The 57,671-nt window shown below is 45.5% G+C and carries 55 protein-coding genes and 3 tRNA genes (2 of these 58 only partly in view); 26 read left to right on the top strand and 32 right to left on the bottom strand.

What is annotated here, in order from left to right:
* Window positions 1–1,921 carry the 3' portion of a preprotein translocase subunit SecA gene (secA, locus tag BT112_RS00970; protein ID WP_072315426.1) on the top strand. The gene continues 1,445 nt to the left of window position 1, outside the view, so the window shows 1,921 of its 3,366 coding nt (coding positions 1,446–3,366); its start codon lies beyond the left edge, outside the window; its stop codon occupies window positions 1,919–1,921.
* A 117-nt stretch (window positions 1,922–2,038) separates the two neighbouring features.
* Here secA and BT112_RS00975 read toward each other — a convergent pair whose 3' ends face one another.
* Both BT112_RS00975 and BT112_RS00980 read right to left on the bottom strand, forming a co-directional pair.
* Entirely contained in the window at window positions 2,039–2,410 is a 372-nt protein-coding gene (locus BT112_RS00975) for a hypothetical protein (RefSeq protein ID WP_072315427.1), read from the bottom strand.
* Window positions 2,407–2,967 (bottom strand): RNA polymerase sigma factor, encoded by a 561-nt coding sequence (locus tag BT112_RS00980; protein WP_072315428.1) that lies wholly within the window; start codon window positions 2,965–2,967, stop codon window positions 2,407–2,409. Before BT112_RS00980 ends, BT112_RS00975 begins: the two co-directional genes overlap by 4 nt.
* A 129-nt stretch (window positions 2,968–3,096) precedes the next feature.
* Between BT112_RS00980 and BT112_RS00985 the strand changes: the two genes are divergently transcribed.
* From BT112_RS00985 to BT112_RS01010, 6 genes are all read left to right on the top strand, one after another.
* Window positions 3,097–3,441 carry a DUF6249 domain-containing protein gene (locus BT112_RS00985; RefSeq protein ID WP_072315548.1) on the top strand — a complete coding sequence of 115 codons (345 nt, stop codon included), beginning with the start codon at window positions 3,097–3,099 and terminating at the stop codon, window positions 3,439–3,441.
* Between the two features lie 100 nt (window positions 3,442–3,541).
* Window positions 3,542–5,548, top strand: coding sequence for a BatA domain-containing protein (locus BT112_RS00990; protein ID WP_072315429.1), 2,007 nt, complete (start codon window positions 3,542–3,544; stop codon window positions 5,546–5,548).
* Entirely contained in the window at window positions 5,545–6,810 is a 1,266-nt protein-coding gene (locus tag BT112_RS00995) for a dihydroorotase (RefSeq protein ID WP_072315430.1), read from the top strand. Before BT112_RS00990 ends, BT112_RS00995 begins: the two co-directional genes overlap by 4 nt.
* A gap of 1 nt (window position 6,811) precedes the next feature.
* A complete protein-coding gene (locus BT112_RS01000; protein WP_072315431.1) occupies window positions 6,812–7,135 on the top strand; it encodes a hypothetical protein in 324 nt (107 codons plus the stop codon).
* A gap of 42 nt (window positions 7,136–7,177) precedes the next feature.
* Complete coding sequence (locus tag BT112_RS01005) at window positions 7,178–7,849, top strand: alpha/beta hydrolase (protein ID WP_072315432.1); 672 nt, start codon at window positions 7,178–7,180, stop codon at window positions 7,847–7,849.
* A 1,198-nt stretch (window positions 7,850–9,047) separates the two neighbouring features.
* Window positions 9,048–9,497 (top strand): helix-turn-helix domain-containing protein, encoded by a 450-nt coding sequence (locus BT112_RS01010; protein WP_072315433.1) that lies wholly within the window; start codon window positions 9,048–9,050, stop codon window positions 9,495–9,497.
* Window positions 9,498–9,501: 4 nt separating this feature from the next.
* On the opposite strand, the gene BT112_RS01015 is transcribed toward BT112_RS01010, so the two are convergent.
* The 3 genes from BT112_RS01015 to BT112_RS01025 are packed head-to-tail and all read right to left on the bottom strand — an operon-like array spanning window position 9,502 to window position 11,773.
* Entirely contained in the window at window positions 9,502–10,014 is a 513-nt protein-coding gene (locus BT112_RS01015; protein ID WP_072315434.1) for a hydrolase, read from the bottom strand.
* A 53-nt stretch (window positions 10,015–10,067) separates the two neighbouring features.
* The gene (locus BT112_RS01020) at window positions 10,068–10,967 is read right to left on the bottom strand and encodes an alpha/beta hydrolase family protein (RefSeq protein WP_139275914.1); all 900 of its coding nucleotides are present in this window, start codon (window positions 10,965–10,967) and stop codon (window positions 10,068–10,070) included.
* 38 nt (window positions 10,968–11,005) lie between these two features.
* Window positions 11,006–11,773, bottom strand: a complete 768-nt coding sequence (locus BT112_RS01025) for an MBL fold metallo-hydrolase (protein WP_072315436.1) — start codon at window positions 11,771–11,773, stop codon at window positions 11,006–11,008.
* Between the two features lie 210 nt (window positions 11,774–11,983).
* Here BT112_RS01025 and BT112_RS01030 point away from each other — a divergent pair, with 210 nt between their 5' ends.
* Genes BT112_RS01030 through BT112_RS01040 form a run of 3 tightly spaced genes read left to right on the top strand, consistent with a single transcriptional unit; the run spans window position 11,984 to window position 15,531 of the window.
* The gene (locus BT112_RS01030; RefSeq protein ID WP_072315437.1) at window positions 11,984–13,447 is read left to right on the top strand and encodes a nicotinate-nucleotide adenylyltransferase; all 1,464 of its coding nucleotides are present in this window, start codon (window positions 11,984–11,986) and stop codon (window positions 13,445–13,447) included.
* A 24-nt stretch (window positions 13,448–13,471) separates the two neighbouring features.
* Window positions 13,472–14,485 carry a dipeptide epimerase gene (locus BT112_RS01035; protein WP_072315438.1) on the top strand — a complete coding sequence of 338 codons (1,014 nt, stop codon included), beginning with the start codon at window positions 13,472–13,474 and terminating at the stop codon, window positions 14,483–14,485.
* A complete protein-coding gene (locus BT112_RS01040) occupies window positions 14,485–15,531 on the top strand; it encodes an aminotransferase class I/II-fold pyridoxal phosphate-dependent enzyme (RefSeq protein WP_072315439.1) in 1,047 nt (348 codons plus the stop codon). Before BT112_RS01035 ends, BT112_RS01040 begins: the two co-directional genes overlap by 1 nt.
* A gap of 4 nt (window positions 15,532–15,535) precedes the next feature.
* Here the strand turns inward: BT112_RS01040 and BT112_RS01045 are convergent, their stop codons facing one another.
* Both BT112_RS01045 and BT112_RS01050 read right to left on the bottom strand, forming a co-directional pair.
* Window positions 15,536–17,020 carry a SusD/RagB family nutrient-binding outer membrane lipoprotein gene (locus tag BT112_RS01045; protein WP_072315440.1) on the bottom strand — a complete coding sequence of 495 codons (1,485 nt, stop codon included), beginning with the start codon at window positions 17,018–17,020 and terminating at the stop codon, window positions 15,536–15,538.
* A 10-nt stretch (window positions 17,021–17,030) separates the two neighbouring features.
* Window positions 17,031–20,192, bottom strand: coding sequence for a SusC/RagA family TonB-linked outer membrane protein (locus BT112_RS01050; protein ID WP_072315441.1), 3,162 nt, complete (start codon window positions 20,190–20,192; stop codon window positions 17,031–17,033).
* A gap of 178 nt (window positions 20,193–20,370) precedes the next feature.
* Here BT112_RS01050 and BT112_RS01055 point away from each other — a divergent pair, with 178 nt between their 5' ends.
* Window positions 20,371–21,240, top strand: a complete 870-nt coding sequence (locus tag BT112_RS01055; protein ID WP_072315442.1) for a 3-keto-disaccharide hydrolase — start codon at window positions 20,371–20,373, stop codon at window positions 21,238–21,240.
* A gap of 104 nt (window positions 21,241–21,344) precedes the next feature.
* Here BT112_RS01055 and trxB read toward each other — a convergent pair whose 3' ends face one another.
* The 15 genes from trxB to recR all read right to left on the bottom strand — a co-directional run bounded on the left by trxB (window position 21,345) and on the right by recR (window position 36,398).
* Window positions 21,345–22,319, bottom strand: a complete 975-nt coding sequence (trxB, locus tag BT112_RS01060) for a thioredoxin-disulfide reductase (RefSeq protein WP_072315443.1) — start codon at window positions 22,317–22,319, stop codon at window positions 21,345–21,347.
* A 153-nt stretch (window positions 22,320–22,472) separates the two neighbouring features.
* Complete coding sequence (locus tag BT112_RS01065; protein WP_072315444.1) at window positions 22,473–23,531, bottom strand: WD40/YVTN/BNR-like repeat-containing protein; 1,059 nt, start codon at window positions 23,529–23,531, stop codon at window positions 22,473–22,475.
* 210 nt (window positions 23,532–23,741) lie between these two features.
* Window positions 23,742–25,052, bottom strand: a complete 1,311-nt coding sequence (gene rimO / locus BT112_RS01070) for a 30S ribosomal protein S12 methylthiotransferase RimO (RefSeq protein ID WP_072315445.1) — start codon at window positions 25,050–25,052, stop codon at window positions 23,742–23,744.
* Window positions 25,053–25,157: 105 nt separating this feature from the next.
* Window positions 25,158–28,397, bottom strand: coding sequence for a S41 family peptidase (locus tag BT112_RS01075; protein ID WP_072315446.1), 3,240 nt, complete (start codon window positions 28,395–28,397; stop codon window positions 25,158–25,160).
* 341 nt (window positions 28,398–28,738) lie between these two features.
* Window positions 28,739–29,692, bottom strand: a complete 954-nt coding sequence (gene ftsY, locus BT112_RS01080; RefSeq protein WP_072315447.1) for a signal recognition particle-docking protein FtsY — start codon at window positions 29,690–29,692, stop codon at window positions 28,739–28,741.
* A gap of 204 nt (window positions 29,693–29,896) precedes the next feature.
* Entirely contained in the window at window positions 29,897–30,046 is a 150-nt protein-coding gene (locus tag BT112_RS01085) for a DUF4295 domain-containing protein (protein ID WP_072315448.1), read from the bottom strand.
* Window positions 30,047–30,086: 40 nt separating this feature from the next.
* On the bottom strand, window positions 30,087–30,269 hold the full coding sequence (rpmG, locus tag BT112_RS01090) for a 50S ribosomal protein L33 (protein ID WP_072315449.1): 183 nt from the start codon (window positions 30,267–30,269) through the stop codon (window positions 30,087–30,089).
* 26 nt (window positions 30,270–30,295) lie between these two features.
* Window positions 30,296–30,532: a 50S ribosomal protein L28 gene (rpmB, locus tag BT112_RS01095; RefSeq protein WP_072315450.1), complete on the bottom strand. Its 237-nt coding sequence runs from the start codon at window positions 30,530–30,532 to the stop codon at window positions 30,296–30,298.
* A gap of 75 nt (window positions 30,533–30,607) precedes the next feature.
* Window positions 30,608–31,855 carry a competence/damage-inducible protein A gene (locus BT112_RS01100; protein WP_072315451.1) on the bottom strand — a complete coding sequence of 416 codons (1,248 nt, stop codon included), beginning with the start codon at window positions 31,853–31,855 and terminating at the stop codon, window positions 30,608–30,610.
* Window positions 31,855–32,193: an Hpt domain-containing protein gene (locus tag BT112_RS01105; RefSeq protein ID WP_072315452.1), complete on the bottom strand. Its 339-nt coding sequence runs from the start codon at window positions 32,191–32,193 to the stop codon at window positions 31,855–31,857. Before BT112_RS01105 ends, BT112_RS01100 begins: the two co-directional genes overlap by 1 nt.
* Window positions 32,194–32,241: 48 nt before the next feature.
* Window positions 32,242–32,850: a fumarylacetoacetate hydrolase family protein gene (locus BT112_RS01110; protein WP_072315453.1), complete on the bottom strand. Its 609-nt coding sequence runs from the start codon at window positions 32,848–32,850 to the stop codon at window positions 32,242–32,244.
* A gap of 87 nt (window positions 32,851–32,937) precedes the next feature.
* On the bottom strand, window positions 32,938–33,108 hold the full coding sequence (locus BT112_RS21720) for a hypothetical protein (RefSeq protein WP_175545718.1): 171 nt from the start codon (window positions 33,106–33,108) through the stop codon (window positions 32,938–32,940).
* 238 nt (window positions 33,109–33,346) lie between these two features.
* Entirely contained in the window at window positions 33,347–34,123 is a 777-nt protein-coding gene (locus BT112_RS01115; RefSeq protein WP_072315454.1) for a 3'-5' exonuclease, read from the bottom strand.
* Between the two features lie 195 nt (window positions 34,124–34,318).
* Window positions 34,319–35,656 carry a dihydrolipoamide acetyltransferase family protein gene (locus tag BT112_RS01125; protein WP_072315456.1) on the bottom strand — a complete coding sequence of 446 codons (1,338 nt, stop codon included), beginning with the start codon at window positions 35,654–35,656 and terminating at the stop codon, window positions 34,319–34,321.
* A 124-nt stretch (window positions 35,657–35,780) separates the two neighbouring features.
* The gene (recR, locus tag BT112_RS01130; protein ID WP_072315457.1) at window positions 35,781–36,398 is read right to left on the bottom strand and encodes a recombination mediator RecR; all 618 of its coding nucleotides are present in this window, start codon (window positions 36,396–36,398) and stop codon (window positions 35,781–35,783) included.
* Window positions 36,399–36,533: 135 nt separating this feature from the next.
* Here recR and BT112_RS01135 point away from each other — a divergent pair, with 135 nt between their 5' ends.
* The 6 genes from BT112_RS01135 (at window position 36,534) to BT112_RS01160 (ending at window position 42,462) form a co-directional block, all read left to right on the top strand.
* Window positions 36,534–38,012, top strand: coding sequence for a sodium:solute symporter (locus BT112_RS01135; RefSeq protein WP_072315550.1), 1,479 nt, complete (start codon window positions 36,534–36,536; stop codon window positions 38,010–38,012).
* A 229-nt stretch (window positions 38,013–38,241) separates the two neighbouring features.
* Window positions 38,242–40,182: a threonine--tRNA ligase gene (gene thrS / locus BT112_RS01140; protein ID WP_072315458.1), complete on the top strand. Its 1,941-nt coding sequence runs from the start codon at window positions 38,242–38,244 to the stop codon at window positions 40,180–40,182.
* A 29-nt stretch (window positions 40,183–40,211) separates the two neighbouring features.
* Window positions 40,212–40,775, top strand: a complete 564-nt coding sequence (infC, locus tag BT112_RS01145; protein WP_139275916.1) for a translation initiation factor IF-3 — start codon at window positions 40,212–40,214, stop codon at window positions 40,773–40,775.
* Window positions 40,776–40,802: 27 nt separating this feature from the next.
* On the top strand, window positions 40,803–41,000 hold the full coding sequence (gene rpmI, locus BT112_RS01150; RefSeq protein WP_072315460.1) for a 50S ribosomal protein L35: 198 nt from the start codon (window positions 40,803–40,805) through the stop codon (window positions 40,998–41,000).
* Between the two features lie 122 nt (window positions 41,001–41,122).
* Window positions 41,123–41,467 carry a 50S ribosomal protein L20 gene (gene rplT / locus BT112_RS01155; RefSeq protein WP_072315461.1) on the top strand — a complete coding sequence of 115 codons (345 nt, stop codon included), beginning with the start codon at window positions 41,123–41,125 and terminating at the stop codon, window positions 41,465–41,467.
* Window positions 41,468–41,640: 173 nt separating this feature from the next.
* The gene (locus BT112_RS01160) at window positions 41,641–42,462 is read left to right on the top strand and encodes an HAD family hydrolase (protein WP_072315462.1); all 822 of its coding nucleotides are present in this window, start codon (window positions 41,641–41,643) and stop codon (window positions 42,460–42,462) included.
* Between the two features lie 11 nt (window positions 42,463–42,473).
* Here BT112_RS01160 and BT112_RS01165 read toward each other — a convergent pair whose 3' ends face one another.
* The 7 genes from BT112_RS01165 to tgt all read right to left on the bottom strand — a co-directional run bounded on the left by BT112_RS01165 (window position 42,474) and on the right by tgt (window position 50,318).
* On the bottom strand, window positions 42,474–42,896 hold the full coding sequence (locus tag BT112_RS01165) for a secondary thiamine-phosphate synthase enzyme YjbQ (protein ID WP_072315463.1): 423 nt from the start codon (window positions 42,894–42,896) through the stop codon (window positions 42,474–42,476).
* Between the two features lie 34 nt (window positions 42,897–42,930).
* On the bottom strand, window positions 42,931–44,190 hold the full coding sequence (locus BT112_RS01170; protein WP_175545720.1) for an asparagine synthetase B: 1,260 nt from the start codon (window positions 44,188–44,190) through the stop codon (window positions 42,931–42,933).
* 162 nt (window positions 44,191–44,352) lie between these two features.
* Window positions 44,353–45,924: a replicative DNA helicase gene (gene dnaB / locus BT112_RS01175; RefSeq protein ID WP_072315464.1), complete on the bottom strand. Its 1,572-nt coding sequence runs from the start codon at window positions 45,922–45,924 to the stop codon at window positions 44,353–44,355.
* A 190-nt stretch (window positions 45,925–46,114) separates the two neighbouring features.
* Window positions 46,115–47,068 carry an acetyl-CoA carboxylase carboxyltransferase subunit alpha gene (locus BT112_RS01180; RefSeq protein ID WP_072315465.1) on the bottom strand — a complete coding sequence of 318 codons (954 nt, stop codon included), beginning with the start codon at window positions 47,066–47,068 and terminating at the stop codon, window positions 46,115–46,117.
* A gap of 85 nt (window positions 47,069–47,153) precedes the next feature.
* Complete coding sequence (locus tag BT112_RS01185) at window positions 47,154–48,095, bottom strand: DMT family transporter (RefSeq protein WP_072315466.1); 942 nt, start codon at window positions 48,093–48,095, stop codon at window positions 47,154–47,156.
* Window positions 48,082–49,158 carry an LptF/LptG family permease gene (locus tag BT112_RS01190; protein WP_072315467.1) on the bottom strand — a complete coding sequence of 359 codons (1,077 nt, stop codon included), beginning with the start codon at window positions 49,156–49,158 and terminating at the stop codon, window positions 48,082–48,084. The genes BT112_RS01185 and BT112_RS01190 overlap by 14 nt, the downstream gene beginning before the upstream one ends.
* A gap of 29 nt (window positions 49,159–49,187) precedes the next feature.
* Window positions 49,188–50,318, bottom strand: coding sequence for a tRNA guanosine(34) transglycosylase Tgt (gene tgt / locus BT112_RS01195; protein ID WP_072315468.1), 1,131 nt, complete (start codon window positions 50,316–50,318; stop codon window positions 49,188–49,190).
* Window positions 50,319–50,627: 309 nt separating this feature from the next.
* On the opposite strand from tgt, the gene BT112_RS01200 reads away from it, so the two are divergent.
* From BT112_RS01200 to BT112_RS01210, 3 genes are all read left to right on the top strand, one after another.
* A complete protein-coding gene (locus BT112_RS01200) occupies window positions 50,628–51,473 on the top strand; it encodes a transketolase (protein ID WP_072315469.1) in 846 nt (281 codons plus the stop codon).
* Window positions 51,474–51,544: 71 nt separating this feature from the next.
* Complete coding sequence (locus tag BT112_RS01205) at window positions 51,545–52,498, top strand: transketolase family protein (protein WP_072315470.1); 954 nt, start codon at window positions 51,545–51,547, stop codon at window positions 52,496–52,498.
* 99 nt (window positions 52,499–52,597) lie between these two features.
* Complete coding sequence (locus BT112_RS01210) at window positions 52,598–53,197, top strand: outer membrane beta-barrel protein (RefSeq protein WP_072315471.1); 600 nt, start codon at window positions 52,598–52,600, stop codon at window positions 53,195–53,197.
* A gap of 394 nt (window positions 53,198–53,591) precedes the next feature.
* Here the strand turns inward: BT112_RS01210 and BT112_RS01215 are convergent, their stop codons facing one another.
* Entirely contained in the window at window positions 53,592–54,305 is a 714-nt protein-coding gene (locus BT112_RS01215; protein WP_072315472.1) for an FKBP-type peptidyl-prolyl cis-trans isomerase, read from the bottom strand.
* A gap of 78 nt (window positions 54,306–54,383) precedes the next feature.
* Here BT112_RS01215 and BT112_RS01220 point away from each other — a divergent pair, with 78 nt between their 5' ends.
* The 3 genes from BT112_RS01220 (at window position 54,384) to BT112_RS01230 (ending at window position 55,968) form a co-directional block, all read left to right on the top strand.
* Window positions 54,384–54,770, top strand: a complete 387-nt coding sequence (locus tag BT112_RS01220) for an RNA-binding S4 domain-containing protein (RefSeq protein ID WP_072315473.1) — start codon at window positions 54,384–54,386, stop codon at window positions 54,768–54,770.
* Window positions 54,771–54,778: 8 nt separating this feature from the next.
* Window positions 54,779–55,369: a methyltransferase domain-containing protein gene (locus tag BT112_RS01225; RefSeq protein WP_072315474.1), complete on the top strand. Its 591-nt coding sequence runs from the start codon at window positions 54,779–54,781 to the stop codon at window positions 55,367–55,369.
* Between the two features lie 68 nt (window positions 55,370–55,437).
* Window positions 55,438–55,968 carry a phosphoribosyltransferase family protein gene (locus BT112_RS01230; protein ID WP_262507630.1) on the top strand — a complete coding sequence of 177 codons (531 nt, stop codon included), beginning with the start codon at window positions 55,438–55,440 and terminating at the stop codon, window positions 55,966–55,968.
* Between the two features lie 6 nt (window positions 55,969–55,974).
* On the opposite strand, the gene BT112_RS01235 is transcribed toward BT112_RS01230, so the two are convergent.
* Window positions 55,975–56,490: a shikimate kinase gene (locus BT112_RS01235; protein WP_072315476.1), complete on the bottom strand. Its 516-nt coding sequence runs from the start codon at window positions 56,488–56,490 to the stop codon at window positions 55,975–55,977.
* 181 nt (window positions 56,491–56,671) lie between these two features.
* On the opposite strand from BT112_RS01235, the gene BT112_RS01240 reads away from it, so the two are divergent.
* From BT112_RS01240 to BT112_RS01250, 3 genes are all read left to right on the top strand, one after another.
* Window positions 56,672–56,744: transfer RNA gene (locus BT112_RS01240), tRNA-Lys, on the top strand.
* A gap of 92 nt (window positions 56,745–56,836) precedes the next feature.
* Window positions 56,837–56,909 (top strand) — tRNA-Lys (locus BT112_RS01245).
* Between the two features lie 11 nt (window positions 56,910–56,920).
* A tRNA-Leu gene (locus BT112_RS01250) sits at window positions 56,921–57,004 on the top strand.
* Window positions 57,005–57,138: 134 nt separating this feature from the next.
* Here BT112_RS01250 and BT112_RS01255 read toward each other — a convergent pair.
* On the bottom strand, window positions 57,139–57,671 hold the 3' portion of the coding sequence (locus BT112_RS01255) for a hypothetical protein (protein ID WP_072315477.1). The gene runs 169 nt beyond the window's last position; 533 of the gene's 702 nt are visible here — the last part of the coding sequence; its start codon lies off the right edge, out of view; its stop codon occupies window positions 57,139–57,141.

Genomic DNA, 57,671 nt, shown 5'->3' on the forward strand with positions numbered 1-57,671 from the left:
CAAAAGCGAGCGTATCCATACCATGAACCAATTGCTCAAAGCTTACACCTTGTTTGAGAAAGACACGGAATACGTAGTCATCGACAATAAGGTTATGATCGTCGACGAGCAGACCGGGCGTATTATGGACGGACGCCGTTATTCGGACGGCCTCCACCAGGCCATAGAAGCCAAAGAAAACGTAAAGATCGAAGATGCTACGCAGACCTTTGCTACCGTTACCCTCCAGAATTACTTCCGTATGTACCGCAAACTTGCCGGTATGACCGGTACGGCAATAACGGAAGCGGGCGAATTCTGGGAAATCTACAAGCTGGATGTCATGGAGATCCCCACTAACAGGCCTATAGCCCGCCAGGACAAGCAGGATCTTATCTACAAGACCAAAAGAGAAAAATACAATGCAGTAATCGATGAGGTTACCGAACTTTCGCAAGCCGGAAGACCGGTACTGATCGGTACGACCTCCGTAGAAATCTCCGAACTACTCAGCAAAATGCTGAAACTTCGCAAGGTACCTCACAATGTCCTCAACGCGAAACTCCATAAAAAGGAAGCCGATATCGTTGCCGAAGCCGGAAACCCCGGCGTAGTCACCATCGCTACCAACATGGCCGGTCGTGGTACGGATATCAAGCTCACCGACGAAGTAAAGAAAGCAGGCGGATTGGCTATTATAGGTACGGAACGTCACGATTCCAGGAGGGTCGACAGACAGCTCAGGGGTCGTTCCGGACGTCAGGGAGATCCGGGAAGCTCACAGTTTTATGTTTCCTTAGAAGATAACCTGATGCGACTGTTCGGCTCCGACCGTGTAGCCAAGATGATGGACCGTATGGGCCTTAAAGAAGGAGAGGTTATTCAGCATTCCATGATGACCAAATCTATCGAGAGAGCTCAGAAAAAAGTGGAAGAGAACAACTTCGGTATCCGTAAACGTCTCCTCGAATACGATGATGTCATGAATGCCCAACGGGAAGTGGTTTACAAAAGACGTAAACACGCCCTCCAGGGGCAACGTCTTAAAGTGGACATCGCCAATATGATCTTCGACACTTCGGAGACTATCGTAGAGACCAACAAAGCCGCCGGAGACTACAAGAACTTCGAGTTCGAACTCATCAAGTATTTCTCGCTGGTTCCCCCGATATCCGAAGAAGACTTTAACAGAATGTCCGTAAACGATATCACGGCAAGCATCTACAAAACCGCTTATAAGCATTATAACGACAAGATAGAACGCAATGCAGCTACTGCTTTCCCCGTTATCAAAAACGTTTACGAAAACCAGGGAGACCGCTTTGAACGTATCGTCGTGCCGTTTACAGACGGGACCAAGACCCTGAACGTGGTAACCAACCTCAAAGACGCTTACGAAAGTAAAGGTAAAAAACTGGTTTCCGATTTCGAAAAGAATATTACCCTCGCCATCATTGATGACGCCTGGAAAACTCACCTTCGTAAAATGGATGAGCTGAAACAATCCGTACAGCTCGCCGTTCACGAACAGAAGGATCCGCTGCTTATATACAAATTCGAAGCTTTCGAACTTTTCAAGAGCATGATCGAAAATGTAAATAAAGAGGTGATCACCTTCCTCTTCAAAGGAGAACTGCCCGCACAGGATACTTCCAACATCCATGAAGCGAGAGAACAAAAAACCAGAGAAGACTATCAGACCTCTAAAGAAGAAGTTCTGAACAGCGATGAAATAGCAGAAAGACACCGCAGGGCCGGGCAACAAACCCAATCACAGCAGCAGCAGGTTGTTGAAACCGTCATACGGGACAAACCGAAAATCGGGCGGAATGACAAGGTGACCATCAAAAATGTGATGAGCGGCGAAAGCCAGACCGTAAAATTCAAGCAGGCAGAACCCCTGCTCAAAAAAGGAGAATGGGTTATTGTCGATGAAGCATAATTAAGACCACGAACAACCGTTCGGATCTGAAAAAACGGGCCTGTAAAAATCGTATGATTTCTACAGGCTCGTTGCTTTTTTGTTCTAAGGCCTATGTTTTGTTTTCTTTCTCCCGGGCTATCCCAGTTTTTTACTGTGGTAGATCTTGAGCAGAGGGATCTGAACAAGGATAAGCAGAAAAATAAGCCCGATGCTGTACCCGGTAAATCGCGGCAGTTTTATTTTCGGCAACTCCGGAAGAGTGAAGTTCACGACTCCGGTATCACTGCCCGAAAAGAAAGCCAGACCCAGAACAGCCATCACAGCCGCAGCTACAACCATCCATCCCGTCCTGGAAATTAATGGCTTATAGGTTATTACGGGCTTTTTCTCATGAACCAGCTGTTCCATAATACGCATCGTAAAATCCGCAGGCAGTTTTTCCCTGCCCTTTTCACGAAGCGCTTCCCGTATCAGTTTCTCCTTATTTACATCTTTATACCCCATCATTCACGGATTAGTTTGTTATTTTCCAGCAACCGGTACAATATTTTCCGGCTTCGGAAAAGCTTAATCTTGATATTAGCTTCACTCAAATTTACCACTTTTGCAATTTCTTTTATCGACATTTCATCAAAATAATACATCCATACCAGTACCCGGTCATCTTCCGGAAGCAATTTCACAGCCTGTCTTACCGCCTCATTCCGATCTTTCTCCACAATTTGCTGCAGGGCATTGAGAGCTTCATGAGGCACACCGGTTAACCGGTCGGGATAGTCCACAATAACATATCTTCCTTTGCGCTTCAAAACATCCAGACATTTGTTATAGGCTATGCGATACAGCCAGGTAGAAAACCGCGAATCGCCCCGGAATTCCCGTAAAGAACGGTAGGAAATCATGAAAACATCCTGGGTTATTTCTTCGGCTTCCTCCCTGTCCTTCAACATCTTTATGGAAAGCGTAAAGACCATGTCCTTATATTTCTCTACAAGAAAGGCAAAAGCTTCCGTTTTGCCTTCGAGCACCTGCCGGATGTAATAATCGTCTTTATGGTCGGTCATATCACTACATTGGACGACAAAAACCCGAAGCGGTTACAAAAAGAAAACGTATTTTTCTGTAACCGCAGACATCCGAATGTCGTCATAGCTAAAAAACAATTTTATAACATATCAAAAAAAACGAACATTATGAGTCACTTACAACCTGTTTTGATCTTTCTGATTATCTTCGGAACGATATTCGGACTGGCTTACCTCTATTTTTCTACGAGGAACAAAGAACGTATGGCCCTAATAGAAAAAGGTGCGGATGCCGACATTTTTTTCAGTAAAAAACAGCGTACGGCCCCGGTGTGGAAAATTCTCATTCTCAACCTGTCGCTATTGCTTATCGGTATAGGACTCGGACTATTTACCGGAAGTTTACTCGAACACCTCGGGTTGCAAACCCAGGTGGTGTACCCGGCCTGTATCCTGATCATGTCCGGACTCGGATTATTCCTCGGGTTTCACTTGTCGAAAAAACTGGATTAAAAAACCCCGGATATCGTTTGCGGATCACACCCTTCTTTTCGGAATGTGATCCGTAAATCGTTAATTTTTTTGCGTAAGTTTGGGCAACAAAACCCAGGTCATGCATTTTAAACATCCTGAGATACTTTGGGCCCTGTTCTTCCTGCTTATTCCGGTTATCATCCACCTGTTCCGGCTCAGGAGGTTTCAGAAAACCCCGTTTACCAATGTAAAATTCCTGAAAGCTATACAACAGAAAACACGTAAGAGCTCCCAGGTCAAAAAATGGCTGGTCTTACTCACCAGGATGGCCTTACTCACCTGCCTGATCATCGCCTTTGCACGCCCCTACTATCCTCACAGTGAAGATTCCGGTAAAACCGCCGAAACAGTCATATACCTCGACAACTCCTTCAGTATGCAGGCACGCGGAGCAAAAGGTGAATTGCTGCAACAAGCCATCCGTGACATCATCGCAGGAAGCCAGGACACGGACGGATCGTTATCTCTTTTCACCAATGACCGTACTTACGCCGGCATAAGCATATCCGCAGTAAAGCAGGAATTGCTTCAATTAGGATACGCCGCAGAACATCCGGAACCGAAGTCGGTCATACTCCGCGGAAAAAATCTGTTCGGAAAAGATACCACCACCCGGAAAAACTTTATCCTGATCTCCGATTTCAGCGGGTGGACGGAAAACGATATTCCCCCGAGCGATTCGCTGGTCAGCTATAACCTGGTACAGTTAACTCCGCAACATATCCGCAATACAACGATAGACAGTATATATCTCGATCGTCAAACCGGAACACAACTGTTGACCGTACTGCTATCCAAAAACGACAGTACGGCACTTACCCTGCCGGTATCTCTGTACGATGACGACACCCTGATCGCCAAAACCACAGCGGCCTTTGACGGGAGCAAAACCAAAGCCGAATTCCGCCTTACACCGGACCAGACCATCAACGGGAAAGTCACTATAGACGACAACGGATTGCTTTACGACAATATCATGTATTTTAATCTCGATACCGGTGAAAAAGTAAAGGTCCTCGCCATCGGTGAAGCAGAATCCGATGTGCTGAAGAGGATTTTTACAGACGATGAATTCGATTATCTTTCGCGGAAATTATCTCAACTGGATTACAGCCTCATTTCGAGGCAGGATCTTGTAGTACTCCACGGTCTGAACAACGTACCTTCTTCTCTGCAAAGCACTTTAAAGACTTTTACGGACGAAGGAAAAAACATTTTAATCATACCTTCAGGTAACCCTGACCAGGAATCTTATTTGCAATTATTTAAAGCCCTGAAAACAGGCACTATAAATAAAATCTATACCGGCAATATCTCCGTCACAGGAGAACATTCGGGACCACAGGGGAGCAACCGGAAAACCGGGGGCAAAGATCGTAAAAAAATTACGGATATCCGTCTTTCTCACCCGTTATTCGAACAGGTATTCGAAGGGACACAGCAACAACTTACCAATTTTCAATATCCCGAAGCATATCAAATACTGGATATAAATACGGCTGCCGGTACGGTGCTCGGTTTTGAGGATGGCCGCCCCTTTCTCGCAGAAAAAGACAGGGTTTATTTTTTTACGGCACCGTTGGATGCTTCGTATTCCAACTTCAGAAATTCGCCGCTTATTGTCCCGGTACTGTACAATATAGGCAAGTCTGCCCTTAAGGCGCCTCAATTATACTACCTCACCGGAAAAGACTATACCATAGATATCCGCACAGACGACAACCGTTCTTCCGAGACCGTACTCTCCATCGAAAAAGAAGGCCGGCAATTTATTCCGATGCAACGTACATTTCCCGGAAAAATACAGATCACTACCGGGCAGATCCCGCTGGAAGACGGGATTTACCATATTCAAAACCCGGACAGTATATTACGCAACATCAGTTTCAATTACGACCGGAAAGAAAGCGACCTGCGTTACCTCTCTCCAAATACCGTAACAGGTATCCCGGTCTACGACTCCGTACAAAAGGTACTGACCGAAATAAAAAATACGGGAAGCATCCGCGAGCTTTGGAAATGGTTTGTTATTTTTGCTCTCGTATTCCTCGTCACAGAAATACTTCTATTAAAATTGTTTAAATGAACATCCTCTTAAAATCTGCCAGGATCATCGCCCCGCAGAGCGAATACCACAGCAAATCGCTCGATATCCTTATCCAGAACGGCATTATTTCCGACATTGCAGATACTGTTTCTCCTCCGGAGGGTACGGAAATTGTTCAACCAAAAAACCTGCATGTATCTCCGGGATGGCTCGATACCAGTGTATGTTTCGGAGAGCCGGGATACGAAGACCGCGAAACCATTACGAACGGTCTTAAAACCGCAGCCAAAAGCGGTTTCACCGCAGTACTGGTCAACCCCAACACCTATCCGGTAGCCGATACGAATGCAGATATCTCCTTCCTCATATCCCGGTCAAAGGATCACGCCACCGCACTGCACCCTATAGGTGCACTTACGGCAAAAAGTGAAAGTGTCGATCTTGCGGAGCTTTATGATATGAAAAATGCGGGAGCTGTGGCTTTCGGAGATTATCAGGTGCCGGTAAGCAATCCGAACCTCCTGAAAATCGCTTTACAATATACTTCAAACTTCGGCGGGCTGGTACTTTCCTTTCCGCAGGAGAACAGAATATCCGGTAAGGGCGTCATGAACGAAGGGACGACCTCTACCCGGCTCGGCCTTAAAGGTATCCCTGCCCTGGCAGAAGAACTCCAGGTGGCACGAGACCTGTTCCTTCTCGAATACACGGGTGGTAAACTACACATCCCTACGATCTCTACCGCGAGATCGGCAGAACTTATCGGCAATGCCAAAGCAAAGGGGCTGGATGTAAGCTGTAGCGTAGCTATCCACAACCTCTTCTTTACGGATACGGTACTGGAGGAGTTCGATACCAGTTATAAAGTACTCCCTCCGTTACGCGGCCAGGAAGACACTGCAGCGCTGATCGAAGGATTAAAGAACGGGATCATTGATTTCGTCACCTCCGATCATAATCCGGTCGATGTAGAACATAAAAATGTGGAATTTGACCATGCCATGTACGGAAGTACCGGACTCGAAAGTGCCTTCGGAGCTTTGGCCAGCCTGCTCGGAGCAGAAAGCGCAACACAATTGTTGTCTAAAGGACGTAGCCGATTCGGACTTATGGAACACCTTATAGCCAGAGGACAAAAAGCAGACCTGACATTATTCGATCCGGATACGGAATATACTTTCGGGCGGGAACATATACTATCGACATCCAAAAACAGTGCCTTCAACGGGCAAAAGTTAAAAGGCAAAGTCTACGGATGCATCGCCAACGGCATTGCGGAAATAAACACAAAACAACAATAGGATGAACGACACGACAAAACAGGGAAAAAACATCGCTATTGTCAGTTATATCACGATCATAGGAAGTTTTATTGCTTTCTCTATGAATATGGATGCAAAGAACGACTTCGCTGCCTTTCATATCCGGCAGGCTTTCGGGCTCTGGATCTCCTTTTTTGCCCTCGGGTTCCTGGTAGGACACGCAAACAGTATTTACGCCTCAATGGCCCTTTACCTTTTTTTTATCATACTACTGCTTTACGGTTTTACAGGGGCATTATCCGGAAAAAAACAACCGGTCCCCCTACTGGGTAAGCTTTTCCAGAAATGGCTCGGTTTTATATAATATACCGGGAACCACGCACCATACTAAATCTGAAATACCGCTATGCAAACGAAATCACTTTCTTTAGAACACCTCATACGACCATCGGCAATCTCCGGCGAAAAAGTTCCGGCCCTCATTATGTTTCACGGATACGGTAGTAATGAAAAAGATCTTTTTTCTTTTGCTCCCGAACTCCCCGAAGAATTATGTGTCATCTCCGTACGTGCACCTCATGTTCTGCCTCCTTACGGCTATGCCTGGTATGCCATACACTTCGACGCCGAAGACGGCAAGTGGTCGGACGATGAACAAGCAAGAACCTCACGCGATAAAATGGCGGCTTTTATAGATGAAGCCGTTACTGCATATCAACTGGACGAGAAAAACATTACACTGCTGGGCTTCAGTCAGGGTACCATTCTCAGTTATGCCTTGGCCCTTTCCTATCCGGAGAAGGTAAAAAACATCATAGCCCTGAGCGGGTACATCAATGAAAGTATTCTGAAGGAAGGATACGAAGAAAAGAACCATTCTCATCTCGACTTTTACTGCTCTCATGGTACGGCAGACCAGGTTATACCTATCGCCTGGGCCAGAAAAGCTCCGGAATTCCTCGAAAAACTCCACATCAACTATATGTTCGAAGAGTTTCCCGTAGGACACGGAGTGGCTCCGCAAAATTTCCACTCACTACACCAATGGTTGAGCAAACACCTGGAAAAACAGCGCTAAGACCAACATTCCATATCATAAAAGCCGCTCCGGAGGAATTCTGTTGCGGCTTTGTTATTCAGGGAAAGAAGCGCAGTAATGTTTCTTCATAATTATCCTCCTACCTTTTCTACCGGATCCGGTTGTTTCAATATGCGTATTCAGGCGCAATGTCATTCTCGAACCGACATTTGAACGGATAATTAATCCCTCTCAGATAAGAAATAATCCTTCTCAGATAAGTGCAGGCTAACAAAAGAAAGTACTTTCGCCACGAATTAATTACAAAAGAAATCTCCTTTCTTTTTTAGCGGTCGCAGGCACTTTTATCCGTTTTTGCATGTTACTTGATTATCGCCTGCGGCCGTATTATTACCTTCCAACCCCATCTTCCAAATCTCAGTTTTGAGCCGTGCATCGGTCCAAAAACGCATAAAAACCCCTGAATACATAATTTATTTTTTAAAATTTCAGAAAAGTATAAAAAATCCCTCTCAGATAAGTTTTAATCCCTGACAGATAAGCTTCCTCAACATACCCTGTGTATATTTACGCCATTGAATATCAAAACAGACCTTAGAGGTTCTGATATTAATGCATGAAGAAAACAGAAAATACAGAGATCATACCGGAGCAGTTTTCAAGATACATATAACGCTCTTATTGGCATAAGAACAAAATATATGACCGAGTACGAAAGCGTTACAATTTTCTCTCCCTTGCCCGTGTTAGAAGCCGTGAGCCTGCCTGCCTCTACTACTTGCCGTGGATTACAACTATAAATCTTCGGCCTCACGGCTTCTTTTTTTAGCTGGTACTATACAATTTTCCTTTCAGGTCTTTGAGAACCATTCTGCGTTATCCGAAGAATAAGAGGGAGGAGCGGAACTCCTCCCCGGCCGCCCCGGACCACAGAGCTACCCCACTCCGCGGACCTATATGTAAGGCCATCATTGTTGTTCTGCCGTAAACAGGGATACTGCGATATAGTAACGTACAGACTACACTTCAACAGTCTTTGCACTCCTATTCACAGTACCCCATCACATAAAAAAATACAGTTAGCTGAGATCAAAACAGGTTATCGCATAAGGTCTTTTAACAGAAAGCTCTTCGCGGGAACCCCGTCAGTAACAAATATAATAAAAAACAAATCACATCCTCATGTACATGTGAAATTTTTTCCATAAAACCCGTCCTTGTTCGTTTTTAAACGGCAATGGACTCCAAAGGACAAATCATAGAAATTGTAATATCCGAACTGGACCTGTACCTGATAGATCGGGTACGGGAGCTTCGTGCTTTACACCGTCCTTATATGTCTCAGGTAAAACTTTCTCAGAAAATAGAGCTGTCCGAAGGCTATATCAGTAAAGTAGAAAACCTGAAAGAGCGGGCCAAATACAACATTCGTGCCCTGAATAAGATTGCACATGCTTTCGGACTCCATTCGTATTCGCAACTGTTCCCGCCTACCCTGCTACCGGACGATATGCTTCGCATCCGTTTGCAATTGCCGGCCAATGAGAAAAAGGGGAAGCTGAAACCCGATATGTCCGGAAACATCCCCAAAGGATACAGGCTTATTTCCAAGCGCAGGCTCTCCGAGGAAGAAATGGCCCTCTGGAACAATAATGAGATGGAATATCTCACTATTATACCTCATTGAGCTGTTATTTCGTTTGGTACAACAAGTGGTCTACCAGTGTAAAGTCTACGCTGAGATTTTCTTTCAGCTCGTAACGGATAAAGAGTTCTCCCCAGTATTTTCCATCCGAAAAATCGACCAGTATCCATTTATGGTTGAGTACTTTTATCTTGTTGATCTTCATAGGTCCGTTCATCCCCGCATAAGGCACAAGAGGATTATCCCCTTCGGTCTCATTGGTTTCCAGAAGTTTATCCGTGATATATTGAGGGGGATTTTCGAGATCGAACTCATCAAGTGCTGACAGGGCTTCTTCATTATTTTCCAGAGAAAAATACTGAAGATCGAGTTTGTCCAGCAAGAGCCCTTGTGAAGAATCGCGCAGCACCTCTACCTCCTCCCGGAGTTGTTCGGTCTCTGTTTGCAGCATCTCGATGTCCTTATTTCGCGATTCCAGCATTTTATCGGAATTCACATATAGAAATAAAGCCAGAAGTATGGCAAAAACAAAGAGATACATAAATATTCTGCTTTTCATATCCTTGAAGTTTTTCCGGTCCCGGAAAACTGCTTTTTACATTCCTGACCGCGTTATTTTACCATATTATCTTCCTGTTCCATGTCGACGAGCATCATGTTCCAGAAACTATCTTTATGGGTGCTCCGGAACATTCCGAAGTGCCCGATCTTATCCATACCGAAATCTGCAGGCACCAGGTGCTTACGGTTCATGCTCATACCTTTGTACCTTCCAGCCAGCCAGTCTACTGCCTCTTCCGGGGCAAAATCGTCATCGGCTATACTATACACCGTCAACTCTCCCCGGATTTTATCAAAAAACAAAGATTCCCTGTCGTAATCACTGAAAAAGTAATCGGGTGTCGTGCACCATTTTCGCCATTCGGCAACCATTCCGGAAGGAAGGTCTTCCATAGCCCCCAATAATTTTCCGGGGAAATATCCGAAAATTTTTGTAATTACGGGAAATAAAAAATACCAGTTAAACAGCATTCTCCACCGCGCGCCTCCTTTCCAGAACTTCCAGTATCCGTTTTGTGCCGCTACTATGATAACCTGCCGGGCTTGCACAGACGAAGGTGCCAGCCCGATCAGTTGCCCTCCGATACTATGCCCGATGAGGACCAGGGACAACCCCGGGTACTTCCCGGTGGCAAACCGGATCACAGCTTCCAGGTCATTCTTGGCCCAGGCAGTTGCCGATGTCCGGAATCCCTTTAAAGTTCCGTATTTACGGGACTCTCCTATCCCTCCGTAATCAAAGGTAAAAACAACATAACCGTTATTCCTCAGAAAGTCGGCAAATTTAAAATAATACGACTGCTTTACACCCGTAGCCGGAACTATAATAACGATATCTTTTATGCTTTTTATCCCTGCAAATTCCTTGAATGCAATTTTGTATCCGGCAGGAGTATCCAGCACCCCGGCCTGCATTTTCAATTCCGGTATATGTAGTTCCTTTTTTTTCAAGACATCTCAGGGGTCAACGGATGGTTATACATCTCTGCTCACACTTCGATCTGCAGATCATCGTAAGCCAGAAATACGCCTTCAGGCAGTTTCTTTTCTACTTCTTCATGAAAGCCGAGCAAATGGCTGATGTGCGTAAGGTACGCTCTTTCCGGGGCAATCCGGGCTATCAGCTCCAATGCTTCTTCCAGATTGAGGTGTGAGGGATGTGGTTCCATACGGAGAGCATTGACCACCAACACCTTTATCCCCGCCAGTTTCCGGATCTCCCTTTCGTTGATCGTCTTGACATCGGTGAGGTAGGCAAAATCCCCGAAACGATATCCGAACACCTGCAGGCGATTATGCATGACATCTATAGGCACCACCTTGAGTTTTCCGAGCGATATCGGGCGATTGTTTATCACTTCAAAGGATTGCACACCCGGAGCTCCGGGATATTTATCCTTTCCGTTCACAAAAATATAAGGAAATCGCTGTTTCAGTTCTCCGAGTACCCTTTCATGGGCATAAATAGGGATATCTCCCTGCCGGAAAAAGAAAGGGCGTATATCATCGAGCCCCATGGTATGATCGGCATGTTCGTGAGTAAAGAGAATTCCATCGATATGCGATACCCCGGCCCGCAGCATCTGCTGCCTGAAATCCGGTCCGCAATCCACAACATAGCTATATTCGTCCCACTCCACCAATACCGAAACCCGTAAACGATTGTCTTTCGGGTCTTTACTGAGACATACCGGGTGATCACTGCCGATCACCGGAATTCCCTGGGAAGTACCTGTTCCTAAAAATGTAATTTTCAAAACTGGGATTTTTTTGATTTACTCCTGTTTTCTGTATATTTTTCTCTTTTGCTAAATTACGTAAAAAAGCTCGGTAAAAAATTGATTTTCGCACGCAAAAGGCTCGTGTTACATAGGAATCATGTAATTTTTGACGAGGAATTTTATAATTTATTTACCATAAAACTTAACGATTATTTTTAACTTTGTTCCAAATAAAACGGACACCAGATGACTATTGTTTTAAAGGGAGACAAGCAGATCGAAAACATACCTTCTACCAAGGCAAAAACACTCAGAATCAACCTTAATGAAGATATTTACGGAACTTTTGCAGAGATAGGTGCAGGTCAGGAGACCGTGCGGAACTTTTTTCGTGCCGGAGGTGCTTCAGGCACCATAGCCAAGGCCATGAGTGCCTATGATAAAGATTTCAGTGATTCTATTTACGGTCTCGAAGAGGATGGCAGGTACGTGACCCAGTCGCGATTAAAGAAAATGCTGGACCACGAAACAAGACTGGTAGAAGAACGGATCTCCCGGAAAAAACATCCTAACAAGCTTTTTTTTACATACGCCAACACCGTAGCTACAATAGACTTTACCAAAAAGTATAAAGGGCACGGATGGGTTGGAATACGTTTCCAGGCCGATCCGAAAGAAAATTACAATGAGATCATCCTGCATATCAGGTTTCACCAGACCGATGCGAGGCTTCAGCAGGAAACCCTCGGTATTCTCGGAGTAAACCTCATCTACGGCGCGTATTACAAGCACGATAAGCCCAAGAAGCTTCTCAAATACCTTTACGACAATATTGAAAAGGATACCCTGGAGATCGACATGATCAACTTTTCAGGGCCACGGTTTGCCAAAGTGGATAACCGCCTGATGAGCCTTCAGCTCCTCAAAAACGAAATGACCGAGGCCGTAATGTTCGGTCCCGACGGTAACAACATACTTCCTGCAGCTCTGCTATATAAAAAGAATATCCTGGCACTTCGCGGTAGTTTCCGCCCGGTAACCAGGGTAAACATGACCATGTACAAGAGGGCTTACGAGATGTTTGTCAAGGAAAACAAGGTAGATCCCAAGAAAACCGAAGTTATTTTCGAGATCACTTTGTCTAACCTGCGTGCCGAAGGAGAAATCGATGAACAGGATTTCATGGACCGTGCCGAGCTTCTCTGCTCTCTGGGACAGACCGTAATGATATCGAATTTCCAGGAGTATTACAAACTCGTGGAATACTTTTCACGTTACACCAAGTGCCGTATGGGATTATCCATGGGTGTAAGTAACCTCGTGGACGTATTTGACGAACAGTATTACCGTCACCTCAGCGGAGGCATTCTCGAAGCTTTCGGTAAGCTGTTCTTTAAAGACCTCAGGGTATATCTCTACCCGATGAAAGACCCGCATACCGGCGAGATATATACCAGTGACAACCTCAAAGTTCACCCGAGAATGAAAGAACTCTACAAGTTCTTCAAATTCAATGGAAAAGTGGTCGACATCACCGAATTCGATCCGAACACACTGGATATCTACTCCAGGGAAGTCCTCCAAATGATCGCCGAACGCAAAGCAGGCTGGGAAGATATGCTTCCAGAAGGTGTTGCAGAACTTATTAAGGAGAAACACCTTTTCGGTTACGTTCCGGAAAAAGATCCCACTTACGAAATTAACAATTAGGAATCCCACCATCTGTCCGACACCATGCAGATTACACTGAAACAATACCAACTGGAACTCAAACATACTTTCAGTATCTCAAGAGAATCACGAGATTTTCAGGACACCCTGATCGTATGCCTGTCACACAACGGCAAAACAGGTTATGGCGAATCCACGTCAAACCCGTATTACAATATCACTATGGAATCCATGACCGCCGAGATCCGTGGTATACAAAAAAAGATCGAAGCCTTCGAACTGACTTCTCCGGAGGCTTTTCACGATTTCCTTACAAACGAGGGACTCAGTAATTTTTCGATATGTGCACTCGACCTGGCTGCCAATGACCTGTACGGTAAACTAAAGGGACAACCCTTATACCGGATATGGGGCTACAGTCCGGAAAAATACCCGATTACCAATTACACCATCGGCATTGCCACTATCGAAAAAATGGTGGAAAAGATGAAAGAGAAACCCTGGCCGCTCTACAAGATCAAACTGGGAACAAATCATGATGTAGCGATTGTCAAAGCCCTTCGGGAACATACGGATGCGACCTTCCGGGTAGATGCCAACTGTGCCTGGACCCCGGAAGAGACGATAGCAAACTCTTTCGAGCTCAAAAAACTCGGTGTGGAATTTATAGAGCAACCACTAAAAGCCGACAACCTGGAAGGCATGAAAAAAGTCATGGCGGAATCCGCACTTCCCATAATTGCAGACGAGAGTTGTATTGTAGAGAGCGATGTCGAAAAATGTGAGGGCCACTTTCACGGTATCAATATAAAACTTACCAAGTGCGGGGGACTTACCCCGGCAAGAAGAATGATTAAGAAAGCCAAAACACTTGGACTAAAAGTTATGGTGGGGTGTATGACGGAGTCTACTGTGGGGATATCTGCCATAGCACAGTTGCTTCCGCAGCTGGATTATGTGGATATGGATGGCGCGATGCTTCTGAAAGGCGATATAGCTTCGGGAGTGATCATAGAAGACAATGGTCAAGTGATCTTCCCGGAACTCCCCGGATCGGGCATAGCACTACTTTCGTGATGTCCCTTGTCAGCTCTTTTCCGGGCCGTAAAATTATTTCCGGCGACAGTGAATACCTGTACTTCGGAGGGACCGCTTATCTCGGGCTGGCTACCTTACCTGCCTTTCAGGATATTTTCATAAAAAATATGCGGAAATACGGTACGGGCTATGCCGCATCGCGGAAAGCAAATATAAGAATCGATATTTACGAACAAGCCGAAAACATTCTCGCAGACCTGATCGGTTGCCAAAAAGCCTTGTCCGTATCTTCCGGTTTTTTAGCCGGACAGCTCGCACTACAGGCTTTCCGGGGCGAAGAATATGCTTTTTTCTGCACGTCAGACACTCATCCCGCTCTTTATCATCCGGCAGCTTCAACAGCAGGAACAGCAACACAGCTCCTGGAAGAAGTGCGTACATTTACGTCTGCTTACCCGGAAAAAAAAGCTGTGGTTTTGTGCGACTCCATTACGATAACCGAAAACCTTTACGAGAACAACTGGTACGAACAGTTACCATGGTCCAGAACCGTCTTTATAGCCGATGATTCGCACGGACTGGGAGTCATGGGGCCGAATGGCACGGGGATATACCGTAAACTAAAATCCATTCCCTTCAGTGAACTTGTAGTCTGCGGGTCACTGAGCAAAGGGTTTGCCGTGCAGGCCGGTGCGGTCTTTTCGTCTGCAGGTGTTATCGCCAGATTGTGGGACCATCCCTTTTTTGCCGGGGCAAGCCCTGCTTCTCCGGCAGCGATGGCTACCTTCCGGGATGCGATACCGCTATATGAAATACAACGGAAAAAGCTCACTGATCATATCCGGACCTTCGATAATACATTTTCCTCCGGGGATATGTTCCGGCATATCAACGGACACCCGTCTTATGCCTACACACAGGAATCCCTTACCCGGTATTTACTGGATAAGGGAATACTGACTACTGCTTTTCATTATCCGGATGTTGCCTCTCCTATGGTTCGCCGTATCGTTCTTTCGGCGTCACATACAGAAGAAGACCTGGCTTATCTCTCGGCATGCCTGAAAAATTTTCTCCGGTCCTGATTTTTTACTGATCCCACCATACCGGGATTACGGGTGATTGCTTGTTGAGCTGCACATTCTCCGGGTTTCTGATCTCTTCGGATGAAGGATACTGCGCCCGCAAAAGCCACTGCCCGGGAAATTCACTGTCTACATTGTTCAACGGTAATTCCAGTGCGAGAAAAACCTCATCGGAGAAATCGTATCTGCGAAAATCCACATAAGTCTCGGGGTTGAGGAAATTGGCGATATATTTTTCCTTCATGATATGGTGCAGCATCAGGTTATCCTGTCCTACTGCTATAGCCCCGTCTGCAAGGTACAGGCTACCGTCTACCTCCAGCTTATCCATATTGGCCGCTATACCTTCGAGATAGGCTTCATAAGCTGCCTGTGAAGCCCCTGTGCTCGTTGCAGTACCCCCGTTTGCCAGGAATTCCGCTTCGGCTTTTATAAAAAGGGCTTCGGCATAAGAAATTACTACGACCGGAGAGGCGATACTGCTGTAAAATCCGCCTTCCGCAAAACTGGTATTGGCATCGGTTCCATCGGAAGATGCACCTTGTCCCCCACTTACATATCCTTTCCATTCGGCATCTTCTCCGTCGGCATTTTCGGCATATACGGGCAGCCGGGGATCTATAGCCAATGCGCTATTCTCAAAGGCATAAATATTCCCGTTCATATAACTCACAAGCTGATCACCTATTTTATCGTGATCATTACCCGTGCTACGCGCCAACACTTCTCTGGAATACCAGGGATTGAGTGTTCGCTCGGTATATTCCATCTGAAAATCATCCGCATTGGATGTAAACCCGTTTTCAAGACTTTCCAGTGCTGCCAGCGCAGCATCGATACCGTTGACCTCTGAAAGGTGTAGCTGGTAACGGGCTTTCAGGGTATAAGCAGCTCTCAGCCACTTGTCCATATCGCCGCGATAAATAAGATCATCGCTTTCCGTAGGTACAAAATCGGAAGTATCTTCGGCCTGCAGATCGGCAATAGCCTCATCGAGGAGATCGGAAATAATCGTATAAATCAGCTCCTGCTCATCAAATACCGGTTTGGTATTTTCCACTCCCATCGAAGCCTCGGTGTACGGAATATTTCCGTAACTATCCGTTGCAAGCCCGAGGTTAACTGCTATGAGTACCTTGGTTACTCCCCGGAAATGTATGGCTTGCTGGTCTTCTGCTTTCTCCCATATTACCTTAAGATTGGGCAGGGCATACAAAAAAGTATTACTCCAGGTACTTGCTATTTCGGTCTGTCCGAGCGCCTCTCCGGTCTGTCCGGTAAAATACTGGGTATAATTACCAAAACTCCGCTCTGCCCAGTATTGTGCGAGTACGGTATGATAGATGGATGGCCCGAGAAGATCATTCATTCGCAACTGGTCTTCCGTAGCGGCACCTGAAGGGGTGTTTACATCAAAATAGTCACTGCTGCATCCGAGGAGTGTTAGCCCTCCCGTGAGCACGATCAATAATCTGTATATCTTTTTCATCTTCTCCTTTTTAAAATTCAACATTGATCCCAAACGAATAACTCTGTGTCAACGGTACCACGAGCCCGGTAAAACCGTAAATATTGCTTCCTGCACTAAACTGGTTTCCCTCCGGATCGAATCCTTTGAACGGCGTCCATATAATAATATTACTGGCACTGGCATTGAGCGTTGCTCTCTCGAGCCCGATCTTTTTCACAAAACTACCGGCCAACTGGTAAGAGAGGTTGATATTCCGGAGTTTCACCCACGAACCGTCCTCCAGTAATACTTCAGACGCATAGTTGTAGTTGGCTGCACTACGGTAAAAGTTATTACCGTCTACGAGAACTTCCCGGGTGTTGGTCACATAGCCTCCGCTACCGTCGTCTGTCATCCCCTGTAATACGGTATTCTGGTTCCGGAATTCCGTTTCTTTCAGCAATCCGTTACGAAGAGCATTGCGAAAACCGCGATCGTACAGATCGCCGCCTGCCTTGTATTCCACCAGGAAATTAAGTCCGATATTTTTCCATTTGAAATTACTTCCGAAAGACAGGATATAATCGGGAAAGGCATTCCCTACCTTAACCTGCCGGTTTCCCCCTTCATAATAATATCCGTTGTTCTCGGACCCGGTAACCACCCATTTACCATCGGCATTTACATACCGTTCTCCATCGGGAGTGGTGCGGAATTTCCAGCCATAGAGGGCCCCAACGGGATCTCCTATCTTGGACTGTGCGGTGATAATATCTTCAAAGAAAACGATTTCACCTACATCCTCGGGTATAGCGGTGACCTTACTTCCGGTCGTAGACCAGTTTACGGTAGCTTCCCATTTAAAAGTTTCTTCGTCGAACACCGAAGCGATCAGTAACATCTCGTGCCCCCAGGTCTCGTAGTCTCCGGCGTTTCGGACTACGGAAGAAAGCCCGGACGAATACGCTGTGCTCACCGGGAATATCTGGTTTTTAACATTGGTCTTGTAGTACGTATAATCGAGTCTGATACGATTGTTAAGAAAGCGAAGATCCCCACCCAGTTCGAAAGTATTATTTTTCTCAGGAACGAGGTTTTCGTCCCCGTAAATCGTCCGGGCCCGATATCCGCTTGCTCCTCCGAAAGGGAAATCCGGATCTTTTACAAAATACGATCCTACCTGTCCGAAGTTAGGCCCTTTCCCCACCTGTGCCCATGACACCCTCACTTTTCCGAAGGAAAAAGTTTCTTTGGCCGGGTCTATGAGATCGTTAAACAGGTATGACAGGCTTGCAGACGGGTAAAAAAACGACCGGTTGGCCTGTGGCATTGCAGATATCCAGTCATTCCGCCCGGTAACGGACAGGAAGACCCGGTCTTTATAGTCCAAACGAAAATCCCCGAAGATCCCCATATTTCTCAGATGGGTAATATTGGTTCCTGCAAAGATATTCGAGGTGTTATCGATATTGTTAATTCCGGGAACATTGAGCCCTTCTCCCCGAATAAAGGCGTAATCTGTTTTCAGATCGGACACCTGGTGCCCCAGGGTCAGCGTCCCTTTGAGATCGTCGGTGATATCGTGTGTCATCGTGGCAAGGAAATTCGATTCCAAACCTGTAAAATTGATATTTTCCTGGACGATAAAGCCCCCTACCTGAGTTCCGACATCCAGGTCGGACGGAACAAAACGGTTTCTCACATCCGAGTAGTTATCTACCTGTGCGGAATAGGTTAAGGAAAGCCATGATGCCGGAGACCAGTTGACAATAGCATTGCCCACCCAACGGTTTACCTTATCGCGCAGATTACTGGTCTCTGCAAAATACCTGGGATTATCTATAATTCCGTTGGTAGGGTTTTTCTGTGATCCGTCGGGATATTTATAATCGTTGATATTAAAAGACAGCGGCCAGTAGGCCAAAGAACTGAAGATAGATTTATCACCCCCGTTACCTCTGGAACCCCCGGACCTGGTGTAGGCTATGGAAGAACTTATTTTGAGGTTATCCGTGATCTGGTAGCCGCTTTTCAGCCTGAAATTCGTCTTCTCATAATCCGTTCCCGGTAGTATACCCTTATCCCGGCTGTTTCCCATAGAAAAGTAGTAATCCGTTTTGTCCGAAGCTCCGCTCAGGTTCAGGTTTACCTGGGTGTTGACCCCGGTACGGAACAGGTCGAACGGATTGTAAAACCTGTCGTTACTCAGGTCTGCCACTGTCCCGTCCGAGAAGGTATAGGAATCTTCGGTATAAGGAACTCCCCAGGTCCAGAAGGCTGTACCGTAGCGATCATATCCGCCTTCCGCATCCGGATTTATTACAGCGCCCGGAGCCATGTTGGTCGGACTTCCTTCCCGATATGTTTTTTGCAATTCTGGAGTTTTCCTTACTTCCCGGACAGAGGTAGAGGCTGCAAGTCCTACTTTGAGTTTTCCCTTTTTACCTCGCTTGGTCGTAATAACAATAGCACCGTTAGAGGCCCTGATCCCGTACAAAGCAGTTGCGGCCGCTCCCTTAAGCACGTTAAAGCTCTCTATGTCTTCGGGGTTTATATCTCCCGCCCTGTTGGAAAAGGCAAATTGTTCCGAGCTGTTGGTTGCATTCGATCCCGCACTCGGGCTGACATTTCCGGAAAAGGTATCGTTATTGAGCGCCACTCCATCGACAATGATGAGCGGCTGGTTATCTCTCCCGGGGTTTACCGAGGTTACTCCACGGATGAGGATATCCACTCCACCTCCGGCAGATCCGGAAGTCTTGTTGATCTGGAGCCCGGCCACCCTTCCCTGCAGTGCTTCCAGGGCATTGGTACGCCCCGTCAGGTCAAGGTCTGCCGCCTCTACACGCTGTACCGAATATCCGAGCGACTTGGTTTGTTTCTCCATACCGAATGCCGTAACCACAACTTCCCCGAGCTGTGTGGCATCTTCTTTCATCGCCACATTGACGACCTCATCATTTCCGACAGTGAGGGTAACCGTGGTCATCCCTATGTACGAAAATTTCAGTTCGTCTCCTGGAGCAGCCTGAATGGTATAATGACCATCAAAGTCGGAAGTCGCTCCGATGGACTTCCCCACGATGACAATACTCACTCCCGGAAGCGGGGTATTGTTTTCTGCATCCGTGATTGTTCCGCTGATCTGGGCATATCCCTTAAAGGAAAAACAGGAACATACCGCAAATGCGATAAGTAATAGTTGTTTCATAAATTAGTTTTGTTTGATATTTAGCAAAGTACCCAAATATAACAATATTAAATAATATTAACTTTATTATAACATACTATTCACTCTTTTTAACTATTAACCAAGATTAAAATCGAATTATTGAAAGATTTTAATTTTTTGTGTAAGTTTATCACTTATTAAAAAATGATATACTACCATGAAGCAACTCTTATGTACCCTGTTTGCCGGGGCCCTGATTATTTCCTGCCAGACCAAGACCAAAAAGGACTCAGCCAGTGATACTGCCGGAGAAAGTAAAGCAGTGACACAGGAATGGATTTCCCTCTTCAACGGTAAGGATCTGGACGACTGGAAGATCAAAATCTCAAAGCATGAACTCGGCGACAATTATGCCAATACGTTTCGTGTGGAAGACGGGTTATTGAAAGTGAGTTATGACGGGTACGAAGATTTTGACCAGCAATACGGACATATCTTTTATGACAAGCCTTTTTCCGAATACCTGCTTCGGGTAGAATATCGTTTTACCGGAGAACAGGCTCCTGGCGGTGAAGGCTGGGCATGGCGAAACAGTGGCGCTATGCTGCACGGACAATCGCCCGAAAGTATGGGAAAAGACCAGGATTTTCCGATCTCCATAGAGGCGCAGATACTCGGAGGTGACGGTTCCAATTCCCGCCCCACGGGTAATCTCTGTACCCCGGGAACCCATGTGGTTATTGCCGATACGCTGTATACCGACCACTGCCTGAATTCCAGTTCCAAAACATATCACGGAGATCAATGGGTTCGCATGGACATGCTTGTACTGGGAGACTCTATCATACATCATATCGTAGAGAAGGATACGGTGCTTACCTATTACAAACCTCAGTTTGGCGGAGGTTCGGTTTCCAATTTCGATCCGGCCGTAAAAAAGGACGGAGAATTGCTGAGCGAGGGTTATATATCGCTGCAAAGCGAAAGCCATCCTATAGAATTCCGGAAGGTAGACCTGCTGGATCTCACTCCGTATTCGGACGATCCGGAACAACTGAAAGAAGTTCTGAAAGCCGCAGGTAAATAAACTTCGGACAACCTGCCATAACCACATAAAAAAAGCGCGGTGAAACATTCGATTTCACCGCGCTTTTTTTATAACCTGCCTTCCTTACATCAGGGAAGAGCCACTTAATTCTGGTGCTCTACCTCTTCCGGAGATTTTACTTCGGCAAGGTATCTTTCAGCATCCAGGGCAGCCATACATCCCGTACCAGCCGCCGTAATGGCTTGTCTGTATTCTTTATCCTGAACATCTCCGCTGGCAAAAACACCGGGTTTGCTCGTTTTCGTTGATTTCCCTTTGGTGAGCACGTAACCTGTTTCATCCATATCCAATTGTCCTTTAAAGATATCGGTATTGGGTTTATGCCCGATAGCAATAAAGAGCCCGGTGACTTTGATCTCCTCTTTTTCCCCGGTCTGGTTGTTTACGATACGGATACCTTCCACAACCTGATCACCGATAACTTCTTCGATTTCAGAAAAATACCGTACCTCCAGATTGGCCGTGTTGTCCACACGATGTTGCATGGCCTTGGAAGCTCTCATTTCTCCCTTCCTTACAAGCATGGTTACTTTGGTACATATATTAGCGAGATAGGTCGCTTCTTCCGCAGCGGTATCCCCACCTCCTACGATAGCCACGTCCTGACCTTTATAGAAAAATCCGTCGCATACGGCACAGGCAGACACCCCACCTCCACGCAAACGCTGCTCACTGGGCAAACCGAGATACCTGGCCGTAGCCCCGGTAGCTATGATGATGGATTCTGCTTCTATTTTTTTGGAATTATCGATCGTTACTTTATGGATACCACCTCTTTCACTGCTGAACTCTACGGCCGTAGCCATCCCGATACGCACTTCGGTACCAAAACGTTCTGCCTGCTGCTGCAGCTGCATCATCATTGCCGGACCATCGATCCCTTCGGGATATCCGGGAAAGTTATCTACTTCTGTTGTTGTGGTAAGCTGCCCGCCGGGTTCGAGACCTGTGTACACCACGGGTTTAAGATCGGCCCGGGCCGCATAGATCGCTGCAGTATACCCCGCAGGACCGGAGCCTATGATAAGACATTTGATTCTTTCTACTGTGTCTGACATGGTTAATTCCTTTGTTTTATTGCTTAACAAAATTAGAATAATTAATAAGAACAGTATATAAAAAGTTATCAAAAGTTATTATACAACCATTGCTACCGGTTATACCGAAAGCTCCGGACCTCAGATCCGATCCGAATGGATTTACGCTACTTTTCAATCGATGTTCTGCTGTTTGAAATCAAGCCTGGCGATCCGCCCTTTACCAGCGGCGTAGGCTACGGAATCATTTAAAAAACGTAGGGTGTAAAAACCTTCGTCTGACAAAGGTTTCCAGTGGTGTCCTCCATCCCGGGAAAATGAGATCCCTTCAAAACCGGCTGCCACGACTTCCCGGCCGTACCTTCCAGGAACATACTGTACACAGGAACGATACCCCGGATATTTTTTACTGGCTACAAGGGTCCAGCTTTTTCGGCCATCCGTGGTTATGGCTTTATTGGCGGTATTGTATTCCGGACGGGTATAGTCTCCTCCGATAGCAATACCGTGATGCTTGTCCCAGAAATCCACACTGTACATCCCGAGTGTAGGCTCTCCCTGAACCACCGGCACATTATAAGCCTCCCAGCTATTCCCTTTATCCGGTGAGTAGAATATGCGGCTGCGAAGTCCTCCGGTAGCTACCCAGGTTTCATCACCCACGATATCGATATTGGTATTGCTCGCCGCAAAGGCCCCTTCTCCATCCATTACCAATGGCAATTTACCACAAGGAATCCTCGACCAGGAGTCTCCCCCGTTCCTGGTGATCAGAATAGAAAGACATCCGCCCTCGGTAGGATCCCCTATGGCTATACCTTCTTTCTCATTCCAGAATTTCATGGCATCATAAAAGGCTTTGGGATGGGTTTCCCGGTACACCAGATGAGCTTTTCCGCTTTTATTCGTTTTGTACAGCAACGCCGGGCTGCCTATACTCAACAGAAAAACATCCTTACCGTTAGAAGCGATGGCGCGAAAATGCGGAACCAATGTGTCGTAGGTTATAGCATATGTAACGGGCTCCCCCTTGAAATCGAAATATCCGTATTGTCCCTTATCGTCTGCAAACCAAAGCGTTTTTTCGGAAACGATTTCTATGGCCCGTACACTCATGGAATCTTCCAGCATGGGCGTTACGGCAATACCTGTCAGATCTCTAAGCCCTTCTTTTTCCGAAGATTTACAGGAACTTATCAATACGACAATACAAAGAAACAGTAGTTTTTTCATGGTGGTCTTTTTTCGGACACCCGTCTGTTCTTCAGCACATGCCACAGACAGATCATCACGGATTTCAAGCCCGTACTTTCACGAAACTCACTTCTAAGGTAAAACAAATAAACACAGAATTAACAAGCTATGATCGTTTATTTCAGAAAAGGAACATTCCTTTCGGATGGTATAAGCTCGTATTTCGTTCCTCTTTGCATCCCTTCCAGGCTAATCCTCTGCTACAGGCTCTCCGTACAGATCGAAATCGGAAGCATCCGTGATCCTGATCATTGCAAATTCCCCGACACGAAGGTAGTGTACCGCGGCATCGATCAAAACTTCATTGTCTACATCGGGCGAATCGAACTCGGTACGCCCTACAAAATAATTTCCTTCTTTGCGATCTATGATACACCGGAAGGTCTTTCCTATTTTTTCCTGGTTGAGTTCCCAGGAAACCTGTGACTGCACTTCCATGATCTCGGCGGCACGTTGTTGCTTTACGGCTTCGGGCACATTGTCCTCCAGGGTGTAGGCATGCGTATTTTCTTCGTGCGAATAGGTAAAACAGCCCAGTCTCTCGAAACGCATTTCCGCTACCCAGGATTTCAGCACCTGGAAATCTTCTTCGGTCTCTCCCGGGTAACCGACGATCAATGTAGTTCGTATAGCCATATCCGGCACAGCTTTCCGGAAGTCACGGAGCAGTTTTGTCGTCTTGTCTTTGGTCGTTCCTCTTCGCATGGATTTCAGAATGGGATCTGCGATGTGCTGAAGGGGAATATCGAGGTAATTACATACTTTGGGCTCTTCTTTCATCACCTCAAGTACATCCATGGGGAATCCTGTCGGGAACGCATAATGCAGGCGAATCCATTCGATTCCGTCTACTTTTACCAGCTCGCGAAGCAGTTCGGCAAGGTTTCTTTTTTTGTACAGGTCAAGCCCGTAGTACGTGAGGTCCTGCGCAATAAGTATAAGCTCTTTAACTCCTTTTTCGGCCAGTTTTCCGGCTTCTTTAACCAGGTCTTCTATGGGGGTACTGCGGTGTTTTCCACGCATCAGAGGAATAGCACAGAACGAACACGGACGGTCACAGCCCTCTGCAATCTTGAGGTACGCATAGTTTTTTGGGGTGGTAGTCAGTCTTTCTCCTACCAGTTCATGCTTGTAATCGGCCCCTAAAGCCTTCAAAAGTACCGGAAGATCGGAAGTACCGAAATACTGGTCGACATCCGGGATTTCTTTTTCCAGGTCCGGTTTGTAACGTTCGCTGAGGCATCCGGTTACAAAAACCTTGTCTACGGCACCTTCTTCTTTTTTCTGAACGTATTCCAATATGGTATTGACGCTTTCTTCCTTGGCATTATTTATAAAACCGCAGGTGTTGATCACCACGATGTTCCCTTCATCCTCATGTACCACTTCCTTTCCGCTGGCTTTCAATTGCCCCATTAACACTTCACTGTCGTAAACGTTTTTGGAACATCCCAGGGTTACTACATTTATTTTATTCTTTTTCAGAGACTTGGTCCTCATTGCATTACCTTATTTAGGAGTGCAAAAGTACGGAAGATGCGCGACATATATGCAGTATCGTCTAAAAATTAAAAAGCCCGGGACAGTGCGCCGGGCTTTCTTATTTTATTTTATCTCTTTCAGCAATTCCCTCACAGCTGCTTCCAGCTGGGTATCTTTCCCTTTCAGGAAATCGTTGTAAGGCAACGGCACAAGAATATCCGGATTTAACTCCAGGTTCTCGGTAGGCCGCCCTTCTTTTCCTATCGTAGCCACCATAGGTATCCCGAATATGATAGAAGGATCGATCTGGCGTTCCCACCACACCGCAGTTCCGGTACCTGCTACAGGCATCCCGACCAGTTTACCGATACCATTCTGTTTGTACACATACGGAAAGATAAAGGCATCACTGTAATTTCCCTCGCTCATCACCACGATACTCGGCTTGTTCCATCTCGACATGGGTTCTCCTCCTTTGACCACATGTCCTTGCGGGGCAAACTTCAGATACTCTTTACCGCTCAGAAAGGTATTGAGATCATCGTGCAGCCAGCCTCCCCCATTGAACCGGGTATCGACGACCAGGGCTTTTTTGTCCAGGTTTTTACCGAGTACATTTTCGTAAACATCCCGGAAACTTCCGTCATTCATTCCCTGTACGTGAACATAACCGAGTTTTCCGCCACTGAGAGAATCTACCATCTTCTCCATGGTCTTTACCCATCGGCGATACATAAGACGGTTTTCTTCACCGAGTGAAACGGGCTTTACCGACTCTTCGAAAGCAGTTCCTTTACGCTTGAGGGTAAGTAATACGTTTTTATCCCTGATATTCAACAGGTATTTGTTCCAGTTTTCTCCGGCAGCGATCTCGTGACCATTGATCTTCACCAGAATATCACCCGCTTGTATCTTGCTGTGTGCAGTGTTGAGCGGACCACCGGAAATTACCTCGGAAATCCGGATACCCTCGCCTTTATACGTTTCGTCGAACAACAGCCCGAGGGAGGCTGTATGATCTCCTTTGGCTCCACTTGCATAATAACGTCCACCGGTGTGGGAAGCGTTGAGCTCTCCAAGAAGCTCGCTGAGCAATTCCTGGAAATCATAATTGTTGTTAATATAAGGCAGAAATTTTGCATATTCGTCATGATACATCTTCCAGTCGATCCCGTGAATTTCCGGATCGTAGAATTTCTTTTTCACCTGCCTCCACATGTGCTCAAACATATAGCCTCGCTCCGCAGCCGCATCGACGGCCATATCGGCATCAATGGCTATGCTCTCCACTTTTCCGCTGGAAGCATCTACTTTAACGAGCTTACCGCGGTTGCTCAGGTATAAGGTCTTGCCATCTTCACTGATCTCAATACCGCTGGGGCTTCCTCCCATTTTGGCGAGTACCTTGGTCTCGTGGGTACGCGGTTCGGTCACCCAGAGGTCATACCCTTTCTCAAAAGACGCCAGGTAAAATACCTTATCACCTTCTTTACTTAACACATAATCGCTGATGCTTGAACTGTTTATCGTAAGTTTCACCTTACGATTGTCCAGGTTTTCAAGATCGAGAACAAGAGTTTTGTCTTTGTCTTCCTTCTTCCTTTTATCTTTTTTTCCTGATTTTTTATCCTCTTTCTCTTCTTTATCTTTCTTTTCTTCCTCCTCTTTTTCTTTAAGAAGCTCAAACTCTTCCTTACTCAGCGCAAAGCGGTCATAGGCTTCCTGATCGAAAAAAACGGCGTAGATATCCGATTCTCTGCTTCCCTGGTAAGCCAGTGATTTTCTACCTTCACGGCTACTCATATAGGTCATCATTTTACCTTCCATCGCCCATTTAGGGGCATCTTCGCCGAAACCTCCGTTAATAGGATAAAATATCTCCCCGGTACCGTCGGCCTTGATCAGGGCAGTGTTGTGCCTTATAAAATACCCTTTACTGTCGTCTACCAGCAACCATTTGCTGTCCGGGCTCCACTGAAACGACCAGTCACCGTCGCTATACGAAAAATTGTGTCCTTCGGGCAGCACGGTAACTTTTTTACCACTGTCTACATCGAGGACCTGGAGTATATTACGTTCTTCGACAAAAGCAATTTTCTTTCCGTCGGGGGCGTATTGCGGCTGAAACTCTTCAGCCTCCGTTGCGATGACCGCTTCGGTTTCCAGAATAGTCGCCGCATAAAAATATTTTTCATCCGGACGGCGGAGCGTAACCTTATAAATATTCCAGCTACCGTCTCTCTCCCCGGAAAAAAGCAAGGTCTTTCCGTCGGGAGACCAGTTGATCATTCTTTCCTGCTCCGGTGTATTGGTCACCCTTTTTGTTCTGGCATCATCGATCCCCGTTACAAATACCTCACCGCGATTTACAAAGGCTATTTCTTTTCCGTTGGGGTTCACTGCAAATTCGGTTACACTACTGATGTCAAGATTTTCCAGGACCTGGAACGCCGCATCATCCATAACTTTTATATCCAGCTTCACCGGTTGCCCTCCGGGCTTTAGGGTGTACACATCGCCTTTCCATGTAAAAGAAAGTGTATTATCGCCTGAAATACTCAGATGTCTTACGGGAAAACCCGAAAAAGAAGTGAGTTGTTTTTCGGTATTATCCGTCAGGGATACGGCATAAATATTCTGGGTTTTATCCTTTTCGTTCAGATAATATACCGTTTGACCATCGGAACTGAAAACCGGTTCGCGGTTTTCTCCATCGAAGTTACTTATTTTCCGGTAACTGTTTGCCTTGGTATCGAATATCCAGATATCCCTGGTTACTCCGGAAGTGTGATGCTTCCTCAACGGATCTTCGTAACCTTTACGGTCTTCGAAAACAATCCTGCTGCCTTTGCCGTCATATCTGGCCTCACTTACTCCTGCCGCAGTGACAAGCACAGGCCTTCCTCCTTCTACGGGGATGGTATACAGGTTATTAAAAAGTCTTGCCATAGGGAACCGCACACTGGCAGAGGGCGCATTACGGCCACTTCCGAAAAGCACTGTACTGTTGTCGGGAGCAAAATCATACGGAAAATCATCCGAACTGTTATAAGTAAGCCTTACCGGGGTTCCCCCGGTCGCAGGCATGCTGTAGACATCGAAATTACCATAACGGTCACTTGCAAAAGCTATAGTTTTTCCGTCATGGCTCCATACGGGACGCATGTTATAGGCACTACCTACCGTAATCGGGGTGGCTGTACCACCACCGGCATTTACCTTGTACAGGTTACCCATGTAACCGAAGATTATAGTCTTTCCGTCCGGAGATATCGAAGGGTACCTCAGCCAACGGGCATTGTCCTGCGCAAATACAAACCCGGTCAGAAGACCGATCATCAGCGTCAAAGTAATTTTTTTCATTAAGAAATACGATTTAATTTTTATCAGAAATATGTTAGTATATTATAAAGAGACGAATATTAACACTTTTCGTTACATCCATCTCTCCCAATTAACACTATTTAACGTTAATATGGTCGCGACACAAAACCTCTGAGATACGCTGACTTTCTTTCGTAATGAAGAATACAGCAGGCACGTCCGGCAAAAGAGCTATAGAAGAATTTGATTTTCAACTCCTAAAACCGCACTACGGCAACATATCGACTACAAACTGCCAAACAGGAAGCCCGCTATGATTTTCATAACGGGCTTTCTGTTTAACGATCTATACTGCGCTCCTCCGGGCAGTATACGCCATGTTATTTGAAGAAAGAATCTACGAATTCGTACTTGTTAAAGACCTGGAGATCTTCGATCCCTTCGCCGACCCCGATATACTTTACCGGTATACGGAATTGATCGGATATTCCGATCACCACGCCGCCTTTAGCGGTTCCGTCCAGTTTGGTCACTGCCAGCGAGGTAACCTCCGTAGCTTTGGTAAACTGCCTGGCCTGCTCAAAGGCGTTTTGCCCTGTAGATCCATCCAGTACCAGTAACACATCGTGAGGGGCATCTTCCACCACTTTCTGCATGACTCTTTTTACCTTGGACAGCTCATTCATCAGGTTTACCTTATTGTGCAATCGCCCGGCCGTATCGATGATAACCACATCCGCATCCTGTGTAACTGCCGATTTCAGGGTATCAAAAGCTACGGAAGCGGGGTCACTACCCATACTCTGTTTTACGATAGGGACATCTACACGATCGGCCCAGATCTGCAACTGATCTATAGCTGCAGCACGAAAGGTATCGGCAGCACCGAGTACAACTTTCTTACCTTGCTTCTTAAACTGATATGCCAGTTTACCTATGGTTGTTGTCTTTCCGACTCCATTGACACCGACCACCATTATGATATAGGGCTTTTTATCTTCGGGAACACTGAATTCGGTGGCTTCCCCGGAATTGGTTTCGGAAAGCAGCCCTGCAATCTCTTCACGAAGTATGCGATTCAGTTCATCCGTTCCCAGGTATTTATCTCTTGAAACCCGTTCTTCAATCCGCTCTATCACTTTAAGTGTAGTATGAACTCCTACGTCACTGCTCACCAGGACTTCTTCGAGATTATCGAGAACTTCATCATCTACTTTAGACTTTCCGGCTACCGCTTTGCTCAGCTTACCGAAAAAACTGGTTTTGCTCTTCTCCAGTCCCTTATCCAGGGTTTCCTTTTTTTCTGAAGAGAATATTTTCTTAAATAAATTCATTGACAGGACTATTGGGTTGTCGTATTACGGTCCTGAAGCTATAGGTTTGCAGACAGTTTTCTGAAGTTCACACTGCCCTCTTCCCGGCATGTTTACCGGAAGAAAAAATAGCTTTGACGACCTTACACCCTTCAAAGATATAAAAACAAAAAGCTACTTCCGATATGAAAGTAGCTGATATATGAAAATATTGTGAACTTTTTACTATTTGCTCAACCAGTTATCGACCAATGAAGGATCCATCACCGATTCTACAAAAGTATATGCGCCTGTTTTAGGAGATTTTACCATTTTTATGGCTTTGCTCAATCTCTTTGATTTTGTCTGTAAGGATGCTACGGTTTTCTTTGCCATGACTCTAACATTATTTGATCTCTTCTACGAAGATATCCAATTATTTAATTTCTTTATGAACGGTCATTCTCTTCAGGATCGGGTTGAATTTTTTGACTTCCAACCTGTCCGGAGTATTCTTTTTATTCTTGGTCGTAATGTATCTTGATGTTCCAGGCATACCGGACTCCTTGTGCTCGGTGCACTCTAATATAACCTGAATTCTGTTACCTTTCTTTGCCATCTCTCTATGCTTTTCTTAAAAAACGATTATTTGTAATATCCTTTAGCCCTCGCTTCTTTCAACACCGCGGATATACCTTTTTTATTGATGGTCTTCAATGCTGAAGTAGAGACCTTCAAAGTGACCCAACGGTCTTCTTCGGGAATATAAAAGCGCTTTTTGGTAAGGTTCACGTTAAATTTACGCTTTGTCTTGTTCATTGCGTGAGAAACATTGTTCCCCACCATTGCCTTTTTTCCGGTAAGCTCACAAACTCTTGACATTCTTCTATACTTTTGTGTTATCTAAAAACAGGGTGCAAATTAACGAATTTTTTCACTGATAGCCAAATACGTGAACTAATTTTTTAAAATTTCTTTCCAAAGCATTTCAAGCCCTTTATTCACGGCCTTATTTATGACTTTTTCCCGAAGGTTTCCGAAATTAAATTTTTCCACATACACGCTGTCCGGTGTTGCTATTCCTATATATACGGTACCGATATCCGCATCCGAATCTCCTTTTTCCGGCCCTGCATTACCCGTGGTGGATATGGCATAATCCGCACCAAAAACCTGTTGTGCTCTTGCAGCCATTGCCCCGGCCACTTCCGCACTCACCACAGTATGTTCGGCGATAAGGTGTTGTGGAACTCCGAGAACATCTACTTTTACCGCAGTGGCGTAGCTTACTATCCCCCCCCGGAAATACCCCGAAGCTCCCGGAACTGCGGTAAGTTGCTCTGCGATCTTCCCACCGGTACAGCTTTCTGCAGTTGCCAGGGTCTGTCGTTTTCCGGCAAGTGCTTTTCCTACCAGTACCTCGAGAGGATCATCGTGCTCTATATCGTAAATAATGTCTCCGATCAGTGCATACAGTTTTTTTACTTCCTCTTCTACCGCTTTATCTATATGCTCCTTATCCGGACCTTTACCCGTAAGCCTTAAGCGTACTTTCCCTATTTGCGGCAGATAAGCAAGTCTTATAAACGCAGGTAAAGCATCTTCCCAGGCCGCTATGGTATTGGCTATATCGCTTTCGCCCATCCCATAGGTTATGATCGTGCGATGCAATATATACGGACGGGAATACACCTGCTGTAACCGGGGTAAAACTTCTGCCTGTATAAGCTGCTCCATTTCATAAGGAACTCCCGGAAGCGATATATATACGGTCCCCTCCTTTTCCAGCCACATCCCCGGAGCGGTGCCATACCTGTTCATCAATATTTTCGCGCTCGACAGCACCATGGCCTGCCCGCGGTTAAGATCGGAAATAGGTGTATTGATATGCCGGGCAAATAGCTCCTCTATATGTTGTAACACTCCCTTGTCCTTTACCAGAGTATCCCCGAAAAATTCGCAAAGGGCATGTTTGGTCACATCATCTTTGGTCGGCCCAAGTCCTCCTGTAATGATAATAACCTCGGCACGGTGGCGTGCTTCTTCGAGGGTTTTCAGGATGTGTTGTTTTTCATCCTGCACGGATGTGATCTGGTAGACAGATATCCCTATTTTATTGAGTTCCGAAGCTATATATGCCGAATTGGTATCTATGATCTGCCCGATGAGGAGTTCATCTCCGATAGTAATAATCTCTGCCTGCATTAAAGTCCGAAATCCGTTTCTAATTCCTTGATTACATCGCCTACTTCCGTTTTGGCTTTGGCAAACATTTCCCTGATAGCTTCTATATCTATTGCTTCCTTGGCTTTGGCTTCTATACGGCGCATGAGTGCGGTAGAATTTTCCATCCCCAGCAGGTCTACATTAGGTTTCAGTTTATGAGCGTGTTTGTACACCTCCTCAAAATCGCCCGCCTGAACAGCTTTTTCCAGCTTGCCCAGATCTTCGGGGGTCTCTTCTATAAATACGACAACCACGGAAACGATGAAGTCCTGGTCTCCGCCGGACAATTCCTCGAGTTTTTCTAAACTGTAAGGCATAATATAAATTTTAAACGTATGAACTGTACTTGGAATGGGATTACATCACTACTTTACACGAAAGGAAAAAGCCTTCTGTCCTTCCAGGAAGCCCTCAAGAATATCTCCTGCACTTACCTTTCCTACCCCGGCCGGCGTACCCGTAAATATGATATCCCCTCTTTTTAGGGTAAAGTACCGGGAAACATACGCGATAAGTTCGTTTACTTTCCACAGCATAAGCGCCGTATTTCCGTCCTGTACGGTTTTACCGTTTTTTTCCAGATGAAAACGAACAGCATCGATATCCGGAAATTCTGTCTTGGGCCTCCATCCTCCCGTTACGGCAGAATCGTCAAAGGCTTTTGCCTTTTCCCAGGGCAGTCCTTTTTCCTTGAGTCTGGCCTGCACATCCCTGGCCGTAAAGTCTATCCCCAATCCTACCTCCTCATAATACTTATGTGCAAACACAGGATCTATATGCTTGCCGACCTTATCGATCTTTATAAGCAACTCCACTTCGTAATGCAAATCATTACTGAAATCAGGTATGTAAAAATCCTTTCCCCTGAACAGGGCGGTATCGGGTTTCATGAATATCACGGGGTCGGAGGGCCGCTCATTGGCCAGCTCCGCAATGTGATCCGTATAATTTCTTCCTATACAGATTATCTTCATCTGTCACTTCATTTTTATTGCAGGAGTCCTGCTGAATTCTATAATACAAACCGATATGAACCGGGACAATCCGCCGGAGATCGGTTTTCATTTTGTTAGTTTGATCCGGAATGCCGGAACAGGTATCCGCCACCCGAAAACCGGATCGGAAGTATAAAGCCTGTTCATTTTTCTCCAGCCGTCGGCACTTCGGTAATAGGTCTCAGAGCTGTCTTTTTCGCGTTCGAGGACTCCCTTGCATACAGCTGCATATTTCACAAAATCAATTTTCAATTCATCCTGAGCCTGCACATCTGCCTCCGGCGGACTCTACCTAAACCTCCCCTCCCCTGCACATCGGACGAAGCCCCTAAAGTTTCACCTACAAGAAGAAGCCTTACAAAAGGGATCGGTTCGCCGGTCATTTCGTTTTTACACTTTCTGTAATGACGTGTTCCCCGGAAACGAATCCGAAAGAAAGGAACAGGAACATACACAGGTTTCTTTTCACGTTGGTTCAAGAGAGTTTATTATTGAGTTTACGGAGCTTTATACCGGTCAGTACTTTTTTGGTATACAGGGGAAAATCGGCATTGAGCAGCCATCCGAAATAACCGGGTTCCTGATCCAGTACTTCTTCGACCAGTCTTCCTTTGTGTTTCCCGAAGGAAAAGATCTCTGCCCCGTCTTCGTTATAGGTGATATATCCTGCAAAATCCACAGTTTGTTTACGCGTTGTAAATTCGGAGAGGAATTTGATGTCGTTTTCCAGATCCTCGTACCTGTCGAGCTGTGATTTGAGCACTTCATAGGTAGCTGTGGTATCCGCCTCTGCGGAATGGGCATTTTCCAGTGTTTTATCGCAATAAAATTTATAAGCGGCTTCCAGCGTTCGCTTTTCCATCGTATGAAAAATAGTCTGCACATCTACCGCAAGCCTGTTTTTCATTTCAAAATCCACCTCGGCACGCAACATCTCTTCGGCGAGCAGGGGAATATCAAAACGATTGGAATTGTACCCGGCAAGGTCACTGTCTTTGATCATGTTGTAAATGTCCCTGGACAATTGCTTAAAGGTAGGTTCATTAGCTACCTTTTCGTCGGAAATACCGTGAATTGCCGTAGAGTGTTCAGGGATGGGCATTTCCGGGTTCACCAGCCATGTCCGGCTTTCCTTATTCCCATTGGGAAATACTTTAAGGATCGATATTTCTACGATCCGGTCTTTGGCAACATCGGTCCCGGTGGTTTCCAGGTCAAAAAAACAAATAGGTCTGGTGAGTTTAAGTTCCATTACTGCTATTAAAAATTTCGTGTATCTAAATTATGGTAAATATACAGATTGCAAAAGAAAACCCCGAACAAGTCCGGGGTTTTTCGCATTAATTTATCGTATTTCAGTCCTGTCGGCTTTACCGGGAACTCCCGTTTACCGGCTAAGACCAGATCCGGGGTTTCCTGTAACGATGTCCGTACAGAACCATTTCTCTTATATTGTCCTTTCGACATCCCAATCCTCGAGATAATCGGCTACTCTTTTTACAAACATTCCTCCGAGCGCCCCGTCTACTACCCTATGATCATAGCTGTGAGACAGGAACATCCGGTGTCTTATCCCGATAAAATCTCCCTCGGGGGTCTCGATCACCGCGGGTACTTTACGGATAGCGCCGAGAGCCAGTATCCCTACCTGGGGCTGATTGATAATCGGTGTACCCATAATACTTCCGAAAGTTCCCACATTGGTAACGGTATACGTACCATCCTGTACTTCATCCGGTTTCAGTTTGTTTTCCCGGGCTCGCTTAGCCAGATCGTTTACCTGTTTAGCCAATCCTACAAGGTTCAACTGGTCGGCATTACGTATTACCGGCACGATAAGATTACCGTTGGGCAATGCCGCTGCCATTCCGAGGTTTATGTTTTTCTTTTTGATGATCGTATCACCGTCCACGGAAATATTCATCATCGGAAAATCGCGGAGCGCACGGGCTATGGCCTCCATAAAAATAGGAGTAAACGTCAGTTTCTCTCCCTCTCGCTTCTCAAATTCCGCTTTCTTTTTATTCCGCCAGTTTACGATATTGGTCACATCTACTTCTACAAAACTCTGTACGTGGGCAGAAGTCTGCACACTTTGTATCATGTGGTGAGAAATCAGCTTACGCATGCGGTCCATCGCAATGATCTCATCTTCTCCACTGGCTATGGCAACCGGGGAAGCGGATTTGACAGAAGATGCTCCTATGCTCTTGGCTTCGCCGGGTACGGAACGGGGCGAAGGCTGTTTTTGTTTTCCGCGGTTTTCCAGGTAACCGAGAATATCATTCTTAGTTACTCTGCCGTCCTTTCCGGTTCCCGGAACTCCTTCGAGTTCTTCCGGAGAAATCTCTTCTTCTTTAGCTATATTTTTTACTAATGGCGAATAAAACCTTTCGGAATCCGAATAATCAACCGATCCGGAAGCGACAGGTGACACGGTTTCTTTTGCCGTATCAAAAGTCTTCTCCACCTCGGCTACCGCTGCATCCGGCACTTCACTTTCCTCGTTCTGTGCTACAGGCATAACGGCATTTCCCCCCTCTCCTTCCGTCTCTATTATGGCAATTACTTCTCCAACCTGAACGACATCGTCCACATCAAAGCGTTTTTCCAACAGCACCCCTTCTACTTCACTGGGCACTTCGGAATCTACCTTATCCGTAGCGATCTCCAAAACTGCCTCATCCATTTCAATGGTGTCTCCGACTTCTTTAAGCCATGATGTAATCGTTGCCTCCGCAACACTTTCCCCCATTTTGGGCAATTTAAGTTCAAATTTTGCCATATTAATATTTTAAAGATGCTTTATCGTTTTCAGATTGCAAAATTAATCAAAAAAACCGTTTTTTACTGAAAATAAAATATTTTATCTTCTTCACTGCACTCCTCCGCAACACATGATTTCCCACCTATCCTTTCAGAGAGTTTTCGAACGGAATACGGTGCAATATACTTCGCCCGAGGGTGATCTCGTCTGCATATTCGAGCTCATCCCCTACGGCTATGCCCCGGGCAATGGTTGAAGTCGCCACGCCGTAAGGCGCTATCTGCTTGTAAATATAAAAATTGGTAGTATCACCTTCCATGGTAGAACTCAATGCAAAAATCACCTCCCTGACCTTACCTGCCTTTACCTTATCTATTAACGTAGAAATGTTCAAATTATTCGGTCCGACCCCGTCGAGAGGGGATATTTTTCCACCCAGCACATGATACAATCCCTGATACTGGCTCGTATTCTCTATAGCCATGACATCGCGGATATCTTCTACCACACAAACCAGGGACTCGTCCCTTTTGGGGCTGGCACAGATCTCGCAAAGTTCGGTATCGGAAATATTGTGACAGTTCCTGCAATATTTAACGTCGTTCCTCAGATGATGTAATGCCAGAACCAGTCTTTCCGTCTGTTCGGAAGGCTGTCGCAAAAGATGCAATACAAGCCTCAATGCTGTTCGCTTACCTATACCCGGAAGCTGCGACATCTCCCGGACCGCATTTTCCAATAGTTTAGAGGAGAATTCCATAGCGGCAAAAATACGAAATACGAAAGAGATTTAACAGCCTTTCGGTTATTATCTCGGTGAAAAACTCGTTTACAGGCCGCATAGCCCGAAAGCATTCTTTTTTGTACTTTGGTCACGAATTTTTTTGACTTTTTTATGCAACCGGCACATATACTCCTCATCATCGCCGCATACTTCGGCGTGCTCATCCTCATCTCCTATCTCACCGGAAAAGGCGGAGACAGTAATGAAACATTTTTTAAAGCAAAGCGACAGTCACCCTGGTATGTGGTTGCTTTCGGTATGATAGGAGCCTCCCTGAGCGGGGTAACCTTTATCTCGGTGCCCGGATGGGTAGAAGCCTCCCAGTTCAGCTACATGCAGGTCGTCCTGGGATATATCCTGGGATATCTTATCATCGGCACGGTACTCCTGCCCCTGTATTACCGACTGAACCTTACTTCCATCTACACCTATCTCGGAGAGCGTTTCGGAAGTAACAGCTATAAAACAGGCGCTTCCTTTTTTCTGATATCAAGGGTTGTGGGCGCCAGTTTCCGGTTGTTCCTCATTGCCAATGTACTCCAGGTCATCCTATTCGATGACATGGGTATTCCGTTCTGGGCTACAGTCACCCTCACCATTATACTCATCTGGCTGTACACGTTTAAATCCGGAATAAAAACCATCGTCTGGACCGATACCCTGCAAACCTTATTTATGCTTATTGCCGTAGGGGTTGCCACGTATTCGGTTTGTCAGGACCTCGGTTTAGGAAACACCGGGATCCTGGAATACGTTACGCAAAGCGACCTCTCCAGGATGTTTTTCTTTGACGATTTCAAGAGTGCGGACTATTTCTGGAAACAGTTTTTCTCCGGGGCCTTTATCGCTGTGGTCATGACCGGACTGGACCAGGATATGATGCAGAAAAACCTCACCTGTAAAAGTCTGAAAGATGCGCAGAAGAACATGTTCTGGTTTACGATCGTACTGACTGTCGTGAACTTTTTCTTTCTGGCCCTCGGTCTTTTGCTCACGGTATATGCACAACAAAACGGCGTCGATGCCCATAAGGACGATCTCTTTCCGGTACTGGCGAAGGATTATCTCGGCACAGGCGTTTTTGTCTTTTTCCTGATCGGACTTATTGCCGCAGCCTACAGCAGTGCCGACAGCGCTCTGACCTCACTGACAACCTCGTTCAGTGTGGATATACTGGATATAGAAAATCGATATGAGGAGAAAAAACAGGTACGTATCCGGAAAAGGGTACATATCCTCACCTCCATACTCCTCATCCTCGTGATCATCACTTTTAAATATATTATCCGGAATGAAAGTGTCATAGCCAAGCTATTTGTTTTTGCGGGCTATACTTACGGTCCGCTGCTCGGGCTTTACAGCTTCGGACTTTTTACCCGGTGGAAAGTACGGGACAAACTCGTACCGCTGGTGGCCGTGATGTCCCCGATACTCTCGTATGTAATTGCCGCTTTCCTGCAGAACCAATACCATTTCGATTTCGGATTTTTTATCATTATACTCAACGGATTCCTGACGTTCTGCGGTCTCACACTGCTGATCCGTAAAAACCCGGGAACTCCCATAACCGTATCGACCGCAAAACCTTAAAAAGTCCGTCACTCATCTTCCCGGGCTCCGGGACGCCACACAAGTGCCGTCCCGACAAAATCAATTTATTCCCCGGAATATAAGGTATTCGGAAGGATTGGAAGTACCTGCCGGGGAGGAACATTTTGTGCTCTTACGAAATATCCTTTACGTTAATTATTTTAAACATGCACTTATGTTGCATGCTTGCGTACTTCCCCTTATCTTTGCACCTTAAAATTAAAAATTAATGATTGAGATTACCTTACCTGACGGATCTGTGAAGGAGTTTCCGAAAAACTCCACTCCTATGGACGTAGCCAAAAGCATAAGTGAAGGTTTGGCGCGCAATGTTATTTCCGCAAGCTTTAACGGCACAACGGTGGAAACGGCAACCCCATTGACCACAGATGGTAATCTCACCTTATTTACCTGGAACGACGCTGCCGGTAAAAAAGCATTCTGGCATTCTTCCGCTCACGTGCTCGCACAGGCGCTCGAGGAACTCTATCCCGGAGTAAAACTGACTATCGGTCCGGCTATTGACAATGGCTTTTATTACGATGTCGACCCGGGTGACCAGAGCATCTCGGAAAAAGACTTCCCGGCCATAGAAAAGAAAATGCTCGATATCGCCAGGGGCAAATACGATTACAGGATGCGATCGGTCACCAAAGCCGAAGCACTCGATTACTATAAAAAACAGCATAACGAATACAAGGTAGAGCTTATCGAAAACCTGGAGGACGGTACGATCACTTTCTGCGACCATTCCACTTTTTCCGATCTCTGCCGTGGCGGGCACATTCCGAATACAGGCATTATCAAAGCGGTAAAACTGCTGAATACGGCAGGTGCCTACTGGAGAGGAAACGAAAACAACAAACAGCTGACCCGTATTTACGGTATTTCTTTCCCGAAACAGAAGGAACTTACGGAATACCTGCATCTGCTCGAAGAAGCTAAAAAAAGGGATCACAGAAAGCTCGGAAAAGAACTGGAACTTTTTACGTTCTCACCCAAAGTGGGACAAGGACTCCCGTTATGGCTTCCGAAAGGGGCGGCACTCCGGGAGCGCCTGGAGAATTTCCTGAAGAAAGCTCAGAAAAAAGCGGGCTACGAACAAGTCGTTTCCCCCCATATCGGGCAAAAGGAACTGTATGTAACGTCAGGGCATTATGCCAAATACGGTGAAGACAGCTTTCAGCCGATCCACACTCCTCACGAAGGAGAGGAATTCCTGCTGAAGCCGATGAACTGTCCGCATCACTGCGAGATCTACAATGCCAGACCCTGGAGCTATAAAGAGCTGCCCAAAAGATATGCCGAATTCGGTACTGTTTACCGTTACGAACAGAGCGGGGAGCTTCACGGACTTACACGGGTAAGAGGTTTTACACAGGATGACGCTCACATTTTCTGTACTCCAGATCAGCTCGATGCGGAATTCAAAAATGTCATCGACCTGGTTCTGTATGTTTTCGGTTCCCTCGGTTTTGAGAACTTTACCGCACAGGTATCGTTACGTGACCCCGAAAATCCCGGAAAATATATCGGCTCCAACGAAAACTGGGAGAAAGCAGAACAGGCTATCATCAATGCTGCAAAAGAAAAGGGATTAAATTACGTTATAGAAACAGGAGAAGCTGCTTTCTACGGGCCTAAACTGGATTTTATGGTCAAAGATGCCCTCGGAAGAAGCTGGCAACTCGGTACGATCCAGGTAGATTACAACCTGCCGGAACGTTTCGATCTTTCGTATAAGGGAAGTGACAACGAACTGCACCGTCCCGTAATGATTCACAGAGCTCCCTTCGGTAGTATAGAACGTTTTGTAGCCATACTTTTGGAGCATACGGCAGGCAATTTCCCGTTGTGGCTCATGCCTGACCAGGCTATCATACTCTCTATCAGCGAGAAATATGAAAAATATGCCGAAAAAGTTTTAAATTTATTAGAAAATTACGAAATTCGCGCCCTAATCGATAACCGAAATGAGACTATCGGCAAGAAGATCAGGGAAGCTGAAATGAATAAAATACCCTATATGCTGATTGTCGGTGAGAATGAAGAAAAAGAAGGAACCATTTCGGTAAGGAAGCACGGTGAAGGCGATTTAGGCGCTATAACCGTAGATGCTTTCGCCAAAATTGTAGAAGAGGAAATAAACCGAACTTTAAAACAATTTTAAAACGAAGTTTAATTAAAAATCTGTAAGCCATAGCAATTAAAAGAAGATTCAACAGAAACCGTCCGAACCAAAGAGAGGACAAAAATCCACACCGGACCAATAGAGATATCCGTGTACCGGAAGTTCGTCTGGTGGGAGACAATGTAGAAACAGGTGTTTACCCGACTAAAGCGGCCCTTGCCCAGGCAGAAGAACTTGGACTGGACCTGGTTGAAATTTCACCCAAAGCTGCCCCACCTGTTTGTAAGATCATGGATTACAAAAAATTCCTTTACGAACAGAAGAAACGGGAAAAGGTTTTAAAGGCAAAAGCTGCCAAGATTGTAGTTAAAGAGATTCGTTTTGGCCCCCAAACCGATGAACACGATTACGAATTCAAAAAGAAACACGGCGAAAAATTCCTGAAAGACGGAGCTAAATTAAAAGCTTATGTTTTCTTTAAGGGACGTTCTATAGTGTATAAAGACCAGGGAGAAATACTATTACTCCGCCTGGCACAGGATCTGGAAGAATACGGAAAAGTAGAACAGATGCCGAAACTGGAAGGTAAGCGTATGACTATGTTTATCGCTCCTAAGAAGAGTAAAAAATAAGCGAAATAATTTAAATAATTAGGAATTATGCCTAAGATGAAAACCAAATCCAGCGCCAAAAAGCGTTTTAAGCTTACCGGTTCTGGTAAAATCAAAAGAAAGCACGCTTTTAAAAGCCACATTCTGACAAAGAAAAGCAAAAAGCGTAAGCTTGCGTTAACACACAGTACCCTGGTACACGACAACGATGTTAACAGCATCAAAGAACAGTTACGTTTAAAATAATTGTTCTTTACGGTTCGTATTATTGTATAACCCTGGAGTCAGGCAAAGTATTTCGCTATCTATTACGATAGCTTTATTTTAAAAGTACCTTTCAGGTCGCCTGCTACAAAAAACAAAAAATTATGCCAAGATCAGTAAATTCAGTAGCCTCAAGAGCCCGCAGAAAAAAAATCATGAAGCAGGCCAAAGGTTACTACGGGAGACGTAAAAACGTTTGGACAGTTGCCAAAAACGCGGTTGAAAAAGCCATGCTGTATTCGTACAGAGACCGCAAAAACAAAAAGAGAACTTTCCGTGCACTGTGGATCACCCGTATCAATGCAGGTGCCCGTTTACACGGATTGTCTTACTCACAGTTTATGGGTAAATTAAAAGCCGGGAACATCGAACTGAACCGTAAGGTTCTGGCCGACCTCGCTATGAATCACCCGGAAGCTTTCAAGGCAATCGTAGAAAAAGTAAAATAAACGTCATTAACAATATTTCGCTTATTAAAAATCCGGCCAAAAGCCGGATTTTCTCATATATAGGGTATCGGCAATAACAGGAAAACATGACGGATAATCCCCCGAAATAACAGGCAATTAACAATCGCCCTCCCCGTATTGCGTACTTTTACATTTAAAAAATTGCATTTCTTATGGATCTCTCTGGAATAAAACTCATAGCCACCGATATGGATGGCACCCTGCTCAATTCGGAAAGTATCGTTAGCGAACGTTTTTTCCGGATTTTCGAAGAACTCCGTCAGCACGACATTCACTTCGTAGCAGCCAGCGGACGGCAGTATCACAGCATCGTAGACAAACTCCGTCCTATTACCGATGATATCACTATTATCGCGGAAAACGGTGCTATTGCAAAACAGCGGGAAAAAGAAATCCTCATCACCCCGCTTCCGGTATCGGTTATCAAAGACACCATCGAGCTCCTGAAACCTCTCGACGATGCTTATATGGTAGTCTGTGGTAAAGAGAGGGCTTATATACGACCGGGAAACACCGCATTCGAAAATATGTTCCGCGAGTATTATCACGAATACACAACGGTGTCCGACCTGGGGAATATCCGCAATGATGAATTCCTCAAAATAGCCATATACAGCTTCGGAGGATCGGAAAAAACCATTTATCCGCATGTAAAACATCTCGAAAAGACGCTACAGGTTAAAGTATCGGGAGAGTTTTGGCTGGATATTTCGAGTCCGGAAGCCAACAAAGGACATGCGCTGCAACTTTTACAGGAACAACTCGGCATCGGCAAAGAAGAAACGATGGTGTTCGGGGACTACAACAATGACCTGGAAATGATGGAACAGTCCTATTTTTCCTTTGCGATGGAAAATGCACATCCCAACGTACTCGGTAAAGCAAGGTTCAAAACACTTTCCAACGACAACAACGGCGTAGAACACATTCTCGAAAAGCTGCTGGAAGCCAAAAAAGTTGGGATAGCCCGGTAAAAGTAGGGCTGCTATGTACCGAATGCAGTAACAACCACACTCCGGCTACCGCCGTAATCGCGGTGCTCGCAGAGGTATATACCCTGCCAGGTACCGAGATTAGGCCTTCCGGAGGTGATGGGGATCTGCACGGAACTTCCCATGAGAGAAGCCTTGATGTGTGCCGGCATATCATCGGGTCCTTCCAGCGTATGCACGTAATACGGTTCGTTTTCGGGCACTGCTACATTCATAAAGCTCTCCAAATCTTTCCGGACCGACGGATCGGCATTCTCGTTTATGGTAAGACCTGCAGAGGTATGTTTTATAAAAACCTGCAACTGCCCTACCCGGATATCGCGGATTCCGGGAATAGCCCCAAGAATCTCTTCCGTAATCAGGTGGAACCCTCTTTTTCTTGGCTTGAGCCGTATTTCTTCCTGTAAAAAAAGCATAATCAGATATTTTTGACCGTATTCACCATTGGGATCAGGTTTTCTGTTTCTTTTTCTTTGCAGCCGGAAAGAGAATATTATTAAGGATCAGGCGATAGCCGGGCGAATTAGGGTGCAATTCCAGTTCGGTTTTCGGGTCTCCTACCCTGTGCTGATAATCTTCCGGGTCGTGACCCCCGTAAAACGTAAAAAAGCCTTTTCCCTTCACTCCGTGAATATACCTCGCTTCGCCATTGGCTTTATTCGCTCCCAGTATCAATACCGGCGACTTGATCTGCTCGCCGTTAAAGCTCGTGGTTTGCCCCATAAACCCCTTGATCAGGGCCGTATGATTCTGGCACAACATGGTAGGTACGGGATCCCATTTGGCCGAAAACTCCATAAGGGAAAAATAATCGACCTCCTTGGCTATACGCCTTCGCTCGGTCATGTCTATGGAAGAAAATTCATAGACATTTGGATCGCGTTCCAACGTAAAACCGGTAAACGCGAAGGTCTTCCCATAATCTATTCTGGATTGATAATTGGGATCGGAAGGGTCGCCGTCGAACATGGGTTCACAAATATCCACTCCTTCCGCAGAAAGGGCGATATCAAAGCTATCCGTAGCGGAACACATGGCAAACATAAAACCTCCGCCCACAACAAAATCCCTGATCTTAAGCGCTACGGCCAATTTGGATTCGGAGACCTTATCAAAACCGAGCTTTGCCGCACGCTCTTCGGCTTCCTTTTTTTGCTGGATATACCAGGGCGCCATTTTGTAAGCCCGGTAGAATTTTCCGTACTGCCCGGTAAAATCTTCATGATGCAGGTGCAGCCAGTCATACATGGGAAGCTTATCGGCCAGCACCTCCTCATCATACACAACGTCGTAAGGTATTTCGGCATAAGTCAGCACCATGGTTACCGCATCGTCCCAGGGCGGATTATCTTTTGGGGAATACACTACGACCTTCGGAGCTTTTTCGAGAATTACGGCCTCCTGGTTTTTGGCAGGACTACTGATCTCCGTCAGTAACTTTTCTGCTTCGGCATCCGAAAGTTCTTCATAGGACACTCCGCGTATCGTACACTCTTTACGAATGGCCCCGGTATCGGGCAACAGGAAAGACCCTCCGCGATAGTTGAGCAACCACTGCACTTTCATGCTTTTGGAGAGTGTCCAGTAAGCGATCCCATAGGCTTTCAGATGATTTTTCTGATATTCCGCATCCATCGGGACCAGTACATGCGAGGCCCGTACCGAAACGGCACACAGAAGGAACACTATGATAAAGAAAGTCCGGCACATCGTAAAGCCTGATCGCATAACAAAAGGTTTAAGTCCAAAGTTACGGAAAACGTTTGTAAATCTCCTTTCTTCGAAGCACTGTCATAAACACAAAATTCCGGACAAACCTGTCTGCCCGGAATTTTGTTGTATCTCTATATCTTGTGCTATCCATGCGGGGTATCAGAAGGGCACATCGCTGTCATCGTCCGGAGAAGGACCACTGTTCATGGAGCTTCCGAAAGCGTCTTCAGCACTGGGAAGACTTCCCGGATTGAAGCCGTCATCTTCCGAAGCATTCATTTTGGACTGAAATTCGAAGGGCGAATCAAAATCATCCAGGTTGTCGAACTTACCGAGATGCCCGATAAATTTCAGACGAATATTCTCCAGCCCACCGTTACGGTGTTTGGCTACGATAAACTCTCCCTGTCCCTGGGTAGGAGTACGTTCTTCATCGTCCCATTCTTCTATTTTATAGTATTCGGGACGGTATATAAAGGCTACGATATCCGCATCCTGCTCGATCGCTCCGGATTCCCTAAGGTCGGAAAGCAGTGGTCTCTTACTCCCTCCACGGGTCTCCACTGCCCGGGAAAGCTGCGAAAGTGCAATTACCGGGACGTCGAGTTCTTTGGCCAATGCCTTGAGGTTCCTGGATATCATGGAGATCTCCTGTTCACGGTTACCTCCTTTCTGACTTCCGCCGGCGGTCATCAGCTGCAGGTAGTCAATAATGATCATCCGGATACCGTGCTGAGACGCCAATCTTCTCGCCTTTGCCCTGAGGTCGAAGATCGATAAAGAAGGCGTATCATCTATAAATAACGGGGCTTTTTCCAGCGACTTCACTTTTACATTGAGCTGCTCCCATTCGTGTTTTTCGAGTTTTCCGGTACGCAGCTTTTCGGAAGACAAACCGGTTTCCGAAGAGATCAGACGGGTAATCAGCTGTACCGAAGACATCTCCAGAGAGAAAAATGCAACCGGCGTATTGGCATTGACAGCAATATTACGGGCCATGGAAAGCGTAAGTGCTGTTTTTCCCATACCGGGACGTGCTGCCACAATAATAAGGTCACTGGGTTGCCATCCGGAGGTCAGTTTATCGAGCTTGTCAAAACCGGAAGGAATACCACTGAGTCCTTCTTTATTGGATATTTCCTCAATCTTCTTTTTGGCCTGCATGACGAGGCTCTGTGCCGACTCCGAAGATTTCTTGATGTTTCCCTGTGTTACTTCATACAATTTGGCTTCGGCACTGTCGAGCAGGTCAAAAACATCCGTAGTTTCGTCATAGGCTTCTTCGATGATTTCCGCAGAAATCTTGATCAGGCTTCTCTGGATAAACTTCTGAAGAATGATCCGCGCATGAAATTCGATATGTGCCGACGAAGAGACCTTTTGCGTAAGCTGAATGAGGTAATAATCACCACCGACCGCCTCGAGCTTCCCGTCTTTCTTCAATTGCGAAGAAAGCGTAAGCAGATCTATGGGCTCCGTGTTTTCAAAGAGTTTTACAATAGCTTCGTAGATATAGCGATGCGCTTCTTTGTAAAACGCATCCGGGTGCAGGATATCGATAACCTCATCTACCCCTTTCTTATCAATCATCATTGCCCCCAACACTGCCTCTTCCAACTCCAGTGCCTGGGGAGGTAACTTCCCTTTCTCCAGGGGTATTATTCCCGATCTGCCCGAACTCATAGGCGCCTTTTCAATTTTAATTCCTGATACAGGGCTTGTTTTTTCCATAACCGCGAATGTAGAAAATGCTATGCTAACTATTAAATAATAGTATCAATTTATATTCACTCCTCATAAACATACAAGCTGTTAACAAGTTACAACTTTATGTTCATAATGTAAAAAAAACCGAAGCTATTTACTTCGGTTTGTAAGATGAATCTTCAAAAATGAGATTGTAACAGTTAATATCTCTGTGTTAATCTTTATAGACCCCCATGCCAGCGTATTTGTCCATACGCTCCTGCACGAGTTGCTCCGGGGTAAGTTTTTTCAGTTCTTCGTAATTTTCCGTAATCGCCTCGGCAACGGTTTTAAAGGTAGTCTCCCTGTCGGAATGTGCTCCTCCGAGGGGTTCTTTAATGATATCGTCTACCAGGTGTTGTTTTTTCATATCCTTGGCGGTGAGTTTTAGGGCTTCAGCCGCCTGCTCTTTATATTCCCAGCTACGCCAGAGAATAGAAGAACAGGATTCCGGAGATATTACGGAATACCAGGTATTTTCCAGCATAAGCACACGATCTCCCACACCTATACCCAATGCTCCTCCGGAGGCTCCCTCGCCTATAATAATAACGATCACAGGAACTTTCAGCCGCGTCATTTCCATAATATTCCTGGCAATGGCTTCTCCCTGCCCTCTTTCTTCGGCTTCGATACCCGGATAAGCTCCGGGGGTATCTACCAGGCACACGACGGGAACACCAAATTTCTCTGCCATTTTCATCAGTCGCAATGCTTTTCGGTATCCTTCGGGGTTAGCCATACCAAAGTTCCGGTACTGCCGGGTCTTGGTATTGTATCCTTTTTGCTGCCCTACGATCATAAAACTCTGACCATTGATCTTTCCAAGACCTCCTATCATTGCTTTATCATCCTTTACCGTACGGTCTCCATGCAGCTCCAGGAAAGTATCTCCGCACATTGCCCTCACATAATCGAGTGTATAAGGTCTCGAAGGATGCCTGGACAACTGAACCCGCTGCCATGCGGTCAGGTTCTTGTATATTTCTTTCTTTGTTTGTGTAAGTTTCTTGTCAATCTGCTTACAGGTTTCGGTCACATCTACATCACTTTCTTCTCCGATAACCCGGCACTTGGATAGTTGCTCCTCCAGCTCTTTGATGGGTAATTCAAAATCCAAATATTCCATTATCAATTAAATTTTGATTTGATTCAGCCTACAAACTTACGGATTTTTTTGTGTACAATTTACGGCCTTATCATTATTTATATCCCTACCGGCATATTCCGATATCCCCCGGAGGATCGATTCCGTTGCCTGCAGTGCTGTTTTTCTGACGTTTGCTTTCCTCCCGGTGTTTCAGCACGCCATTGGCCAATACCGTAATGAGAATAACAACCGCTCCGAGATAAAATTCGGGGTTCATTTTTTCGGTATCGCCCAGTATCATAAAAGCCAGAAGTATGCCATACACGGGTTCCATATTAATGGTCAGCATCACGGTATAAGGACTGATATACTTCATCACTTTTACGGAAGAAATCAGTGCGTATGCCGTACATACCGACGCGAGGACAAGCAGGTAAAGCCAGTCTTTCGGGGAAAGCATGATAAACCCGTCGGTAAAGACCTCTCCGCCCATACACACGGAAAGAAATGCTACCCCACTGAGCAACTCATAGAAGGAAATGACAGACGGACGGTATTGCTTCACAAATTTTCCATTCATCAGGGAAAATACCGAAGATAACAAGGCTGCAATAAGGGCCAGGACAATCCCTTCGACATAATCGGACCCTACCCGGAATATCAGGTATAAACCCAGGATAACAACCAGCCCCAGCACAAGCTCATACCAGATAACCCTTCGCTTATACCATATAGGTTCCAGCACCGAGGTAAACAGCGCCCCGGTAGATATCATGGCCAGCGTTACGGAAACATTGGAAACTTTTACCGCCATAAAGAAAGCCACCCAGTGGAGGGCCAGCACAACACCTGCAAGGATAAAGGCCAACAGGGTTCTCATCGGCACCCGTAAAGAAAAACCGCTATACCATATATACCCCCCTACAAAAAAGGTGGCCAGGACCATCCTATACCATACCAGCGGAATGGCATCGACGGTAATCAGAGCCCCGAGAACTGCCGTAAATCCCCATATAAACACAATAAGATGTAAGTGGAGATAATTCTTTTGATTATTGTTTAGCATTATTCAGCAGATAAATAGCCAGTATTCCGAATAAAATATTAGGGATGGCCGCCGCAAGAAGGGGAGAAAATCCCGATTGTTCGGCCATGGCCCCGAAGATCCGGTCGAAGAATATAAACACAAAGGCAAGGGCTATACCCAGAGCCAGGTTGACCCCCATACCTCCCCGTTTTTTCTTGGAAGATACCGCAACGGCAATAATGGTAAGTATAAATGCCGATACCGGCAGCCCCCAGCGTTTGTATTTTACCAGGAGATAGGTATTAATATTGGAAGACCCTTTCCTCCGCTCGTTATCGATAAACTTGTTGAGTTCGAAAAGGTTCTTGGTTTCTGCAATATACGAAACCGGTGTCAGATCATCCAGATTAAAGGAAAATATGGTGTCGAGCCTGCTCTCTTTTTGCAGGATATCATCGGTCTCCCCTACCCGGCGTTTCACATAGGAAGACAAACGGTATGTACTGTCTTTTTCTACCCACCTGATGTTTCGGGCCGATATTTTATACACCAGCCTCTCCCCGTCGAAATGTTCGAGCGTAAAATTGTACCCGATCTTGTTCCGGGGATCAAAACTGCTTACATAAATAAAATCGTTGTCGTTGATCTGGTTGTACAGATTGGTGGTTTCACGGTCCTGTTTTCCTTTTTTAAGGTATTTATAATAGAATTCCTTATATCCCTTACTGGCCGAGGGCACGATAAACATTCCCATAACAAAGGCTACCATGGCTACAACAGCAGCCCCCACAAGGTACGGGCGCAGAAAACGGGTATAGGGCACCCCCGAACTCAGTATCGCGGTAATTTCCGTATTATTAGCCAGCTTGGAGGTAAACCATATAATAGACAGGAACAGAAATATAGGAAATAACAGGTTTGCAAAATAAAAGGTAAAATTCACATAGTAGATAATAATCTCCGAGGTAGGCGCTTCCTGCTCGATCATTTTCCCTACTTTTTCCGAAAGGTCGATCATGATCCCTATAGGGATGAAAAGCAGGAGCATCACGGTAAAAGTCCCGAGATACCTTTTTATTATGTACCAATCCAATATTTTCACGACACCCTTAGTTTTTGTTTCGTATTACCTTAAAGCCGCTGTCCCAACCTGGGCACCATTTCATTTTTCCACCTGTAAAAATCACCTGCCAGAATATGCTTTCGCGCTTCACGCACCAGCCATAAATAAAAGCCGAGATTGTGGATCGTAGCAATTTGTTTGCCAAGATACTCATTTGCCGCAAAAAGATGTCTCAGATAAGCCTTGGAATATTGGGTATCCACAAAGGTGATCCCCATTTCATCTACCGGCGAAAAATCGTCTTCCCACTTCTTGTTTTTTATATTGATGATCCCGTTAGCCGTAAACAGCATGCCGTTACGGGCATTACGGGTAGGCATGACACAGTCGAACATATCCACGCCCAGGGCGATGTTTTCCAGGATATTTACCGGAGTGCCGACCCCCATGAGATAACGCGGTTTGTCTTCCGGCAGGATATCGCAAACCACTTCGGTCATCGCATACATTTCTTCGGCCGGTTCACCGACGGAAAGTCCGCCGATAGCATTTCCCGCTGCACCCGCACCTGCAATATACTCGGCCGACTGTTTTCTGAGATCTTTATACACCGATCCCTGCACGATAGGAAACAGGGTTTGCGGATAATCGTACTTTTCAGGAACTTTTTTCAGATGTTCCACACACCTGTCCAGCCACCTGTGCGTCATATGCATGGATCGTTGAGCATAGCGGTAGTCGCACGGATAAGGTGTACACTCGTCAAAAGCCATAATAATGTCCGCACCTATACTTCGCTGGATTTCCATGGCCCTTTCGGGAGAGAAAAAGTGATAGGAGCCGTCTATATGCGACTTAAACTTGACCCCTTCTTCTTTGATCTTTCTGTTTGCCGAAAGGGAATAGACCTGGTAGCCTCCGCTATCGGTAAGAATATTTCTGTCCCACCCCATAAACTTATGCAGTCCGCCGGCTTTCTCCAGGATATCGGTTTGCGGACGCAGATAAAGGTGGTAGGTATTTCCGAGTATGATATCGGGGTTTATATCTTCCTTCAATTCTCTTTGATGTACTCCTTTTACAGAAGCCACAGTCCCCACAGGCATAAAAATAGGCGTTTCCACAATGCCATGCCCCAGTGTAATCTTCCCTGCCCTGGCCTTGGAGGCAGCATCTTTTGCTTCTAAATCAAACTTCATAAAAACGGTATCAATACGCCGGCAAAGATAACGATAATGTAGTAATGGGATAACACGAACCATGCTTATTAAGCAAAGCACCAAACACACCTACAAACATCTAAATGTCAACATTTTAAAACACCATCTTCAATACCCGCCAAAAGATTTCCTACCATAACCGGCGTGTACGAAGTAGTCCGTATACGGCAATACCATAACGATAATACAACAAATTATTTGCCAAACCTCTAAAACTAAAACGCAAAACCCTTGGGGGGAGCTTATTTTAAGTTTATTTTTGTCCGTGAATAATTTCAACTATTAAAAATGTCTAATATTCAACAACTAAACGACTTAGCAACACAGGTTCGCAGAGATATTTTGCGAATGGTTCACAAGGTAAATTCCGGTCACCCGGGAGGCTCGCTGGGATGTACGGAATTTTTCGTAGCGCTCTACAACGAGATCATGGAACTGAAAGATGAATTTGATATGGATGGTATAGGAGAAGATCTCTTCTTTCTTTCCAACGGACATATTTCTCCGGTCTTTTACAGCGTTCTTGCGCGACGGGGATATTTCCCGGTAAAAGAGCTCGACACCTTCCGTATGATCGATTCCCGTCTTCAGGGACACCCTACCACACACGAGGGTCTTCCCGGAATTCGCGTGGCATCCGGTTCACTGGGACAGGGAATGTCCGTAGCCATAGGTGCCGCACTTGCCAAAAAACTAAACAAAGACAATCATGTGATATACAGCCTTCATGGCGACGGTGAGTTACAGGAAGGACAAAACTGGGAAGCCATCATGTATGCTGCTGCCTACAAAGTAGATAACTACATTGCAACGGTAGATTACAACGGGCAGCAGATCGACGGTGCTACCGATGACGTACTTCCTATGGGCGATCTCAGGGTGAAATTCGAAGCTTTCGGATGGGATGTTATGGAGATCGAAGAAGGCAACAACATCGAAGCGGTTATCGCCGGAATGAAAGAGGCCAGAACACGAACAGGAAAAGGCAAACCGGTATGTGTGCTGCTTCATACGGTAATGGGTAATGGTGTGGATTTTATGATGTACACCCACGCATGGCATGGTAAAGCTCCTAATGACGAGCAACTGGAGAAAGCCCTCGCACAAAACCCGGAAACCTTAGGAGATTATTAATGTCCTGCGGGAACACGGATCCTTCGGAAAATTAATCGTATCCTGAAATTCATTAAAACAGAAAAATCAAGATGAAAAAATATACAGACACAGGAAAAAAAGACACCAGAAGCGGATTCGGAGCCGGGATGACTGTCCTGGGCCGAACCAATCCTAACGTGGTGGCTCTTTGTGCCGACCTTATCGGATCTTTAAAGATCCAGGAATTTATAGATGAGAACCCGGAACGCTTCTTTCAGGTAGGTATTGCCGAAGCTAACATGATGGGTATGGCAGCGGGACTCACTATCGGGGGAAAAATCCCTTTTACCGGGACGTTTGCCAACTTTTCTACCGGAAGGGTTTATGACCAGATCCGTCAATCCATAGCTTATTCCGGAAAGAATGTAAAAATATGTGCATCCCACGCCGGGCTTACTCTTGGAGAAGACGGAGCTACACACCAGATCCTGGAAGATATCGGACTGATGAAAATGCTGCCGGGGATGACCGTGATCAACCCTTGCGACTATAACCAGACCAAAGCTGCTACGATAGCTATTGCAGAATACGAAGGACCGGTATACCTCCGTTTCGGGAGGCCCACCGTAGCCAACTTCACCCCGGAGGATCAGAAATTCGAGATAGGGAAAGCCCTTCTGCTCAATGAAGGTACGGATGTCACCATCATAGCTACAGGTCACCTGGTATGGGAAGCTCTTATCGCGGCTGAGGCACTGGAAGCCAAAGGTATTTCTGCCGAAGTTATCAATATACACACTATTAAACCTCTTGACGAGGAAGCTATCCTGAAGTCGGTTGCCAAAACCGGATGTGTGGTTACTGCCGAGGAGCACAACTACTACGGCGGACTCGGAGAGAGTGTAGCCAGGGTGCTGGTAAAAAATCAGCCTGCTCCACAGGAATTTGTCGCAACTAACGATACTTTCGGAGAAAGCGGAACTCCCGCACAGCTCATGGAAAAATACGGGCTGAACAATAAAGCCATAGAAAAAGCCGTTGAAAAGGTACTGAAGAGAAAGTAGACTTTTCTTTCCTTAAAGGAATATATCTGCTAAAAAGGTAATTATTTATTAACCGTCCCGGACGAAAATCATATACTCCGGGAATATTAAACCGTACCTATGAAAAAAACGCTTTTAATTATTGCTATGCTTTTTGTCAGCGCTGCCGGGTTTTCCCAAATCGACTTTGGTATAAAGGCCGGTTTTAACTACAACAAAACAGGAGACCTCAAAGACCAGGCAGAAAATGCCATCCTGGATGGCGGAAGCGGAAAAGCCGGATTTCATGCCGGAGTATGGCTCCGCGGAAATGTGCCTATTATAGGCCTGTACCTGCGCCCGGAATTTATGTATACCCAGATCAGCAGCGAATACGAATATCAGGGTAACAAAGGGAATTTTGACCTGCAAAAACTCGATGTGCCGATTCTTATCGGTAAAAAGTTCCTCGGTTTCGCACATGCCTTTATAGGCCCCTCTTTTCAATTCGTGGTAGATTCCGACTTTGATGCGGAAGATATTCAGGATATTGACACAGACAGCTTCACCCTGGGCATGCAAATGGGGCTCGGTGTAGAATTTGGCAGTCTCGGCTTGGACGTCCGATGGGAACGGGGATTATCCGATTCCGAGGCCAAAATCGTAAGTAACAACAGTGATAACCTGAAAATAGACAGCCGGCCTAACCAGGTCATCTTTGGCTTGTCTTATAAGTTTTAGATAAAAACTTCGTTACAACATATCATTAAAAAAGCGGTGCGGGATGAAATTCCGCACCGCTTTGTTGTATTACTCCTATTGGACAACCATACTATCAATCTTCAAGGCATCATAGCAGATGCCTCTGTTACTCAATCCACTATATTAACAGTGTTTTCTGTATCACAGAGCCACCTCAATCTACGTATAAACCCTGTGCCCGGGCAGCCCTAACATCTGCGTAGCTGCACCATATAATCTAACCCTTTCCTGAACTATAAGAAGCAGGTTCTCCCTGAATATTCCCGGATTCAAAGCACTCCAGATTTTAACTGATCTAAAACCAAAAGAGACTGTCCTTCACAAAGAACAGCCCCTTTTTAATGTATTGTATTTCAGATATGGATTATCCTTATTAATCTTCTTCTTCCTCTTTTATAACTTTAACCCTAAGAAGATCTACGGTAAATGCAATCGGTGTGTATGCCGGAATACTTCCGGATCCTGAATAATATCCCAAAGCCGCAGGCATGAAGACCATTCCTATACCATAGTCCCCACTCACTTCATACAATCCGGTATCCTCATTTATATTAATTTCACCCCCGTATTTAAGAGCTGGCATAAATTCACTGAATCCCCTGATATTATTGGAAAGATTAAACCATACCGGAGTATTACTATTATCAAAAACATAATCGGTTAAGAGAAAACCTTTATATCTCACCAAAGTAGAATCTGTTGTCTTTGGAGCAATTGACGCATCTCCCTGCCGCGCTACCAGGTAATACAGGTTATGGTCCAGCGTCTCGTCCGTAGAGATTTCAACAGCTACAGTCTTCACTTCGACCTGTTCCATCAGCGACGTTTTATTACTGTTTTCTCCTGCTATGGTATCTATAACTATCCGAAAATCGAAATCGGTATTATCCGCTCCCGCAGCAGCCTCAAATTCTTCATAATTATAAAAATGCGTACTGAGGTATTCACGAATATCGGCATCATTTTCGGCGGCTACCTCCACAGGGTCACGGACTTCTATAGTCCCTCCGTTATCATCTTTCTTACAAGACCCCAGGAAAACCAATGCTCCTATGGTAACCAAACCAATTCTGTTTATCTTCATCATTGTTAAAAAATTGAATGCGCAAGATACAATTTTCTGTAAATTTGTTTTTATTAATTAACGTAGATTTTCTGTTAGCGTATGCGTATTGATAAGTATTTGTGGTGTGTCCGCTACTACAAAACGAGAAATATTGCCACCGAAGCCTGTAAAAAAGGACACATATCTATAAACGGCCAGACTGTCAAACCTTCCCGTGAGGTTTTCCCGACAGATAAAATAAGGCTTCGTAAAGACCAGATCTATTACGAGCTTACCGTACTCGATATCCCGGACAGCCGCGTAGGGGCCAAACTCACGGATATTTACAGGCTCGACACTACGCCTCCCGAAGCTTTCGAGAGTGCTGAGCTTTTGAAGTACGCCAAAGAACATTATCGCAAAAAGGGAACGGGGCGCCCCACCAAAAAAGACCGCAGAGACATTGAGGATTACCTCGATGACGATGAATCACCTGAGAACGAATAACACCATATATGGACCTCCGGAAAGACTCTTATTGGGAAGATCGCTACAACACAGGAAAAGACGGATGGGACATCGGCCATATATCCCCTCCATTAAAAGCATTTACAGACCGGCTCGGAGACAAAACTATTAAGATCCTGGTTCCCGGTGCCGGAAACGGTTATGAGGCAGAATACCTGTTCCGACAAGGATTCACAAATACCTACATGCTTGATTTTGCTGCCGCTCCCCTGAATCACTTTAAGGCCCGTGTTCCGGATTTTCCGGACTCCCGGATCTTACATGAGGATTTTTTCAATGTCCGGATGCAATTTGACCTTATCCTGGAACAAACGTTCTTCTGCGCTATTCCCCCTTCTTCACGGCCGGACTATGTCCGGCAGATGCACAGGCTATTGCACCCGGGAGGAACTCTCGCAGGACTGCTTTTCGATTTTCCGCTAACGGAAGACGGCCCTCCTTTCGGAGGAAGCCGAGAGGCGTATACCACCCTTTTTACTCCCTATTTCGACATCAGCATCATGGAAACATGTTACAATTCCATCCCCCCCAGGGCCGGTAGAGAACTGTTCTTTAAAGTACAGCCGAAAACACTGTGAATCCCCACCCGGAACCTCACTTAGTTTTATCTGAAATAAGCATATACGTATTATTTTAATCGATAAATTTGTCTTTTACTTTAAACAAATGCATTATGACGATCACAGAACACAAAATACTCAGTCACGAAGAAATAGAACACAAAATACGCAGGATCGCCTATCAGATCTACGAAACCTTCGTAGATGAGGAAGAGATTGTCATTGCAGGCATCGTAGCTACCGGACTGACTTTTGCCGAAAAGATCAGCACGGTATTAAGAGAGATCTCCGACCTTAACATCATTCTGTGTGAAGTGACCGTAGATAAAGTAACGCCCACGAATCCAGTGAAGACCTCATTACCGGAAAGCGCTTATGAGAACAAGGCCATCGTCCTTATAGACGATGTACTTAATTCCGGTGCAACACTGATATACGGCGTAAAGCACTTTCTGAATGTTCCTGTCAAAAAGCTGAAAACTGCCGTACTCGTAGACCGTAACCATAAACGCTATCCCATAAAAGCCGATTTCAAGGGGATCTCACTCTCCACTTCCCTCCAGGAACACGTCAGTGTGGAATTCGGAGAAGATGAAAATACAGCTTTTCTGTTATAGACAAACTCAAACCACTCTTGACGTAATCTCGTCTGCAATGGTTTCGACCGGGCGACCGTCTACCAGGACACTATAAGGTGCCTTCAGGTAAAAAAAGTTGCGCTCAAAAAGGTGCTTTCGTATAAACTCCTCCAATTCGGTATCCGACAGGTGCTTTATAAGCGGTCTGTGCTCTTTTTCCTCTTTAAGACGGGCGGTAAGTTCTTCTATGGAAGCTCTCAGGTAAACTACCTTATCGGTAGACTGCTGTATATAGTCCATATTATTACCATAACAGGGAGTTCCTCCGCCAAGGGCGATAACCATATTATCGGAATTTTTCATTAAGTCTTCCAGGTAACGGCTTTCTGCCTTCCTAAAATAGATCTCCCCCTTATCTGCAAAGATCTCCCGGATTTTTTTCCCTTCCTTTTCTTCTATAAAATCATCCATATCCACGAAGGTCATGGAGTGCATTTCTGCCAATTTTCTACCTACCGAGCTTTTACCACTCCCCATATATCCTATCAGTACAATGACCATAAAACTTTAATTTATTTAAAAACAATGCATTATATCTAACCTCTAAAAAAAATACAAATTTATATCAAAATCATCTTGAAAAATAAATTATTGATGTTATATTTGCACCCGCCTACCGAGAAGGATATCAAACATCTCTAAAGGCTGACAATTTGCGGGAAAAGCAAGTTTTTTTTGAAATGACCTGGTAGCTCAGTTGGTAGAGCATCTCCCTTTTAAGGAGAGGGTCCTGGGTTCGAGCCCCAGCCAGGTCACTGTAAAGTATTATTTTTGCGGTTATTTGCCATACCGAAAAAACAATACGTGTTCTTTGCATTTTTTTTGAAATGATAATTTAATCTCATTAGACCTGGTAGCTCAGTTGGTAGAGCATCTCCCTTTTAAGGAGAGGGTCCTGGGTTCGAGCCCCAGCCAGGTCACTTCTTTTACTGCTCACGTGGTGAAATTGGTAGACACGCCATCTTGAGGGGGTGGTGTTCGCAAGGACGTGCTGGTTCGAATCCAGTCGTGAGCACAATGAACAATCCTCCAAACCCCATAAACATGGGGTTTTGTTTTTTAGGACCATTTCAAAGAAAACAAAAACAGGCCGATTTGCGCTTCACTGCATAGAGCTATCACAGGCAACCGCTTCCCACAACGTATCGACTATTCTCCCAATTCAATCTTAATCTCCGCGCTAAGCTGCTCAATTTTAGTCTGCACCTCAGTGTAATACTGCAAAATGAAACTCCGGTTTTTCTCAATTTTCCACAGGTAACTCAGAAGCACTTTCTCCCTGTCAGGTTCCAATTCCAGCGGCGTAATGATCCCGGTGATCCTTTTACCCGTATCAAACTCAAAATTCGGGGCTATAGAAGAATTAATTTCTTTAAAATAATTTTCCTGAAACTGCAGCTCATAATACTCTTCCTCCAGTTTCCTCAACACATTATAATAATACTCGTACAACAAAACGATCTTTGTCCTCAGCGAATCATTTTCAATGAGCTCGAGACCTCTTGATTTTAAGGTCTCATATCCCGAAACATTCTGGATAGAAACAAAATCGCGGGTCAGGCTTAAATAATGAGTCATTACGGAGTCTTTCGCAACCGGTTTGCCCGCTATCATATTCCGAAAATATCTCACGGCTCTAACCCCTGTTTTATGCCCGGATTCATTTAACTTTATATCGGCTA

It is taken from the genome of Sinomicrobium oceani (genome assembly GCF_900119185.1).
Taxonomy (GTDB): Bacteria; Bacteroidota; Bacteroidia; order Flavobacteriales; family Flavobacteriaceae; genus Sinomicrobium; species Sinomicrobium oceani.

What these genes read in the sequence shown, in the direction of transcription:
- BT112_RS01010 (WP_072315433.1), top strand. Translation starts at nt 9,048, where the DNA reads ATGGACTCCAAAGGACAAATCATAGAAATTGTAATATCCGAACTGGAC.
- BT112_RS01220 (WP_072315473.1), top strand. Translation starts at nt 54,384, where the DNA reads ATGCGTATTGATAAGTATTTGTGGTGTGTCCGCTACTACAAAACGAGA.
- BT112_RS01205 (WP_072315470.1), top strand. Translation starts at nt 51,545, where the DNA reads ATGAAAAAATATACAGACACAGGAAAAAAAGACACCAGAAGCGGATTC.
- BT112_RS00990 (WP_072315429.1), top strand. Translation starts at nt 3,542, where the DNA reads ATGCATTTTAAACATCCTGAGATACTTTGGGCCCTGTTCTTCCTGCTT.
- BT112_RS01075 (WP_072315446.1), bottom strand. Translation starts at nt 28,397, where the DNA reads ATGAAAAAAATTACTTTGACGCTGATGATCGGTCTTCTGACCGGGTTT.
- BT112_RS00985 (WP_072315548.1), top strand. Translation starts at nt 3,097, where the DNA reads ATGAGTCACTTACAACCTGTTTTGATCTTTCTGATTATCTTCGGAACG.
- BT112_RS01185 (WP_072315466.1), bottom strand. Translation starts at nt 48,095, where the DNA reads ATGCTAAACAATAATCAAAAGAATTATCTCCACTTACATCTTATTGTG.
- rpmG (WP_072315449.1), bottom strand. Translation starts at nt 30,269, where the DNA reads ATGGCAAAGAAAGGTAACAGAATTCAGGTTATATTAGAGTGCACCGAG.
- BT112_RS01165 (WP_072315463.1), bottom strand. Translation starts at nt 42,896, where the DNA reads ATGCTTTTTTTACAGGAAGAAATACGGCTCAAGCCAAGAAAAAGAGGG.
- BT112_RS01105 (WP_072315452.1), bottom strand. Translation starts at nt 32,193, where the DNA reads ATGCCTTACAGTTTAGAAAAACTCGAGGAATTGTCCGGCGGAGACCAG.
- BT112_RS01110 (WP_072315453.1), bottom strand. Translation starts at nt 32,850, where the DNA reads ATGAAGATAATCTGTATAGGAAGAAATTATACGGATCACATTGCGGAG.
- BT112_RS00980 (WP_072315428.1), bottom strand. Translation starts at nt 2,967, where the DNA reads ATGACCGACCATAAAGACGATTATTACATCCGGCAGGTGCTCGAAGGC.
- BT112_RS01030 (WP_072315437.1), top strand. Translation starts at nt 11,984, where the DNA reads ATGACTATTGTTTTAAAGGGAGACAAGCAGATCGAAAACATACCTTCT.
- BT112_RS01050 (WP_072315441.1), bottom strand. Translation starts at nt 20,192, where the DNA reads ATGAAACAACTATTACTTATCGCATTTGCGGTATGTTCCTGTTTTTCC.
- BT112_RS01225 (WP_072315474.1), top strand. Translation starts at nt 54,779, where the DNA reads ATGGACCTCCGGAAAGACTCTTATTGGGAAGATCGCTACAACACAGGA.
- BT112_RS01085 (WP_072315448.1), bottom strand. Translation starts at nt 30,046, where the DNA reads ATGGCAAAGAAAACCGTAGCATCCTTACAGACAAAATCAAAGAGATTG.
- BT112_RS01045 (WP_072315440.1), bottom strand. Translation starts at nt 17,020, where the DNA reads ATGAAAAAGATATACAGATTATTGATCGTGCTCACGGGAGGGCTAACA.
- recR (WP_072315457.1), bottom strand. Translation starts at nt 36,398, where the DNA reads ATGGAATTCTCCTCTAAACTATTGGAAAATGCGGTCCGGGAGATGTCG.
- BT112_RS01170 (WP_175545720.1), bottom strand. Translation starts at nt 44,190, where the DNA reads ATGTGCCGGACTTTCTTTATCATAGTGTTCCTTCTGTGTGCCGTTTCG.
- thrS (WP_072315458.1), top strand. Translation starts at nt 38,242, where the DNA reads ATGATTGAGATTACCTTACCTGACGGATCTGTGAAGGAGTTTCCGAAA.
- BT112_RS01055 (WP_072315442.1), top strand. Translation starts at nt 20,371, where the DNA reads ATGAAGCAACTCTTATGTACCCTGTTTGCCGGGGCCCTGATTATTTCC.
- BT112_RS01040 (WP_072315439.1), top strand. Translation starts at nt 14,485, where the DNA reads ATGTCCCTTGTCAGCTCTTTTCCGGGCCGTAAAATTATTTCCGGCGAC.
- BT112_RS01065 (WP_072315444.1), bottom strand. Translation starts at nt 23,531, where the DNA reads ATGAAAAAACTACTGTTTCTTTGTATTGTCGTATTGATAAGTTCCTGT.
- ftsY (WP_072315447.1), bottom strand. Translation starts at nt 29,692, where the DNA reads ATGAATTTATTTAAGAAAATATTCTCTTCAGAAAAAAAGGAAACCCTG.
- BT112_RS01235 (WP_072315476.1), bottom strand. Translation starts at nt 56,490, where the DNA reads ATGGTCATTGTACTGATAGGATATATGGGGAGTGGTAAAAGCTCGGTA.
- BT112_RS01210 (WP_072315471.1), top strand. Translation starts at nt 52,598, where the DNA reads ATGAAAAAAACGCTTTTAATTATTGCTATGCTTTTTGTCAGCGCTGCC.
- BT112_RS01180 (WP_072315465.1), bottom strand. Translation starts at nt 47,068, where the DNA reads ATGGAATATTTGGATTTTGAATTACCCATCAAAGAGCTGGAGGAGCAA.
- BT112_RS00995 (WP_072315430.1), top strand. Translation starts at nt 5,545, where the DNA reads ATGAACATCCTCTTAAAATCTGCCAGGATCATCGCCCCGCAGAGCGAA.
- BT112_RS01000 (WP_072315431.1), top strand. Translation starts at nt 6,812, where the DNA reads ATGAACGACACGACAAAACAGGGAAAAAACATCGCTATTGTCAGTTAT.
- dnaB (WP_072315464.1), bottom strand. Translation starts at nt 45,924, where the DNA reads ATGGAAAAAACAAGCCCTGTATCAGGAATTAAAATTGAAAAGGCGCCT.
- BT112_RS01125 (WP_072315456.1), bottom strand. Translation starts at nt 35,656, where the DNA reads ATGGCAAAATTTGAACTTAAATTGCCCAAAATGGGGGAAAGTGTTGCG.
- tgt (WP_072315468.1), bottom strand. Translation starts at nt 50,318, where the DNA reads ATGAAGTTTGATTTAGAAGCAAAAGATGCTGCCTCCAAGGCCAGGGCA.
- BT112_RS01215 (WP_072315472.1), bottom strand. Translation starts at nt 54,305, where the DNA reads ATGATGAAGATAAACAGAATTGGTTTGGTTACCATAGGAGCATTGGTT.
- trxB (WP_072315443.1), bottom strand. Translation starts at nt 22,319, where the DNA reads ATGTCAGACACAGTAGAAAGAATCAAATGTCTTATCATAGGCTCCGGT.
- BT112_RS00975 (WP_072315427.1), bottom strand. Translation starts at nt 2,410, where the DNA reads ATGATGGGGTATAAAGATGTAAATAAGGAGAAACTGATACGGGAAGCG.
- BT112_RS01015 (WP_072315434.1), bottom strand. Translation starts at nt 10,014, where the DNA reads ATGAAAAGCAGAATATTTATGTATCTCTTTGTTTTTGCCATACTTCTG.
- BT112_RS01135 (WP_072315550.1), top strand. Translation starts at nt 36,534, where the DNA reads ATGCAACCGGCACATATACTCCTCATCATCGCCGCATACTTCGGCGTG.
- BT112_RS01005 (WP_072315432.1), top strand. Translation starts at nt 7,178, where the DNA reads ATGCAAACGAAATCACTTTCTTTAGAACACCTCATACGACCATCGGCA.
- BT112_RS01200 (WP_072315469.1), top strand. Translation starts at nt 50,628, where the DNA reads ATGTCTAATATTCAACAACTAAACGACTTAGCAACACAGGTTCGCAGA.
- rpmB (WP_072315450.1), bottom strand. Translation starts at nt 30,532, where the DNA reads ATGTCAAGAGTTTGTGAGCTTACCGGAAAAAAGGCAATGGTGGGGAAC.
- rplT (WP_072315461.1), top strand. Translation starts at nt 41,123, where the DNA reads ATGCCAAGATCAGTAAATTCAGTAGCCTCAAGAGCCCGCAGAAAAAAA.
- BT112_RS01115 (WP_072315454.1), bottom strand. Translation starts at nt 34,123, where the DNA reads ATGGAACTTAAACTCACCAGACCTATTTGTTTTTTTGACCTGGAAACC.
- rpmI (WP_072315460.1), top strand. Translation starts at nt 40,803, where the DNA reads ATGCCTAAGATGAAAACCAAATCCAGCGCCAAAAAGCGTTTTAAGCTT.
- BT112_RS01100 (WP_072315451.1), bottom strand. Translation starts at nt 31,855, where the DNA reads ATGCAGGCAGAGATTATTACTATCGGAGATGAACTCCTCATCGGGCAG.
- BT112_RS01160 (WP_072315462.1), top strand. Translation starts at nt 41,641, where the DNA reads ATGGATCTCTCTGGAATAAAACTCATAGCCACCGATATGGATGGCACC.
- rimO (WP_072315445.1), bottom strand. Translation starts at nt 25,052, where the DNA reads ATGAGGACCAAGTCTCTGAAAAAGAATAAAATAAATGTAGTAACCCTG.
- BT112_RS01035 (WP_072315438.1), top strand. Translation starts at nt 13,472, where the DNA reads ATGCAGATTACACTGAAACAATACCAACTGGAACTCAAACATACTTTC.